At 65.2% G+C, this 50726-nt stretch carries 43 protein-coding genes, 2 tRNA genes and 1 pseudogene; 28 read left to right on the forward strand and 18 right to left on the reverse strand.

The features are described 5' to 3' along the window. Positions 1–94: 94 nt before the first annotated feature. Positions 95–943 carry a substrate-binding periplasmic protein gene (locus tag ACUYV6_RS12305; RefSeq protein ID WP_449278962.1) on the reverse strand — a complete coding sequence of 283 codons (849 nt, stop codon included), beginning with the start codon at positions 941–943 and terminating at the stop codon, positions 95–97. Positions 944–1006: 63 nt separating this feature from the next. Beyond that, positions 1007–2752, reverse strand: a complete 1746-nt coding sequence (locus tag ACUYV6_RS12310) for a dihydroxy-acid dehydratase (RefSeq protein WP_449278963.1) — start codon at positions 2750–2752, stop codon at positions 1007–1009. A gap of 296 nt (positions 2753–3048) precedes the next feature. Here ACUYV6_RS12310 and ACUYV6_RS12315 point away from each other — a divergent pair, with 296 nt between their 5' ends. Then, complete coding sequence (locus tag ACUYV6_RS12315; RefSeq protein WP_449278964.1) at positions 3049–4104, forward strand: PucR family transcriptional regulator; 1056 nt, start codon at positions 3049–3051, stop codon at positions 4102–4104. A 17-nt stretch (positions 4105–4121) separates the two neighbouring features. Here the strand turns inward: ACUYV6_RS12315 and ACUYV6_RS12320 are convergent, their stop codons facing one another. Continuing rightward, positions 4122–4721 (reverse strand): short chain dehydrogenase, encoded by a 600-nt coding sequence (locus ACUYV6_RS12320; RefSeq protein WP_449278965.1) that lies wholly within the window; start codon positions 4719–4721, stop codon positions 4122–4124. 193 nt (positions 4722–4914) lie between these two features. Here ACUYV6_RS12320 and ACUYV6_RS12325 point away from each other — a divergent pair, with 193 nt between their 5' ends. Together ACUYV6_RS12325 and ACUYV6_RS12330 are read left to right on the forward strand one after the other, a co-directional pair. Beyond that, the gene (locus ACUYV6_RS12325) at positions 4915–5796 is read left to right on the forward strand and encodes a LysR family transcriptional regulator (RefSeq protein WP_449278966.1); all 882 of its coding nucleotides are present in this window, start codon (positions 4915–4917) and stop codon (positions 5794–5796) included. 155 nt (positions 5797–5951) lie between these two features. Further along, complete coding sequence (locus tag ACUYV6_RS12330) at positions 5952–7820, forward strand: ABC transporter ATP-binding protein (RefSeq protein ID WP_449278967.1); 1869 nt, start codon at positions 5952–5954, stop codon at positions 7818–7820. Here ACUYV6_RS12330 and ACUYV6_RS12335 read toward each other — a convergent pair. Then, complete coding sequence (locus tag ACUYV6_RS12335) at positions 7807–8727, reverse strand: LysR family transcriptional regulator (protein ID WP_449278968.1); 921 nt, start codon at positions 8725–8727, stop codon at positions 7807–7809. The genes ACUYV6_RS12330 and ACUYV6_RS12335 overlap by 14 nt on opposite strands. Before the next feature lie 83 nt (positions 8728–8810). On the opposite strand from ACUYV6_RS12335, the gene ACUYV6_RS12340 reads away from it, so the two are divergent. The 3 genes from ACUYV6_RS12340 (at position 8811) to deoC (ending at position 13391) form a co-directional block, all read left to right on the forward strand. Continuing rightward, positions 8811–9851, forward strand: a complete 1041-nt coding sequence (locus ACUYV6_RS12340) for a YeiH family protein (RefSeq protein ID WP_449278969.1) — start codon at positions 8811–8813, stop codon at positions 9849–9851. A 147-nt stretch (positions 9852–9998) separates the two neighbouring features. Further along, positions 9999–12656: a DEAD/DEAH box helicase gene (locus tag ACUYV6_RS12345; protein WP_449279003.1), complete on the forward strand. Its 2658-nt coding sequence runs from the start codon at positions 9999–10001 to the stop codon at positions 12654–12656. Positions 12657–12683: 27 nt separating this feature from the next. Beyond that, positions 12684–13391 (forward strand): deoxyribose-phosphate aldolase, encoded by a 708-nt coding sequence (gene deoC, locus ACUYV6_RS12350; protein ID WP_449278970.1) that lies wholly within the window; start codon positions 12684–12686, stop codon positions 13389–13391. 7 nt (positions 13392–13398) lie between these two features. Here the strand turns inward: deoC and ACUYV6_RS12355 are convergent, their stop codons facing one another. After that, a complete protein-coding gene (locus ACUYV6_RS12355; protein WP_449278971.1) occupies positions 13399–13800 on the reverse strand; it encodes a GntR family transcriptional regulator in 402 nt (133 codons plus the stop codon). Positions 13801–13843: 43 nt separating this feature from the next. Here ACUYV6_RS12355 and ACUYV6_RS12360 point away from each other — a divergent pair, with 43 nt between their 5' ends. From ACUYV6_RS12360 to ACUYV6_RS12395, 8 genes and pseudogenes are all read left to right on the forward strand, one after another. Beyond that, positions 13844–14803 carry a Ppx/GppA phosphatase family protein gene (locus ACUYV6_RS12360; RefSeq protein WP_449278972.1) on the forward strand — a complete coding sequence of 320 codons (960 nt, stop codon included), beginning with the start codon at positions 13844–13846 and terminating at the stop codon, positions 14801–14803. 231 nt (positions 14804–15034) lie between these two features. After that, positions 15035–16135: a BMP family lipoprotein gene (locus ACUYV6_RS12365; RefSeq protein WP_449278973.1), complete on the forward strand. Its 1101-nt coding sequence runs from the start codon at positions 15035–15037 to the stop codon at positions 16133–16135. Positions 16136–16218: 83 nt separating this feature from the next. After that, positions 16219–17733: an ABC transporter ATP-binding protein gene (locus ACUYV6_RS12370; protein WP_449278974.1), complete on the forward strand. Its 1515-nt coding sequence runs from the start codon at positions 16219–16221 to the stop codon at positions 17731–17733. Continuing rightward, positions 17730–18992 (forward strand): ABC transporter permease, encoded by a 1263-nt coding sequence (locus ACUYV6_RS12375; RefSeq protein ID WP_449278975.1) that lies wholly within the window; start codon positions 17730–17732, stop codon positions 18990–18992. The genes ACUYV6_RS12370 and ACUYV6_RS12375 overlap by 4 nt, the downstream gene beginning before the upstream one ends. Further along, positions 18989–20272 (forward strand): ABC transporter permease, encoded by a 1284-nt coding sequence (locus tag ACUYV6_RS12380; protein ID WP_449278976.1) that lies wholly within the window; start codon positions 18989–18991, stop codon positions 20270–20272. The genes ACUYV6_RS12375 and ACUYV6_RS12380 overlap by 4 nt, the downstream gene beginning before the upstream one ends. A gap of 157 nt (positions 20273–20429) precedes the next feature. Then, positions 20430–20849: pseudogene (locus ACUYV6_RS12385) on the forward strand (cytidine deaminase); the annotation flags it as partial. Beyond that, the gene (locus tag ACUYV6_RS12390) at positions 20849–22165 is read left to right on the forward strand and encodes a thymidine phosphorylase (RefSeq protein WP_449278977.1); all 1317 of its coding nucleotides are present in this window, start codon (positions 20849–20851) and stop codon (positions 22163–22165) included. The pseudogene ACUYV6_RS12385 and the gene ACUYV6_RS12390, both read left to right, overlap by 1 nt. A 201-nt stretch (positions 22166–22366) precedes the next feature. Further along, the gene (locus tag ACUYV6_RS12395; protein ID WP_449278978.1) at positions 22367–22834 is read left to right on the forward strand and encodes a hypothetical protein; all 468 of its coding nucleotides are present in this window, start codon (positions 22367–22369) and stop codon (positions 22832–22834) included. A gap of 60 nt (positions 22835–22894) precedes the next feature. On the opposite strand, the gene ACUYV6_RS12400 is transcribed toward ACUYV6_RS12395, so the two are convergent. After that, positions 22895–23041: a hypothetical protein gene (locus tag ACUYV6_RS12400; protein ID WP_449278979.1), complete on the reverse strand. Its 147-nt coding sequence runs from the start codon at positions 23039–23041 to the stop codon at positions 22895–22897. Between the two features lie 250 nt (positions 23042–23291). On the opposite strand from ACUYV6_RS12400, the gene ACUYV6_RS12405 reads away from it, so the two are divergent. Both ACUYV6_RS12405 and ACUYV6_RS12410 read left to right on the forward strand, forming a co-directional pair. Beyond that, positions 23292–23366 (forward strand) — tRNA-Gln (locus ACUYV6_RS12405). 99 nt (positions 23367–23465) lie between these two features. Next, complete coding sequence (locus tag ACUYV6_RS12410) at positions 23466–23957, forward strand: GNAT family N-acetyltransferase (RefSeq protein WP_449278980.1); 492 nt, start codon at positions 23466–23468, stop codon at positions 23955–23957. Positions 23958–24087: 130 nt separating this feature from the next. On the opposite strand, the gene ACUYV6_RS12415 is transcribed toward ACUYV6_RS12410, so the two are convergent. The 3 genes from ACUYV6_RS12415 to ACUYV6_RS12425 form a co-directional block, all read right to left on the reverse strand. Further along, on the reverse strand, positions 24088–24756 hold the full coding sequence (locus ACUYV6_RS12415) for an esterase/lipase family protein (protein ID WP_449278981.1): 669 nt from the start codon (positions 24754–24756) through the stop codon (positions 24088–24090). 100 nt (positions 24757–24856) lie between these two features. Beyond that, positions 24857–26530 (reverse strand): DUF222 domain-containing protein, encoded by a 1674-nt coding sequence (locus tag ACUYV6_RS12420; protein WP_449278982.1) that lies wholly within the window; start codon positions 26528–26530, stop codon positions 24857–24859. 269 nt (positions 26531–26799) lie between these two features. Further along, on the reverse strand, positions 26800–27900 hold the full coding sequence (locus ACUYV6_RS12425; RefSeq protein WP_449278983.1) for an NAD(P)/FAD-dependent oxidoreductase: 1101 nt from the start codon (positions 27898–27900) through the stop codon (positions 26800–26802). A gap of 381 nt (positions 27901–28281) precedes the next feature. Here ACUYV6_RS12425 and ACUYV6_RS12430 point away from each other — a divergent pair, with 381 nt between their 5' ends. After that, on the forward strand, positions 28282–29319 hold the full coding sequence (locus ACUYV6_RS12430) for an NYN domain-containing protein (RefSeq protein ID WP_449278984.1): 1038 nt from the start codon (positions 28282–28284) through the stop codon (positions 29317–29319). A gap of 67 nt (positions 29320–29386) precedes the next feature. Here ACUYV6_RS12430 and ACUYV6_RS12435 read toward each other — a convergent pair whose 3' ends face one another. Further along, positions 29387–32413 carry a lamin tail domain-containing protein gene (locus tag ACUYV6_RS12435; RefSeq protein WP_449278985.1) on the reverse strand — a complete coding sequence of 1009 codons (3027 nt, stop codon included), beginning with the start codon at positions 32411–32413 and terminating at the stop codon, positions 29387–29389. Between the two features lie 286 nt (positions 32414–32699). Here ACUYV6_RS12435 and ACUYV6_RS12440 point away from each other — a divergent pair, with 286 nt between their 5' ends. After that, positions 32700–33110 (forward strand): hypothetical protein, encoded by a 411-nt coding sequence (locus ACUYV6_RS12440; RefSeq protein WP_449278986.1) that lies wholly within the window; start codon positions 32700–32702, stop codon positions 33108–33110. A gap of 124 nt (positions 33111–33234) precedes the next feature. After that, the gene (locus ACUYV6_RS12445) at positions 33235–34323 is read left to right on the forward strand and encodes an Rv2578c family radical SAM protein (RefSeq protein ID WP_449278987.1); all 1089 of its coding nucleotides are present in this window, start codon (positions 33235–33237) and stop codon (positions 34321–34323) included. Positions 34324–34329: 6 nt separating this feature from the next. On the opposite strand, the gene ACUYV6_RS12450 is transcribed toward ACUYV6_RS12445, so the two are convergent. After that, positions 34330–34644: a DUF4342 domain-containing protein gene (locus ACUYV6_RS12450; protein ID WP_449278988.1), complete on the reverse strand. Its 315-nt coding sequence runs from the start codon at positions 34642–34644 to the stop codon at positions 34330–34332. Positions 34645–34788: 144 nt separating this feature from the next. On the opposite strand from ACUYV6_RS12450, the gene ACUYV6_RS12455 reads away from it, so the two are divergent. Next, positions 34789–35490: an NRDE family protein gene (locus tag ACUYV6_RS12455; protein WP_449278989.1), complete on the forward strand. Its 702-nt coding sequence runs from the start codon at positions 34789–34791 to the stop codon at positions 35488–35490. 31 nt (positions 35491–35521) lie between these two features. On the opposite strand, the gene ACUYV6_RS12460 is transcribed toward ACUYV6_RS12455, so the two are convergent. Then, on the reverse strand, positions 35522–36100 hold the full coding sequence (locus tag ACUYV6_RS12460) for a hypothetical protein (protein WP_449278990.1): 579 nt from the start codon (positions 36098–36100) through the stop codon (positions 35522–35524). A gap of 120 nt (positions 36101–36220) precedes the next feature. Between ACUYV6_RS12460 and ACUYV6_RS12465 the strand changes: the two genes are divergently transcribed. Continuing rightward, entirely contained in the window at positions 36221–37471 is a 1251-nt protein-coding gene (locus ACUYV6_RS12465) for a sensor histidine kinase (protein ID WP_449278991.1), read from the forward strand. Further along, positions 37464–38222, forward strand: a complete 759-nt coding sequence (locus ACUYV6_RS12470) for a response regulator (RefSeq protein WP_449278992.1) — start codon at positions 37464–37466, stop codon at positions 38220–38222. The genes ACUYV6_RS12465 and ACUYV6_RS12470 overlap by 8 nt, the downstream gene beginning before the upstream one ends. A gap of 38 nt (positions 38223–38260) precedes the next feature. On the opposite strand, the gene ACUYV6_RS12475 is transcribed toward ACUYV6_RS12470, so the two are convergent. Both ACUYV6_RS12475 and ACUYV6_RS12480 read right to left on the reverse strand, forming a co-directional pair. Next, positions 38261–38437, reverse strand: a complete 177-nt coding sequence (locus tag ACUYV6_RS12475) for a hypothetical protein (RefSeq protein WP_449278993.1) — start codon at positions 38435–38437, stop codon at positions 38261–38263. Positions 38438–38629: 192 nt separating this feature from the next. Then, positions 38630–39568 (reverse strand): DUF4031 domain-containing protein, encoded by a 939-nt coding sequence (locus tag ACUYV6_RS12480; RefSeq protein WP_449278994.1) that lies wholly within the window; start codon positions 39566–39568, stop codon positions 38630–38632. 127 nt (positions 39569–39695) lie between these two features. Here ACUYV6_RS12480 and ACUYV6_RS12485 point away from each other — a divergent pair, with 127 nt between their 5' ends. Continuing rightward, positions 39696–40052 (forward strand): hypothetical protein, encoded by a 357-nt coding sequence (locus tag ACUYV6_RS12485; RefSeq protein ID WP_449278995.1) that lies wholly within the window; start codon positions 39696–39698, stop codon positions 40050–40052. A gap of 5 nt (positions 40053–40057) precedes the next feature. On the opposite strand, the gene ACUYV6_RS12490 is transcribed toward ACUYV6_RS12485, so the two are convergent. The 4 genes from ACUYV6_RS12490 to ACUYV6_RS12505 all read right to left on the reverse strand — a co-directional run bounded on the left by ACUYV6_RS12490 (position 40058) and on the right by ACUYV6_RS12505 (position 45139). Then, a complete protein-coding gene (locus ACUYV6_RS12490; RefSeq protein ID WP_449278996.1) occupies positions 40058–41314 on the reverse strand; it encodes a Fic family protein in 1257 nt (418 codons plus the stop codon). Between the two features lie 53 nt (positions 41315–41367). Continuing rightward, the gene (locus ACUYV6_RS12495) at positions 41368–41841 is read right to left on the reverse strand and encodes a SixA phosphatase family protein (RefSeq protein ID WP_449278997.1); all 474 of its coding nucleotides are present in this window, start codon (positions 41839–41841) and stop codon (positions 41368–41370) included. Beyond that, positions 41838–42782, reverse strand: coding sequence for a TIGR01777 family oxidoreductase (locus ACUYV6_RS12500; RefSeq protein ID WP_449278998.1), 945 nt, complete (start codon positions 42780–42782; stop codon positions 41838–41840). Before ACUYV6_RS12500 ends, ACUYV6_RS12495 begins: the two co-directional genes overlap by 4 nt. Positions 42783–42874: 92 nt before the next feature. Further along, entirely contained in the window at positions 42875–45139 is a 2265-nt protein-coding gene (locus ACUYV6_RS12505) for an MMPL family transporter (RefSeq protein ID WP_449278999.1), read from the reverse strand. A gap of 60 nt (positions 45140–45199) precedes the next feature. Between ACUYV6_RS12505 and ACUYV6_RS12510 the strand changes: the two genes are divergently transcribed. The 5 genes from ACUYV6_RS12510 to ACUYV6_RS12530 all read left to right on the forward strand — a co-directional run bounded on the left by ACUYV6_RS12510 (position 45200) and on the right by ACUYV6_RS12530 (position 50537). Beyond that, the gene (locus ACUYV6_RS12510; RefSeq protein WP_449279000.1) at positions 45200–46018 is read left to right on the forward strand and encodes a glycerophosphodiester phosphodiesterase family protein; all 819 of its coding nucleotides are present in this window, start codon (positions 45200–45202) and stop codon (positions 46016–46018) included. Positions 46019–46028: 10 nt separating this feature from the next. Beyond that, the gene (gene guaB1 / locus ACUYV6_RS12515; RefSeq protein ID WP_449279001.1) at positions 46029–47537 is read left to right on the forward strand and encodes a GMP reductase; all 1509 of its coding nucleotides are present in this window, start codon (positions 46029–46031) and stop codon (positions 47535–47537) included. 109 nt (positions 47538–47646) lie between these two features. Further along, a complete protein-coding gene (gene thrC, locus ACUYV6_RS12520; RefSeq protein WP_449279004.1) occupies positions 47647–49071 on the forward strand; it encodes a threonine synthase in 1425 nt (474 codons plus the stop codon). Positions 49072–49103: 32 nt separating this feature from the next. Continuing rightward, positions 49104–50333 carry an AI-2E family transporter gene (locus ACUYV6_RS12525; protein WP_449279002.1) on the forward strand — a complete coding sequence of 410 codons (1230 nt, stop codon included), beginning with the start codon at positions 49104–49106 and terminating at the stop codon, positions 50331–50333. A 128-nt stretch (positions 50334–50461) separates the two neighbouring features. Next, positions 50462–50537 (forward strand) — tRNA-Glu (locus ACUYV6_RS12530). The last annotated feature ends 189 nt before the right edge of the window (positions 50538–50726 follow it).

Consider the following 50726-nt stretch of genomic DNA (forward strand, 5'->3'; position numbering starts at 1 on the left):
AGCAGCCGATCGAAGTTGTTCGTGACCGCGTTCCAGTTGAAGTCGTAACTATTGATGATCATAAGAACTCCAGAGGTTCTGGACGATCACTCGCCTACTTCATCTCGAGATCGCCGAGGTTCTCCAACGTGATCACACCTGCGTCATCAAAGGCGCGCTGCAGGGAACCATCCTGCTGAGCACTGCGAATCGCGATGTTCAGCACCTGCAGCGAGCGAGCGTCGACATCGGCGGTCACTCCGTAATTGGTGTCGGACTTGAAAATCGGAGTCTCCGGAACGACGATCTTGAGATCAGGGTTCTGCTTCGCCGCTTCGGCGAGGGTCGGAAGATCACCGAATGCGGAGTTCGCGCGGCCGGCCTTCACGACCTCGATCGACTGCGGGATGCTCTCGACGCTGAGGGTTTCGACATTCAGCGCCTCGACGGCAGGCTCATAGGAAGTTCCCGTCGCCACGGCGATCTTGTCGGCCTCGATGATTTCCTCGGCAGTGCTCATTCCTGATGCCTCGGGGACGATGAAGACGTACTCGTTCGTGTACACGTTGTCGGTGAACTGGATGGCGAGTGAGCGCTCGGAGGTCGCGTCGAGGTACGCGGCGACGTCGAAGCGATCCGCCTGCAGACCCGAGACCATCTTCGACCACTCAGCGGCGACCGGCGTGAACTCGACACCCATCTCTTCGGCAAGCTTCTCGAGCGGCAGAACGTTGGGGCCGCCCATCTGGCCGTCTTCTTGCTCGCCGGTCATCGGGGGAGCGGAGGCGATGCCGACGCGCAGCTCGCCCTGGCTTTGGATCTTGTCGAGCCAGGCGCCGTTCGCGGAGGCTCCTGCTTCGCCGCCACCTCCGCCGCCCTGGATACGGGCTCCGAGCCAACCGCCACCGATCGCGAGCGCGATCACAGCGACGATCGCGAGAATTACCTTGCTGGACTTTGACATCTTCGTCTCTCCTATGAGTTTGCCTGATAGAGCCAGGCGGAGTGTGGGTGGGGTGTATTGAGGTCAGTACGGCCTTCGGAGCAGGGGTGGCGCTCCGGATGCTCCGCGGAGGAAATCGAAGTCGAAGCCTTCATCGCCCTGGAGCACGTGATCGACGTAGAGTCGTCGGTATCCGCGCTCGAACTGCTGTTCAGGCGGGGTCCACCCGGCTCGTCTGGAGTTCAGCTCCTCTTCCGGAACATCGAGTGTGAGCGTGCGGTTCGCGACGTCGAGGTGAATGACATCGCCGTTCTGCACGAGCGCGAGCGGACCGCCGACCCCGGACTCGGGCGCCACCTGCAACACGACCGTGCCAAACGCGGTACCGCTCATTCGGCCGTCAGAGATTCGAACCAGGTCGGTGACGCCTCGGTCGAGCAACTTCTTGGGGATCTTGATGTTGCCGAGCTCCGGAGCGCCGGGGTAGGCGCGCGGCCCGATTCCGCGCAGTACGAGCACGGAATCCTCGTCGACGTCGAGATCATCGGAATCGAGGCGGGCATCGAGATCCTCCACCGAATCGAATACGACAGCTCGACCGCGATGATTCAAGAGGCGAGGATCTGCCGCGGTTGCCTTGATGATCGCACCGTGCGGGGCGAGGTTGCCACGGAGTACTGCGAGCGCCGGTTCCGAGCTGAACGGCCGATCGCGCGTCGTAATCACTTCCGGGTCCCAGACGACCGCATCTGAGATCTCCTCAGCGAGTGTGCGACCGGAGACCGTAAGTGCGGAGGTGTCGAGCAGGTCCCCCATATTCTTGAGCAATGCGGCCTGGCCGCCCGCGTTGAAGAGATCCTCCATAAGGTGTTCGCCCGAAGGCATGATGTTCGTGAGGAGCGGAACGTCGCGGCTGTACGCCTCCATGTGCTCGAGGGTGAAATCGATGCCGAGTCGCCCGGCGAGGGCGATGAGGTGCGCGGTGGTGTTGGTGCCCCCACCTATTGCTGCGTTCGCTCGGGCGCCGTTGCGGAACGCAGTGGGGGTCAGGATGTCGGCGATGCCGACGCCCTCTCTGACGAGATCGACGATCCTGCGTCCGGTGCGCTGTGCAGCGGCCTTCTTGCGGGCGTCCATGGCCGGTATGTTCGCGGTGCCCATGAGCGAGAGGCCCATCGTCTCGAGAACGGCACCCATGGTGCAGGCGGTGCCCATCGTGTTGCAGGTGCCCGGGCTACGCGAGATTCCATACTCGGCCTCGTCGAGGTCTGAGTTCGTGAGGTGCCCGGTCCGTGCTTCGTCGTTCAGGCGATACACATCGCTTCCGGAGGCGAGCTGGCGGGCGCGCCAGCTTCCGCTGAGCATGGGACCCGCATGCAGCAACATGCATGGGAGCCCCGTGCTAGCAGCCCCCATCGCATATGCGGGAGCCGTATTGTCGCAACCGGTAAGCAGGATCAGTCCGTCGATGGGATTGGCGCGGGCGAGCTCTTCGAGTTCGAGGCTCATCAAGTTGCGATACATCATGCCGCTCGGGCGCATGATCGAGTCGCCGATCGAGATCGTAGGGAACACGAGCGGGAACCCACCGGCCTCGAGAACTCCGCGTACTGCCCATTCGGCGAGGGTCGTCAAGCTCGAGTTACAGGGCACGAGGTCGGAAGCCGAGTTCGCGATGCCGATCACCGGGCGGCCATCGAACATTTCGCCCTGATGCCCCAGCGCCTTGAGGTTCGCACGATGGTTGAAGGGCGCGGTTCCGGTGCCTGAGAACCAGGCCCTGCTGCGCAGCTCGCATGAGTCGCATGCGCTGTCTGTGCGCCGGGCCATACCGACCTCGCTTTCCCTGTATCGCGTGTTGTTTGCATCTCAAGGTAGTGACGCTCGTCGCGAAGCACATCGGCACGGATACGAAGGTTTTCGAGTCTGACGCGAATATTTCCTGATGGGTGGCGCGTATAGGCTTTCCACATCGCGGCATGCGGCGGGAGGGCGCGATGGATCACGAGGTTCAAAAAGCAATCGACGACTGTGCGCGGCGTTTAGGGCGCTCAGTCGTCCTGGACAGCCTCGAGTTGCGCGCGTTGGTGTCGAGTGCGCACTACGGCGACGCGGATCAAGCACGGATGAGAAGCTTGGTCAACGGGGGCTGGAATTCGGATAGCCGGGAGTATCACAAGTCCCGTGGCGTAGCCGAGTCGCAGCAGCCGGTGTGGATCGAAGGCCGAGAAGACCTCGGACTTGAGGGGCGGCTTTTCTCACCGGTGAAATGCAACGGCACCACATTCGGGCTGCTCTGCGTGATCGACCCCGACCGCAGCATGTCGGAGACCGAGCTGCGCGAGGTCGAACGCACAGCAGACCAGGTTGCGATGCTGCTCTACACCCAGACGTTGCTCTCCGAGCGCGACCGCAACCGCGAAGAGGCGGTTCTGAGGGATCTCTTCGCGAACGACAGCAGCTCGCGAAATGACGCAGAGGATCAGATCACAGACACCCGAATGCTGGAGCACGTCGACCGCCTCGTGGTGGTGACGGTGCACTGGAACCCCGGGGCCGCGCACGATGCGAACCAGTTCGGTGCTCAGCTCAAGCGGGAGCTCACTCACACGGAGAGTCGAAGCGCGCTGTGGATGACCGCGCCCAACAGCGTGACGTTTCTCATCGGCGACGACGGTCGCGAGTCGGAATCCGGGGCGCTGCAGGCGGCCCTCCGCCTGGCGCGGTGCGCTGTGGATCGATGGTCCGACGTCTACTGCGGAGTGAGTGACGCCAGTTCGAGTCTGTCGGGGTCAGCGGTTGCGTTTCGGCAAGCACGTCTTTCGAGCCGGGCCGCTGAAGTGCTTCCCGAACTCGGGCGGGTGGCCGTCTGGAGGGAGCTGGGAGTCTTCGCTGCGTTACTCAAATTGCCGGCTGAAGACCTGGCAGAGCATGCTTCGATCCCGGCCGTTGAAGCGCTGGGCGAAGCCGATGGCACGGGTGAACTCCTGAGGACGGCCGAGACCTTCCTCGACTGTGCGGGTGACACTCGAAAGGCCGCGGACATTCTGCACATTCATCGGTCCACCCTGTATCACCGGCTGGGGAGGATCGAGAGTGCTACCGGGCTTGAACTCGACAATGGAGGCGTCAGGCTCGCGCTTCATCTCGCGCTGAAAGCCCGACGCCTCCTGCAGTTCTAGCTACTCTGTGGCCGCACCTACTCCGTCTTGTAGACCTGCCCGGTCTCGATGTTGTCGACGGCCCGGCGGTACAGGTTGCCGACGGCGTCGTCGCTCGCGGGCGGGAAGCCGGGGAAGAACTCGTGGAACCCGGGAGCCGCTTCAAGCACGGTCGGGCTCGCGATGTTCACGCGAATTCCGCGGGGCATCTCGCGTGCCGCGGTGATGACCCAGGCCTCGAGCGCGCCGCTCGCCATGGCGGCGGCCGACCCGGTCGCGATCGCTTCACGGGCCGTGATGCCGGTCGTGAGCGTGATCGAGCCACCGTCGCGCACGAACGGGGTGCCGATGCGCACGAGATCGAGCTGGGAGAGCGTCTTTCCGAAGAATCCGGTGATGTAGTCGTCGCGGGTCAACTCCGAGAGGTGCTTGAACGGAACGTGACCTGCGGCCGAGACGATCGCGTCGACCTCGCCGACTTCTGCGAACAGCGCTTCGATCGATGCGGGGTCGTCGAGGTCCACCGAAGGGGTCGTGTTGCGAGTCACTTCGATGACTTCATGCTGTTTCGCAAGCGCCTTGACCGCGGCCGAACCGACGGCACCGCTCGCTCCGATGATGAGAACCTTCTTGCTCATATGCTGCTCCTTCGGGTTGGCGCATAACGCGGGTTGGTGCATAACGGGGATGCGGAGATCCGTTCCCTTGTCTCCGAGCGTACGAGTGCAGGTGCTCGTTGGGAAATACGTGGGACGCATGTTTCATGCGCGAGATGCATAAGAAAAGGAGGGGACTCTCGGCGATCTCCGCGAAGGTGCATACGCTGGGGACATGAGTATCGAACTGCGCCATCTCCGCGCCATAGTCGCGCTGGAGGAGGCCGAATCGTTCACCGCAGCCGCCGAGATGCTGGGCGTCACGCAGCCGACATTGTCTCGCACGATCAGTCAACTGGAGGAGTTGCTCGGCGCCGATCTCGTGATGCGCACGACCCGCAGTCTGCGCCTGACTGAACACGGAGCAGAGGTCGTCGATCAGGGTCGTGCGCTGCTCGCCGGCCTGGACCGCCTGGTCTCGAGCTTCGACGGATCGCACGCCGGTCCGCTGCGTCTCGGCTGGGCATGGGCCGGCCTCGGCAAGCACACCCTCGCGCTCATCAAGCAGTGGCAAGGAGTCTCGCGATCCACCATTGAAGCGAGTCGACCCGATGACCTGCTTCTCGCTCTCGAGCGATCGCGTATCGATACCGCGATCGTGAAGCGAGCACGCGGCGAAGCGCCGCTTCCCGAGAACCTCATCGCTGCGCCGCTGTTCACCGAGACTTTGGTCGCTGCGATCTCGACGTCGAATCGCCTCTCGGCGCAAGATGAGGTCTCGCTCGACGACCTCGCCGATGGGGCGGTGGCTCTCTGCTCGGTCTCTCCGACCGCGAGTCTGCGGCTGTGGGAGGGGCGGGAGCGCATGCCGGCCTCGCTGCTCGCAGGCAACACCGATGAGTGGCTCGTGAGCGTCGCGCTCGACGAGGCCGTCGGCGTGACATCGGCTGCGACCGCCTATGGGCATCGCAGCGAGGAAGTCGTCTACCGGAGCATCAGCGATGCGCCGCCGGTCGAAGTCTCGATCGTGTGGCGACGGGATCGGGTGCATCCCGCCTGCATCGAGTTCGCCGAGTTCGCGCAGGCGTACTTCCGGGAGCTCGCGGGTCAGGGGTAGCTGATCGGCGCAGTGCTAGTTCAACACCGCGCTAGTTCAACACCGCGCTTTACGGATGCCACGGCGGGACACCATCCGGAATAATTCACCGTAACCACTCGTTGCTTCTTCGTGCGGGCGGCTGGCTGTCGCCCTCGAATCCCGAAAGGTCTCGATTGACCGCACTCGTACGCATCCTGCGATTCACTCGCTCGTTCGTCCCCTACTACGTCGCGATCATGCTCGCTGCCATCGTGACGACGCTGTCGGGTCTTGCGATCCCGTTTCTCACGGGCCGGGTGACCGATGTGATCGTCGAGGCGATCGGCGAGGGCACCGGTGGCGGGGGCGTGCCCGAGGGGCTCGTCGCCGCGACTGTGCGGACCGTGCTGCTGCTCGCGGTCGCCGTGCTCGCGGTTTCGCTGCTCGAAACCGCGGTGAGCGCCGTCGGCGGGTACTGGGGTGATGTGCTCGCTGCGAAGATGCGATCGAGTCTCTCGACGCAGTACTTCGAGAAGCTGCTGTCGCTACCGCAGCGCTACTTCGATGACGAGATGACCGGCACCATCGTGGCCAGGCTCAATCGTTCGATCTCCGAGATCACGAACTTCGTGAAGACGTTCTCGAACCTGCTGGTCACGATGTTGATGACGGCGGTCGCGGTGCTCGTGATCAGTGCCTGGTACTACTGGCCGCTCGCCGTGCTGTTGGCGATCAGCTATCCGCTGTATCTCTGGCTGACGGCGCTGACCAGCCGTAAGTGGCAGCGCCTTGAGAGCCGGAAGAACGAGCACGTCGACATCGCATCGGGTCGGTTTGCCGAGGTCGTCGGTCAGATGCGGGTCGTGAAGTCCTTCGTGCGCGAGCACGGCGAGCTGCGCCATTTCGACCGACACTTCTCGGAGACGGTCGGCATCACCGGTCAGCAATCGAGGTACTGGCACCGTATGGACGCCCTGCGGCGCGGCGTGCTGAACCTCATCTTCTTCGCGCTGTACGCGATGATCTTCGTCCGTACGGTCACGGGAGCGTTTACTCCCGGCGAAATGGTGATGCTCATCCAGCTGGTCGCGATGGCGAGGCAGCCCATCATGAGCCTGAACTGGGCGGTTGATGCGGGGCAGCGGGCGATTGCCGGGTCCCGGTCGTACTTCGAAGTCATGGACGAGGATCCGGAGCCGATCATGCACGACGAGCACTGGCCCGTGCGTGCCATCAGCGACCCGGGCGCCCTCGCCTTTGCCTTCCACGACGTGAACTTCGGCTACGAAGCCGGGCAAGACGTATTGACTGGCATCGACTTCTCGGCGCGCCAGGGCGAGCGGATCGCGCTCGTCAGCGAGTCGGGCGGCGGCAAGACGACGATCGCGAGTCTGCTGATGGGGCTGTACCGGCCACGATCCGGCTACATCGACGTGCCCGCGGCGCGCGGGGGCGAGAGCAAGGGCGAAAGTACGCGCGAGAGCGCCGGCGAGAACGTGGATCTTGCCGCATTGCGACGCAGCATCGGTGCGGTCTTCCAGGAGCCTGTGCTCTTCTCCGGAACGATCGCGGAGAATATTGCATACGGATACCCCGAAGCGACTCGGGATGAGATCGAGGCTGTCGCCCGACGGGCGGCGGTCGACCGCTTCGTCGAGTCGTTTCCGCGCGGATACGACACCGTCATCGGCGAGCGCGGCATGAAACTGTCAGGTGGACAGAAGCAGCGTATTGCGGTGGCGAGGGCGATGCTCAAAGATGCGCCGATCTTGGTGCTCGACGAGGCGACGAGCGCTCTGGACACCAAATCGGAGCGACTCGTGCAGGAGGGGCTCGATGACCTCATGCGTGACCGCACGAGCCTGATCATCGCGCACCGGCTCTCGACTATCGCCGAGGTCGACCGGATCATCACCCTCCGCGATGGTCGAATCGATGAGATCGGATCGCCGGAGGAGCTCGCCGTGTCGGGCGGGATCTACGCGGAACTGCTCGCCCTGCAGAATTCGCCGTCGAAGTCGGTGCGGAAGCGGTTGAAGAGATACGACCTCACCGGTGGTTAGTCTCGGACGCGATCGAGACGAGTTCGCGGCGCGCGCCGCCGAGGTCTCGACCCGATCCTCGCCAGATGGCGGTCAGCGGCCGCATGAGCGGTTCCGGGGCGAACGCGATGCGCTGTATACGGCCCAGACGCACGTCGTCGCCGATCGTGAGCGTGCTGAGTACCGCCGGCGCGACGCCGGCCGCCACCGCCGAGCGCACGGCGGCCTCCGTGCCGAGCACGACGGCAGGATTCGCCGGTACGCGTCCCACAGCATGTGAGACGGCCATCTCAAACGCCGTCCGGGTGCCGCTTCCGGGCTCCCTCGAGACGAGCGGCAGTCTGGCCGCCTCTTCCAGGGTCGTAGCATCGCTGCTCGCGAGCGGACTGTGGCGCCCCACGGCGAGCACCATCTCGTCCCAGCCGACGACAGCCGTGCCGAGGTCTGGAGGAAGTTCGGGCGTTTCGATGAATCCGAGGTCCACCTCGCCGGAGCGCACCATCGCCGCGACCTTCGTGCTATTCGCGGTGTGGAGCTGCACGGCGGTGACCGCGCCGCCGTTTCGGGTCTGGGCGTGACGCAATGCGATCAACCAGCCGGGGAGCAGGTGCGAAGCAATCGTCTGGCTGGCGGCTACGCTCAGGGTCTCCTGCGACGCACCCTGCGCTGCAGCGATCGCTGCCTCGAGCGCGCCCATTTCTGTGAGTACCCGCGACGCTCCGTCGAGAATCGAGGTGCCGGCTTCCGACGGGGTGATTCCGGTGTGCGATCGATGGATGAGTTCGAGTCCGAGTGTCCGTTCGAGCGCGCGGAGCCGGTAAGACACCGCCTGCTGCGAGACGCCGAGATCCTTGGCAGCGCGCGAGATGCTTCCCGTCCGAACGGCGGCCTCGAAACAGCGCAGGTCTGCGAGCGTCGGAGAAGCCATATGCGTACGATACAACCAATTCTTGTACCTCGCCAAAGAGCGCGGGATACCGTGCGGGCGTCGTGTGCTGCATGCTGATCACCATGCAGATCGCACCCGTTACCACGCTTCCGCAGCGCCTCCTCTCTCGCGGAAGGGACGTCTGGCCCGGCCTGCTCGTCTGCGTCGCCATCGCCGCGGTAGCGACCGCGATCGGAACGGCGGTGCCGCTCATCGGTTCGGCGATCCCCGCCGTCGTCATCGGCGTCGTCATCACCGTCTTCCACAAGCCGAGCGGCCGCATCGTCCCGGGGATCGGCTACTCGAGCAAGTTCGTGCTGCAGTGCGCGGTTGTGCTGCTGGGGTCGCAGTTGTCGTTGCGCAGCATCGTCGAGGTGGGTGCGGAGTCGCTTCCCGTGATGCTCGGTTCGCTCGCGGTCTGCCTGCTCGCCGCCCAACTCCTCGGCCGCTGGCTGGGAATCGAACGCGACATCCGCATGCTTCTCGGGGTCGGCACAGGCATCTGCGGGGCTTCCGCCATCGCCGCGGTCTCACCGATCATCGGGGCGAGAAGCCACGACATTTCCTATGCGATCTCGACGGTCTTCCTCTTCAACATCCTCGCGGTCATCATCTTCCCGTTCGTCGGGCATGCGCTCGGCATGACTCCGCACGCCTTCGGCCTGTTCGCGGGCACAGCCGTGAACGACACCAGCTCGGTCGTCGCGGCGGCGAGCGTGTTCAGCAGCGCTGCACTCGGCTTCGCCGTCGTTGTGAAGCTCGTGCGCACCCTCATGATCATCCCGGTCAGCGTGACGCTCGCGGTCGTCGAGGCCCGCAGGAACGACGATGGGCAGCGGATGACGCCGGGCCGGATGGTGCGTCTCGTGCCGTGGTTCCTTGTCGGCTTCGTCGTGATGGCGACGATCGGCTCGACCGGAATTATCTCGCCCACCGGAGCGGACATCCTAGGGCGGATCAGCGTGTTCCTGGTCGCGATGGCACTCGCTGGAATCGGCCTGTCGACAGACCTGGCGGCGATCCGCACCGCCGGTCTCAAGCCGCTGGCGCTGGGCGGGCTGCTGTCGTTGCTCGTCGCCGCAACGACGCTCGGGATCATGGCGCTCGGAGACCTCATGGGGTAGCACGGCTCAGAGTGCTCGGCTCAGAGTGCTCGGCTCAGAGTGCTCGGCTCTCCTGTGCGAAGCTTGAGGTGCGCGGCACGGAGGCCTGATCCGGAGCCGCCCAAGCCCATGCAAGGAGCGCAGAACCCAGTGGAGCGCAGAATTCAGATGAACCTGAACGGAATGCTCGACGAACTCGAGGACGCCGGGCTCACCGAACCCGATGATATCTTCGCGAGTTTCGAGCGCTGGGCGGGGGAGGAGCGAGGGCTGCAGCTGTACCCGGCGCAGGAGGAGGCGATTCTCGGTCTCGCGCTCGGCAGCAATGTGATTCTCGCGACCCCCACGGGAACCGGTAAGTCGATGGTCGCCCTCGGCGCCCATTTCATCGCGCTCGCCGAAGACCGTCGCACCGTCTACACGGCTCCGATCAAAGCGCTCGTGAGCGAGAAGTTCTTCGAACTCGTCGACGCGTTCGGAGCGGAGAACGTCGGCATGGTCACCGGAGACACGTCGATCAACCCCGACGCGCCGATACTGTGCTGCACCGCAGAGATCCTCGCGAATCTCGCCCTCCGAGACCGGGGATCAAACAGCACCGGCCCAGACGGTATCGACCCGAACGCTACCGACGCGGGCGACATCACGCAGGTCGTGATGGACGAGTTCCACTTCTACGCGGAGCCCGACCGGGGGTGGGCCTGGCAAGTGCCGCTCCTGCTCATGCCGCACACCCAGTTCCTGCTGATGTCGGCGACGCTTGGCGACGTCACCGAACTCGCGGACGACCTCTCCCGCCGCACCGGACGCGACACTACGCTCGTCACCGGAGTCGAGCGCCCCGTTCCGTTGAGCTTCTCGTATGCCGTGAAATCGGTCCACGAGACGGTGGAGGGGATCCTCGAGCGCGGAGAGAGCCCCGCGTACCTCGTGCACTTCAACCAGTCGCACGCGGTTGAGCAGGCGCAGGCGCTCTCGTCGATCAAGCTGGTGGATCGCGCCGGTCGAGATCGCATTGCTGAGGCGATCGGCGACTTCCGCTTCTCCACGGGCTTCGGTCAAACGCTCTCGCGTCTCGTGCGATCGGGTATCGGCGTGCATCACGCCGGCATGCTGCCTCGTTACCGTCGCCTCGTCGAGCAACTCGCCCAGCAGGGCCTGCTGCGAGTGATCTGCGGCACGGACACGCTCGGGGTCGGCATCAACGTGCCGATCCGCACCGTCGTCATCACCGCGCTCACCAAGTTCGACGGTGAACGGATGCGTCGGTTGAGTGCGCGAGAGTTCCATCAGATCTCCGGTCGTGCAGGCCGAGCCGGCTTCGACACCGAGGGCGATGTCATCGCTCTTGCGCCCGAGCATGAGGTCGAGAATGCGAAGCAGAGCGCGAAGGCTCAGGCGAAGGCGGCTGCTGGCAAGAAGATCGGGAAAGGCCCGAAGAAGAAGGCGCCGCCACAGGGGTTCGTCTCCTGGAACGAATCCACCCTTGACAAGCTCGTCGCCGCGCAGCCCGAACCGCTCGTCAGCCGGATGCGCATCACGCACTCCATGGTGCTCTCCGTGATCGCACGCGGCGAGCAGCGCGAAGGCGAGGCGCTTGAGGTGATGCGCACCTTGATTTTCGACAGTCACGAGCCGCGCGCCAGACAGTACGAGCACGCCCGCACCGCGCTCGGGATCCTGCGCACGCTCCGCAACGGTGGCATCGTCGAAGTGTACGAGCAGGACGGGCAGCGCCTCATGCGGCTGACCGTCGAGCTGCAGGCAAACTTCGCGCTCAACCAACCCCTCTCGCCATTCGCGCTTGCCGCGATCGAGCTCCTCGATCCAGAGACCGACACCTACGCGCTCGACGTCATCTCCGTCATCGAGGCCACGCTCGAGAACCCGCGGGCGATCCTGCGTGCCCAAGAGCATCGAGCGCGCGGCGAGGCGGTCGCCGCGATGAAGGCCGAGGGCATCGAATACGAAGAGCGCATGGAACTGCTCGAAGAGGTCACCTACCCGCGACCCTTGCAAGAGCTGCTCGGCGAAGCGTTTCAGGCATATGCCAAGGAAGTGCCCTGGGCGCGCGATTTCGAGCTGCAGCCCAAATCGGTCGTACGCGACATGGTCGAGCGCGCCTTCGGATTCCGAGATGTCGTCTCGTTCTATCAACTGGGCCGTGCCGAGGGTGGCGTGCTGCGCTACCTCAGCGACGCGTACCGTGCGATCGAGCGCACCGTCCCCGAGCGGGCGAAGAACCACGAACTCGACGAGCTCATCGACTGGCTGGGCGAGCTCGTGCGGCAGATCGATTCCAGTCTCATCGACGAGTGGCAGGCGCTGGCCGATCCCGACGCCGACCCGGAAGCGGCGCGAATGGCGCTCGCCGCCGGCCGTGACACAGCACCACCAGCGCCGCGTTCGATTCTGCGCAACGAGCGAGCCTTCCTCGTGATGGTGCGCAACGCGCTGTTCCGCCGGGTACAGGCCGCTGCCCACGAGCGCTACGACGAACTGGCCGAGATCGAGTCGGGCACTCAGTTCTCGGTGGATGACTGGCGGGCCGCGCTCGATGCCTACTACGCGGAATACGACGAGATCCGGATCGATGCCGACGCCCGCGCGGTCGGACTGTTCGAACTCGACCGTGCGCCGAATCGGGAGGAGCAACAGGAGGAGCACGAGGAGAACCAGACCGGAACCTGGCGTTTTCGTCAGGTGTTGCTCGACCCCGAGGGCGATCGCGATTGGGGTATCGAGGGGAGCATCGATCTCGCAGCCTCCGAGGAGTCGGGCGAACCCGTGCTGCGTGTCGAGCGTGTGGGGCCGTTCGGTGCCTAGCGATTTCTAAGGCTTAGGCTGGAGGTCATGAACCACACGCCGGAGCACGCCGACATTACCGCCGATACCTTCCTCAGCATCGCAGATCACACGCTGCTGGCGCCGGGAACCACGGCGGAAGAACTCGACGGCTTTCTCGCAGATGCGGTGCGGCTCGGTGTCGCGCGGGTCTGCGTGAGTCCCCAATTGCTTCCCGTGGAGAAGCATGGACTCGAGATTGTCACGGTGGTTGGGTTCCCCTCGGGGTCGCATCACGCGCAGGTCAAAGCCGACGAGGCGCGCCGCGCCGTCGCGGACGGTGCGGATGAGATCGACATGGTGGTGAATCGGAGCCTCGTGCGGGCGGCAGACTGGGCCGGCGTCGAGGCCGAAGTGCGCGCCGTGCGCGAGGCCTGCCCGGGCAAGGTGCTGAAGGTGATTCTCGAGACCGGAGCCCTCTCCGACGAGCAGATTGTCGAGTCCTGCCGAGCCTCCGAGGCCGGCGGCGCAGACTTTGTCAAGACTTCGACCGGCTTCGACCCGTCCGGCGGTGCGACGCTGCACGCCGTCCGTCTGATGGCCGACACCGTCGGGGGTCGCCTGGGGGTGAAGGCCTCCGGCGGCGTGCGCACCGCCGAGACCGTGCGCGAGCTGTGGGCTGCGGGCGCCACACGGTTCGGCGTGTCCGGCACGGCTGCGATCGTTGATTCGTGGGACGCAGAGCAGGTCGACGAGGCGAATTCCGGCGGGTACTAGGCCGCGTCTACCCCGAGGTGTCGACTTCCGCGGCAACCTCCACCGCGTCCCGCAGGATCTGCATCGCGCGATCCTGCGTGATGCCGAGTGCGCGCAAGCGCCTTGCGGCCTCGGCGGCGATCTCCTGCGCCTGAGCCTCGAGCGGGTCGTCGTCGAAGGCGATGAAGGTGCCAGACCGGCCGCGCCCCTCGACGACGCCTGCCTCTTCGAGAGAGCGGTACGCGCCCGCGACCGTATTCACGGCGAGACCGAGGCGCTCGGCGAGTGCGCGGATCGTCGGGAGCTTCTGGCCTGGTTTCAACCGACCGGCTGCGACCCCCTCGATCACCCAGCGGTGCAGCTGGTGCTTCGGCGGGGTGGAGGATCCCCGTTCGAGCGTCAACGAGTCGAAAACATGCGCGTTCGTCATGCGCCCAGCATAGGGAGCCCCCGCCACCCTTTAGACTCTCCCCATGCGTTTGGGAGTGATCGACGTCGGATCCAACACCGTCCACCTGCTCGTCGTCGACGCGCATCCGGGGGCGAGCCCCGTGCCGTACCACTCGCAGCGATCCATCCTGCGGCTCATGAGATATCTCGACGGCGATGGCGCGATCGTTGAAGAGGGAATCGCTCTGATCATCGAGTCGATAGTCGAATCGGTGCAGGCCGCCCATGAGGTGGGTGTCGACGATCTCATCTCGACTGCGACTTCCGCGATCCGCGAAGCCGCGAACGGTGAGGAAGTGCTTGCGCGCATCACCCGCGAGACCGGGGTCGTGCTGCAAGTGCTCTCGGGCGAAGACGAAGCGCGAATCACCATGCTCGCGGTGCGTCGTTGGCTGGGTTGGTCGGCTGGCGAGGTACTCCTCTTTGACATCGGTGGCGGCTCATTCGAGATTGCGCAGGGAGCCGACGAATATCCGGACGTCCAGGTGTCTCTGCCGCTCGGGGCGGGGCGCTCCACGGTCAATTTCCTGCGCGAAGACCCTCCGCAGCGCGAAGCCGTCTCCGCGCTGCGCGCGCATGCCCGCGCGGAGTTCACGCGAGTGCGCGACGAGCTGTTCTGCGACCGGCCCGGTCCGAAGCGGGTCGTAGGCACTTCGAAGACGATCCGCTCGCTGGCTCGATTGATCGGTGGGCCGCCCGATCCGGAAACCGGTGATCTCGCACCGCTGCACTACACCGGCCTGCGCGAGTGGGAGCCGACGCTGCGCGAGATGCCGGGATCGGTGCGCGAGTATCTCCCCGGCATCACGCCCGAGCGCGGGTACCAGATTCTCGCGGGGGCCGTGGTGCTGCGCACCGCCATGAAAGTGTTCGGAGTGTCGACGCTGACGATCTCGCCGTGGGCACTGCGTGAGGGCATCGTGCTGCGCTACATCGATGCGCTCGATGCGCGTGGCGCAGATCCGGTGCACAGCTTCGGGTAGCTGTTGTATCTCGCGCCGACGGCGGCTCAAAGGTCAGCACACGATGAACGGTGGATCGCGCACAATTGATGCCCGACGTCCATGGGCCCTGATTGCGGATTTGCAACCATTCCGCCGACGCAGATGCGCGGCGCGGAGCGATCTGCCATATTCATGAGGGAACGCGGGTGGTGATCCCACCCAACAGAAAGTCCGCGAATCATGCGGGCACTTCATCGAGGAGGATGGAAGTTGAGAATTTCATCGACTAAGAGGCTGCTGGGAGTGGCGGCCGCGAGCGGGCTCGTACTCGGGCTCGCAGCGTGCGGTCAGGCCCCTGCCGAAGACGAGGCGGGCGGCGGCGACGTCGTCGAGGGCTTCAAAGCGTGCATGGTGTCGGACGAGGGCGGCTTCGACGACAAGTCGTTCAACCAGCTCGGCCATGAGGGACTGGAGGCGGCGGCTGAAGAGCTCGGCGTTGAAACCGCGGTCACGGAGTCGAAGAGCGCGAGCGATTACGCTGCGAACCTCGACGGCCTCGTTTCCGAGGGCTGCACCTTCATCGTCTCGGTCGGCTTCATGCTGAGCGAGCCGACGGTTGCTGCCGCCCAGGCAAACCCAGACATCCAGTTCGCGATCATCGATGATTGGGCTGACAATGATGGCGACGGCGAGACGGACGCTGACAATATCAAGCCGCTCGTGTTCGATACTGCACAGGCGGCGTTCCTCGGCGGATATGCTGCTGCATCGCAGTCCGAGACCGGAAAGGTCGGTACCTTCGGCGGTGCGAAGATTCCGCCGGTGACGATCTTCATGGACGGCTTCGCGAAGGGCGTCGACTATTACAACGAGCAGAATGATGCCGATGTGACGGTTGTGGGCTGGGACGTCGATTCGCAGGACGGTCAGTTCACCAACGAATTCGCCGCGAACGATACGGCGAAGCAGATGGCGCAGGGTCTCATCGACCAAGACGTCGATGTGCTGCTACCTGTCGGTGGTCCGATCTATCAGTCGGCAGCTGAGGCGATCCGCGATTCGGGCGGCAATGTCGCCCTGCTCGGCGTCGACGCCGACGTCTACGAGACGGACGAGACCGTGCAGGATCTCCTGCTGCTCTCGATCACCAAGGGCATGGACGTCGCGGTGCACGACGCAGCTGTCGAGGCCGCGGGCGGTAACTTCAGCTCGGAGCCGTTCGTCGGCGTGCTCGAGAACGACGGCGTGGGCATCTCCGGCTTCCACGACTTCGAGTCTGAGGTCGATCCGGCGCTGCAGGCGGAGCTCGACGAGATCCGAGAGGGCATCATCGACGGGTCGATCGACGCCGAGTCGGTCTCCTCGCCGTAAGGGATCGCGGAGAGGTCGCCTGGACGCGGAAGCGCTGGGCGACCCCTCGGTTCCACGGTCGACCACGATACGGACGGAGCAGCATGACGCTCGAACTGCGCGGCATCACGAAGCGATTCGGAAACTTCACCGCGAATGATCGCATCGATCTCGAGGTACGCCCCGGAGAGATCCATGCACTGCTGGGGGAGAACGGCGCCGGAAAATCGACGCTGATGAACGTGCTCTACGGCCTCTATCAGGCTGAAGAAGGTGACATCGTCATCGACGGCGAGGTGCAGAGCTTCCGCGGCCCAGGCGACGCGATGGCGGCGGGGATCGGAATGGTGCACCAACACTTCATGCTGGTCCCGGTATTCACGGTCGCCGAGAACGTCATGCTCGGTCACGAGAGTACGAAGTTCGCGGGTGCTCTCGACCTCGAGAGCGCGAGGAAGCACGTGAACGCTGTAGCGGAGCGCTTCGGCTTCCACGTCGACCCTGATGCGACCGTGGGGGATCTCCCGGTCGGCGTGCAACAGCGCGTCGAGATCATCAAGGCGCTCTCTCGCGACGCCCGCATCCTGGTGTTCGATGAGCCGACCGCAGTGCTGACTCCGCAGGAGACCGACGAGCTCATGGCGATCATGCGGCAGTTGCGCGACGAGGGTACGGCGATCGTCTTCATCACGCACAAGCTGCGTGAGGTGCGGGAAGTGGCGGATCGCATCACCGTCATCCGTCGTGGTCGTGTCGTGGCGGAGGCGAACCCGACTGACAGCAACGCCGAGCTGGCCTCGTTGATGGTCGGCCGTGCGGTCGAACTGACGGTGCAGAAGGAGCCGGCGGCTCCCGGCGAGGGCGGTCTGTCGATCGAAGACCTCACCGTGGTGGATGAGACCGGACACATCGTCGTCGATCACGTCGACCTTGCGGTCAGACCGGGTGAGATCGTCGCGATCGCGGGAGTGCAGGGCAATGGCCAGACCGAGCTCACCGAGAGTCTCGTGGGGCTGCAACAGGTGCGCAGTGGCAGAGTGAAGCTCGATGGTCGCGAGCTGCTCGGCCGAACGGTGAAGCAGATCATCGACGCGGGAGTGGGCTTCGTTCCTGAGGATCGAATCTCCGACGGACTCGTCGGCACGTTCACCGTTTCCGAGAACCTCATGCTCAATCGCTCCAGCGATGCGCGGTTCGTCTCCGCTGGTACAGTGCGGCTCGGAGCGCTGCGCGAGTTCGCCGAGGCGAAGATCGACGAGTATGACATTCGTACGCAGGGGCCGGACGCGCTTGCGGGTCGGCTCTCCGGCGGCAACCAGCAGAAAGTGGTCATCGCTCGCGAGCTGAGTCGCGACCTGAAGCTGCTCGTGGCCTCTCAGCCGACGCGCGGAGTCGACGTCGGCTCGATCGAATTCATTCACAAGCAGATCGTCGCAGCTCGTGACGCAGGTGTGCCGGTCGTGCTCGTGTCAACGGAACTCGATGAAGTATCGGCGCTCGCCGACCGCATCGCGGTCATGTATCAGGGCACGATCATCGGTATCGTGCCGGGAGACGCGTCGCGCGAGACGCTCGGCCTGATGATGGCCGGGGAGCGGCCGGAAGGAGTGGCCGCATGAGCGGGCAAGTACCGAACCTTGAGCCCACCACCGATACGCATACCCAGACGGTCAGGCTGCCCGAGCAGCCTCGCCAGAACCGATTGCTGCAGGAGATCTTCTCGAGCTCGATTACTACGACCGTCATGGCGATCGTGCTGTCGATGCTCATCGGCGGCGTGCTCATCGCGCTCACCGATGACAAGGTGCAGGAGGCGGCCGGCTACTTCTTCGCCCGACCGACTGACACGCTCGTCGCAGTGTGGGATGCGATCGCAGGAGGGTACGCGGCACTCTTCCGCGGGTCGATCTTCAACTACGACGCGGTGAACTTTACTCGTGCGATCAAGCCGCTTTCAGACACGTTGAACTTTGCGACGCCGCTCATTGCCGCCGGTCTCGGTGTCGGCCTCGCATTCCGGGTGGGTCTCTTCAACATCGGCGGACGCGGCCAGATGCTGATGGGTGCCGCCGCGGCTGCGTTCGTCGCGTTCTTCGTGGACGCTCCGTTCTTCATCCATCTGCCCCTCACGATCCTCGCGGGTGTCATCGGTGGTGCGGTCTGGGGCGGCATCGTCGGCTACCTGAAGGCTCGTACCGGCGCGCACGAGGTGATCCTCACGATCATGCTCAACTTCATCGCCTTCTACTTCATCGCTTGGCTGCTCTCGACGCCGGGGCTGCTGATGAAGCCGGGCGGCAATCAGCCGATCTCGCAGGCCACGCCCGAGAGCGCCCAGTTCCCGTTGCTGTTCGGTGCGCCCCTGACGACCAACTGGGGGTTCGTGGTCGCGATCCTCGCCACCGTGTTCGTCTGGTGGCTCATGGAGCGATCAGCGCTCGGCTTCCGTATGCGCGCCGTCGGAGAGAATCCGCATGCGGCACGCGCTTCCGGCATCAAAGTGGAGCGTATCGTCTTCTACGCTATGGCGTTCGCCGGCGGCCTCGCTGGGCTCGCGGGTGTGAACCAGATGGCAGGAACGATCACGAGCGGATTTGCCAGTCACATCGATGCCGGTATCGGCTTCGATGCGATCACGGTTGCGCTTCTGGGGCGCAGCCGCGCTTGGGGGGTCTTTGCCGCGGGCATCTTGTTCGGCGCGCTGAAGGCCGGCAGCTTTACGATGCAGATCGCGGAGGGCATTCCCGTCGACATCGTGCTGGTGGTGCAGGCCCTCATCGTGCTGTTCATCGCAGCGCCCCCGCTCGTGCGCTCCATCTTCTTCCTGAATCGCTTCAACCGGGTAGTTGCACTCCAGGCGAAGGAGGCGCAGGCATGACCATCCAAGCCGCACAGCCATCACCGGCAACCTTCGAGGGGGCCCGGGTGAGGCAGCGCAGTCTCAAGGCGCCGATCTCACTCGGACTGGTGACGATCCTCATGCTGCTGCTCGCCTTCCCCTACAGTCGCAGTGGCGAAAGCACCTTCCGCCTCGGCGACCGGAGCTCGGCGGTGCAGCTGCCGGATCTCGTGCTGCCGACTGGACCGGCAGTGATCGTGTGCGCAATCCTCATGCTGCTCATCGCCGCCTTGTCATTCTGGTTCTACACCCGATACCGTCGGACATCGTTGTGGCTCATCACGCTGTTCTCGTTCGCGGGCATCTTCGGCTTCCTCATCTGGTCGGCCGTCGGCGGGCTCGTGCCCGTCACTGGTCTGCTCTTCGGGGCGCTCTCCCTCTCGGTGCCGCTGATCTTCGGTGCGCTCGGCGGCGTTATCGGCGAGCGTGTGGGCGTCGTGAACGTCGCGATCGAGGCACAGTTTCTCTTCGCCGCGTTCACGAGTGCGCTCATCGCGAGTATCACCGGCAGTTACGTCGCCGGCCTGCTCGGCGCGCTCGTCGCAGGCGCTTTGGTTGCGGCTGTGCTCGCAGTGTTCTCGATCACGTATTTCGTTGAGCAGGTCATCGTCGGTGTCGTGCTGAACGTGCTCATCACCGGCCTCACGAGCTTCCTGCACGGAGCACTGATGCAGCCCAACGCCGCGGCCTTGAATGCGCCGCCGCGCTTCCCGCGTTGGGCGATCCCGGGACTCAGCGAGATCCCGATTCTGGGCCCGGTGCTCTTCAACCAAACCCTGATCGTGTACCTCGCCTACATTCTGGTGCCGCTCGTGACCTGGGGTCTCTACCGCACTCGCTGGGGCTTGCGTCTGCGCGCGGTGGGCGAGCATCCGCAGGCTGCGGATACCGTCGGCATCCGCGTAAACCCGACCCGCTTCTGGAACCTGCTGCTCGCCGGCGCGATCGCCGGTATCGGCGGTGCGTACTTCACGCTCGGTGCGGTCGGCTCGTTCGACAAAGAGATGACGGGAGGCCTCGGCTTCATCGCGCTGGCCGCGGTCATTTTTGGTGGGTGGGATCCTTGGCGGGCGACCCTGGCCGCGCTGCTGTTCGGCTTCGCGACGAACCTGCAGACGCTGCTGAAGAACCTCGGATCGCCGATTCCCGGCGAGTTCATGTCGATGCTGCCCTATGTCGTGACCGTGCTCGCCGTGGTCGGCTTCGCCGGGAAGGCGCGTCCGCCCGCGGCTAGCGGCAAACCCTACGTGAAGGGGTAGCGTGAGCACTGACCATACAGCCGATACGGCCAATACAGCCGATCCTGCTGGTGCGGCCAGCACCGCCAGCACTGCCAATTCAGCCAGGACAGGCGACACAGCCAGCACAGCTGATTCAGCCGATACAGCCGATTCAGCCAGCACAGCCGATCCCGCCACCGAAGCCGATTGGGCGGTTCTGCGTTCGGAAGCCGTCACAGCGCTCGACCGCGCCTACGTGCCGTACTCGAAGTATCCGGTCGGAGCGGCCGCGCTCGTCGATGACGGCCGAGTTATTGCGGGCTGCAACGTCGAGAACGCCTCGTACGGATTGACGCTGTGCGCCGAATGCGCGCTCGTCTCGGCGCTGCACATGTCGGGCGGCGGGCGACTCGTCGCTTTCGTATGTGTGAATGGCGAGGGGCAAACGATCATGCCTTGCGGGCGGTGTCGGCAGCTCCTATTCGAACATGCGGCTCAGGGCATGCTGCTCGAGACTGTGTCGGGCATTCGCACCATCGAGCAGGTGCTGCCCGATGCGTTCGGTCCGCGTGATCTGGATGAGGCGGCGCGTCGTGACGATTTGGAGGGAACCTGATGAGTGTCGAACCGTTTGATGCCGTGGATGTGATCCGGGCCAAGCGCGATGGCGGGGCGGTGCCCGAGCCGGCGCTGCGCTGGATGGTCGATGCGTACACCCGGGGCTACGTCACCGACGCGCAGATGGCGTCGTTCGCGATGGCGGTGTTTCAGCGAGGCATGGCGCGAGACGAGATACGTGTGCTGACGGATGCGATGATCGCGTCGGGGGAGCGCATGAGCTTCGGAGCACTGGGGAAGGCCACGGTCGACAAGCACTCGACCGGAGGAGTGGGGGACAAGATCACCCTGCCCCTCGCGCCACTCGTGGCGTCCTTCGGTGTCGCGGTTCCGCAGCTCTCGGGCCGCGGCCTCGGCCACACGGGCGGAACGCTCGACAAGCTCGAGTCGATTCCGGGGTGGCGAGCGGCTCTGTCGAATGAGGAGATCTTCGCTCAGCTGGGCGGCGACGTGGGGGCGGTGATCTGCGCGGCAGGATCGGGGCTCGCACCGGCCGACAAGAAGCTGTACGCCCTGCGCGACGTGACCGGCACGGTCGACTCGATCCCGCTCATTGCTTCGAGCATCATGTCGAAGAAGATCGCCGAGGGTACTGACGCGCTCGTACTCGACGTGAAGTTCGGCTCGGGTGCGTTCATGCAGGAGTTCGAGCAGGCGCGTGAGCTTGCGCAGACCATGGTCGCGCTTGGGGAGGATTCCGGCGTGCGCACGACTGCGCTGCTGACCGACATGAATGTTCCACTGGGTCTCGCGATCGGCAACGCGAACGAAGTGCGGGAATCCGTCGAGGTTCTGGCCGGAGGCGGTCCCGCCGATATTCGCGAGCTCACGCTGGCGCTCGCCTGCGAGATGCTCACGCTTGCTGGTGTCGGCGGATCCGATGGGGTGGATCCTGCAGAAGTTGCCCGTGCCCTCGATGACGGCCGCGCGATGGATGCGTGGAACCGCATGATCGAGGCGCAGGGTGGCGACCCGCACGCCGTGCTGCCGGAGCCCCGTGAGACGCTCACCGTTGTGGCGCCCGTCTCGGGCGTCGTGACTCGGCTTGAAGCGCTGCCGTTCGGCATCGGAGCTTGGCGACTCGGTGCGGGGCGGGCACGACCTGAGGATCCGGTGGTGCATGCCGCGGGCATCGACCTGCACAAGAAGCCGGGGGAGCGCGTGGAGCAGGGGCAACCGCTCTTCACTCTCTCCGCCGATGACGCGGCCCGCTTCGACCGCGCGCTGGAGGCCGTTGAAGACGCCTGGGAGATCGATCCGGTGGCCACCACCGGCTCGCCCGCGCCGCTCGTGCGGGAGCGCATCACGAGCTAGGCGCGAGTCTCGCGCGGTTCGTGGATCCTGCGTGGCTCGATCCGCATGCGGGCTCGACCCTGCGTGGCTGTTCGATCGTGCGTCGCTCCTGGTTCCTGCGTCTCTGTTCGATCTCGCCTCACAATGTGCATTTTCGTGCGTTTCTCCACAGATTCGCACTGACGGTCCCATGTGCGCCCGAGGTCGTTCAGACTTACTTGCATGACACATCATGCAGACGCTCGAGGCACCCGCACCGTACTCGATTCCCGACTTCCGCTGGACACCGATGCAAGGCTGCAAGAGGTACTCGGCCTGCTACTCGGTAGTGCCGATCAGCGCCAAACGTGGCTGCTCGTGCTCGGCGACGACCACCGGCTGCTCGACCCTTTGATTCCGATCGAAGGGCTCACGGAGGGGCCCGATGAGACTGAGGAGACCGATGATCTCGGGACCGTGACCGCTGCTCGGGTGCTCGCCGAGCGAGCCTCGATGATTCGTGAACTTCTGGAAGGTGCATCTCTGGTACTGGTCTGGGAACGAGTGGGGTCCGAGGGCTTCACCACCTCAGACCGGGCTTGGGCGAAAGCGATGGCGCACGAATGCCAGGCTCACGGCCCGACCCTGCGGGCCCAATTTGTCCTACACGACGACGGAATTCGTCAGATCACAGCGGACGACTGGGGGTAGATGGTCAGAGAGCGCACCGTCTGTAGCAACGGTGCGCTCTCGGCGGTGTCCCTCAGGGACCTACTCCCAGAACCAGTGCCAGCCGCGACGACGCTTCCAACGAGGGTGTACGACGAGCGCTGGATCGTCGAGACCCCGCCAGGGGTTCTCAACGCCGTGCTCGATGCGCGCATCCCCAATCGCCCCGTCGAGCACAGGATGGTCCAAGACTCTTCCTTGCTTCCGAGCCACTGTGCGGTTCGGCCTCGCAACAGTGTGGTCTAGTTGCGGGGACTTGCGGAGACCCGCGCGGCGCTTGTGTGCGATTGCGTTTCTCATGATGCACCTCCTCCATGAGGGGTACTTCCACGGTACGCCGGTTCTACGGAAATGGAAGGGTGTTGTTTTGAGTTCTGATCCGATTGCGGGTAGAGTTGTCTCTCGTTGCAGAGCTTCGGAGAGGCCCTGATCAATGCCTTGGGATATGGTGTAATTGGCAACACTACGGTTTCTGGTACCGTCATTCTAGGTTCGAGTCCTGGTATCCCAGCCATAAGAAAATCCCTGATCATCCAACGAGATGGACGGGGAATCCTCCATTCCGGTCCGGTTCGTCCTCGACACGTCTAATCATTCGCCGCAGACTGGGAGTATGACTGTCGCGCAGACTCGGCTCGCTGGCATCGAGCACGCTCGTGCGCTCGCTCAGTTGCAGATCGAGTTCAACGCGGAGTTCGACGCGTCCTGCCCAACTGAGGCGCAACTCGTACCCCGCTTCACGGCGATCCTTGAATCGACCGCCGGGTATGCCGTGCTGCTTAGTGACCACGGAGCATTGCATGGGTATGCGCTTGTGACTCTCAGGCCCACGATCTACTCCGATGGGCCGCTTGCGGTTCTCGATGAGCTGTATGTGCGACCTGATCAACGTTCCCGAGGCTTCGGAACCGCGATTCTCAGTCACGCGCTTCGCGAGATGCGGGATCGTGGTGGCGAGGAAATGCACATCAATGTCGACGAAGCAGACGCCGATGCTCGGCGCTTCTACGAACGGCATGGGTTTATGAACACCGAGCCTGGGCATGAGGAACGAATGCTGCTCTACCTGCAGGACTTCGGGGCGCAACCTCGATCCGGTGTGTAACCAGGATCCGGTGATCCGGTGATCCGGTGATCCGGTGATCCGGTGATCCGGTGATCCGGTGCCGGCGACCGTGCACTGGTGATCAGATGCTAAGGAGCGGCGAGCGCGCGTAGTTCACGTGACGGTGCGATCACCCTTGCGCCGCGCGAAGCACCTCGGCGATGGTCCGCGGATGCTTGAGAATGCGGAAGTGCCCGCCGGTCTCGATCTGCACATTCTTGGCGCCGACGAGATTGCTGCTCTCGGGTACGTGCGGGTCGAAGTGCGGGAAGACTGACACGATTCGCGCGTTCGCATCGAGGGAACGAGTGAGTAGCGCCACTGTGGAGTTGCGCGGGGAGAAAGCCCGAAGAGTTGGTCCAAGCAGAAAGCGTGCGTAGCGGGATCCGTTGAAAGGCGTCGCAATCGCGACCATCATGCGGATGCGAGAGGCGGAGATTCCGAACGACATGACGTGCTTCCCGATCAACCCACCCTTGCTGTGCGCCACGATGACAGCTCCGTCGAGGTCGTGCGTCGAAAGGTAGTTATCTGCAATCTCTGCACCCTCAGCGACGGCGAGGCGATTGTTCCGAAGAGGGTCCAGCACGTGGACCGGATGCCCCGAGCTGTGCAGATCCATAATCAATGGGAGCATGAAGCGCCACGGTTCATAGACACCAGGCAGGATGAGGATCGGCGCTCGGTCGCCATCCATGAAACTGCGCGGATCAGGCCTGCGTATGAAGGCGAGAACCTGCCATCGGGCTGCATACAGGTAGTCTGCAACCCACCATGCGGCTTTACGCGCGACATTCATGCGTGCACTCCTCGGCGGCGTCTCGAACGACAGCCTACTGCGGGAAAGGAAGCAGATGCTCCGCTGAGAACAGATGCTCCGTTGAGAACGGGTGCTCCATTTAGAACGGTTGCTCTGCTTGAAACGGGTGCTCTGTTTCGAATCGCACGCGACTCGTTCGCTTCATAGGCGCCAACCCCGATCGGCGGGGAGCTTGTTGCTCTCGTGATTCAGTTGGGGCGGGTATTTGGGCTCTGAACACTCGTCGCCGGGGGACAGGCGCAAACCATCCGGGTGGGTGATCGACGTGGATTCTGCCGGAGGGGCTCGTCCAAGTGAACACTCCACCCAGAGATTGGCGCACGCTCCAAGCAGAGTGATGCTTCAGAGTGTGGTGGCCGCGGCAGAGCGCACCGAGATTGTCTGTGGAAGTTGGGCCGCCCTTGGCCGCATCAACGGTATGGTCGAGGTCGCAGCGGTGGATCGGAACCCGGCACCCTGGGAAGCGGCACCTTTGGTCTCTGGCACGAAGCCTGCGCCGGATCTGCTCGCTCGGTCGATATCGATCAACTGCGATGACGTCGCCGGTTCTGGAGTCAGTCACTACTCGTTCGAAGACGGCGTTATGAGCGGCAAGCTCACGGATGCTCGGAGCAGCGATCGGGCCGTACCCTGCGCATTCGCCCAGGGCTTCCGTCGGCCGATCCGCTGTGCTTGCAGCATTGTTGAGGTCGGGGTGGGGGTGGTCGATGAGATCAACCGGCGCGATGAGCTGGATACGGGCGTGAATGGATTCGGCGGGACGCCCGCCAGTGAGCCTGAATGGATCAGCGGAGAGCAAAAGGTCGGAAAGGGCATCCGCGCGAAGCTGGTCACGAGTTCGCTCATCACGTGCACTGGCTGTTGACGCTGATGCTGCTGCAGATGCAGATGCAGATGCAGATGCAGATGCAGATGCAGCCGTTTCAATCATTGACGCTGACGGCGTCGACTCCGATTCAGGCGCTCCTGTCAGCTGAGAAACGATGCGCTCACCTCGGCTTGCGGACTTTGCGATGCGGGTGAGTCGGTCATGAATCGCGTAGGCCTCGATGGCGGGGAGATGCGCATAAAGATCAGCCATGCCGTCACCGGCGTCAGTAACGGTGACTCGGCGTTGAGCGCAAGCCTGCTCTTGGCGCACTTCGAGTGGAGATTCTGCACATGCCTCGGCAAGGCGCTTCGCGATCGGACGCAAACGGTTCGGTGTCTCCAGCGTCGCTGCGGTGAGAACTGCATCCTCGTACTCTGCTCGGCGCGCTGTGACGATGGGGTCGTAACCTGGACCGATGATCGTGCCTTCGTCTGCGATGATCTGAGCGTGCTGTATGGAGATCGCGCCGGACGATAAGGACGCGATCAATGCAGAGTACTGTTCCGTTGCACGGTAGGCCAGATCCATGAGTCGATCAGCCTGGTACTCGCTCGTTCCAAGTACGAGAGCTATCTCCGCACGGAGAGAGCGATAGGCCACTTCGCGATTACTGCGGGCATCTCGCCTCTTCTGAGAGCCCCTCGGATCCTGAGACTCCTGAGACTCCTGAGACGCCCGTGGATCCTGAGACTCCTGCGGCGCCTGGGCTGGCTGCGAGGCGAGAACCCGAGTGACCAGTCGGCCGATCGCGCGCAAACGTTCTGCATCGTCCGAACGTCTGCGCTGCTCGAGATGCTCGAGGCGTGACAGTTCCGCCGTATGCGGGTGCGTGTACGGGGAGGTTCTCATGACTGAATTCCACCACGCACCTCCGACATTCATTGACTCAGAAGCCGCATGATTTCAACGGTCCCGTGAACTTCTTGGAAAGCTACAACTCGTCCCAAGTCGACTTTGTCGGGCACCCTACAAGATTTGAGCCCCTACAAGACTTGAGCATCCTGCAAGAGTTAGGGATCCCTGAGACGCGCATCAGCCACGAGATATGCCTGTGGGCCGGTTCCACCGAAGTAGAGCCGGCCCACAGGCATATGGGTGGTGTCGGCGTGTTCGCCGGTCCGTGTTCGCCGGTCCGCGCTCGCCGCCCCGCCCTAGATGACGAACTTCTCCGTACGGGTCTCACCGCGTGCGAGGCGGTCTGCGCTCAGTGCCGAGAGATCCATCGAGTGCTCTTCACCGAGCACCGCTTCTGCGAGATGGAGGCCTATCGCGGGGGCCTGCTGGAACCCGTGTCCGGAAAAGCCGGTCGCGTAGTGCAGGCCGGGAGTCGAGGCCGAGCCGACCATGGCGTTGTGGTCGGGGCTCATCTCGTAGTCGCCGACCCATGACGACTGGATCTCAGCGTCTTCGATGGTGGGCAAGCGATCGAAGGCGAGTTCCGAGAAATCCTCGATCTCGGAGGCGGGGGAGCCCAGGATCATTCCTTCGCCTTCGCGGTGGAAGTAGAAGTTCGTCGCGAAGTCGATGGTCATGGGGGCATCCTGCGGAACTCCGACTGAATTGCCGCTGTAGTAGACGATGCGGGGTACGGCATGGACGGGGAGGTCAAGTCCGGCGGTCGCAGCGATCTCAGTGCTGCCGGTGCCCGCGGCGATGATCACCTGGCGGGTCTCGATGGTCTCCTTGTCGGTGCGGACACCGCTCACGCCTTGATCATCAGTGAGGATCTCGAGCACCCTCACGCCGCTCTCGATCTTGGCGCCGTTCTTGCGGGCGGCGGTGGCGTAGCCCTGCACGACGGCTTCGGGGGTGGCGTAGCCCTCGATCGGGCAGAACGAGGCGCCGACGAGGTCGTCGATGCGCATCCCGGGTACCTTCTCACCAGCCTGCTCGGGGGTGAGAATCTCGGAGGGGGCGCCGAGCCGCTGTTGCATCTCGACCGACTTGCGGACCTCTGCCATGTCCTCTTCGTTGTTCACGACGAACATGTAACCCACCTGGTGGAAACCGATCGGGGTGCCGGTGAGTTCCTCGAAGTTCTCGAACTCGGGGATCGAGCGAAGCGCGATCTGAATGTTCAACTCATCGCTGTGCTGCACGCGGATACCGCCAGCCGCCTTGCTCGTGGAACCGCTTCCCAGAGTGGAGGATTCAAGCAGGAGCACATTGGTGAGCCCCTTCTGCGTGAGGTGGTACAGCGCGGCGGTGCCCATGCACCCGCCGCCGATGACAACGGCGTCTACGGTTCGCATCAAGTTCGTCCTTCGTGTGAGTCGGTGGGGAAGCTTTCGTGTTTCGACTGTGGGTTATCGATTATCGACCATCATAAGGCCAAATGTGTCCGGATCAATGCAGGACCGCGCAAAACGCCGTGGCGTCGTGGTCGAGAGCCATTCGGCAGTATGCGCGCGCCATGCGGCATCATGCGGCATCATGCGGCATCATGCGGCATCATGCGAGAAGCATATGTCTGGGCGGGAGTTGAAGCCAGAGCGCCGAAGAGACCAGAGTAGGGATCGAGGCCGCTGTGCGAGGCCGCTGTGCGAGGCCGCTGTGCGATACCGCCGATCATCGCTTCATGCCTGCGAAGAACTCCCGCTGACACCTCAGGCAATCCCTGTCACACTGGAACCGTGCCGGATACTCAGAATGGCCGCGTGGCGGTCTACCTCGACTTCGATAACATCGTTCTCTCTTGGTACGACCGGGTGCACGGGCGCAACTCATTCAGTCGTGATCGTCAGCGGATCACTGAGGATCCCACCGACGCAGAGACTGCAGCGCGCTTGCAGGCGGCAGTCATCGACGTCGGAGCGATCATCGACTACGCGTCATCCTTCGGCACACTCGTACTCACCCGGGCCTATGCGGATTGGTCGTCAGCGATCAATGCCGACTACCGTACGCAGCTCGTTTCCCGCGCCGTGGACCTCGTGCAGCTGTTCCCGGCGGCGGCGTATGCGAAGAACGGTGCCGACATCCGCCTTGCCGTCGACGCGGTCGAGGACATGTTCCGGCTCGACGACCTCACCCACGTCGTGATCGTTGCCGGCGATTCTGACTACGTGCCGCTCGCGCAGCGATGCAAGCGGCTCGGCCGCTACGTCGTCGGCATCGGGGTCGCCGGATCCACCGCGAAATCCCTCACTGCAGCATGCGATGAGTTCGCCGCCTACGACTCACTGCCGGGCATTAGTGCGCCGCAGCGCGAGCAGAAGCGGAGCTCCCAGACCGCCGTGCAGGCCGGGGCGCCGGCGAACGGACCAGCTGAAGCTTCCGCCGAGGGCGGAGCCGAGGGGCCGGCCGACGTGTCGTCCGAGGAGCAGCGTCAGAGCTCAGGACAGTCTCGCCGAGCGCGGCGTTCGCGCGGTGGGCAGGGAACGCATGCCGGAACCGTGACTGCTCCGGAGGAGGAGACCGTGGAGGACCTCGAGACCGAGGTCACCGGTCTGCTGATTCGGGCGCTCTGGCTGAGTCAGGACAAAGACGACTCGGGGTGGCTCTACAGCTCTGCGGTGAAGCAACAGATGCGCCGCATGGATCCGTCATTCAATGAGAAGTCGCTCGGCTTCCGATCGTTCTCCGATTTCTTGAAGTCGCGTTCAGAGGTCGCCGAGCTCGAAGAATCCGGCCACGAGCGCCTCGTTCGTCTGCGCGACCAGGCGGAGTGAACGAGGACCGTCGCGCGGGATAGGCGACGGCCCTCGATATTCCTCGGGTTGGGTCTGCGGTTTCTGATCAGCCGCGTGCGCGAGCGATGCGCCGCCGCCCGAGTGCCGTTCCTCCTGCGACCAGCAGGATCGCTGCGATTGCGGCTAGCAGGATCGCGGTGCCGCCGTCACCGGTGGTCGCGAGCCGGTCGGCCCGGTCAGAACGGCTGTCGCCGGCCTGTGCTGCACCATTGCTATCTGCAGCGTTGCCATCCGTGCCATTGTTACTTGCGCCGTTGCCACCTGCGCCGTTCTCGCCCTCGTTATCATTGCCGGCGTCATCGGAGCCGCCGCCGGTTTGATCGTCGTCATCATCCGAGCCGCCACCATTCGACCCCTCGCAGTGCAGGGCGCCGATCCGGAACGCGTGCCCGTTCGTCGTAGCATCGTCGGCCCACACAGTGGGCTTCGCGCCGTCCGTGCACATCGACTGCGGGGCGAACGCAAGCCCCTCGTTGGCGTACGAGGTGTCCATGCCCGATGGCGGGCGGATCGCGGCCGTCTCGACGAAGGAGCCGCGATCCAGTGAGAAGGTCTGCGAGAGGCCATCGCACACCTCATCGCAGATCGCCCAGAGCTCACCCGTAGCGGGCTCGTACTCAAGCTCCATGACACCCGGGAACGCGGTGTCGAACTCGGTCACTCGGGTGAACGCACCTCCGTCTTCGAGTACGTATCCGGCAACGGTGCTCGTCGCCTCGACGCCGACGAAGAAGACTCCGCCCGAGTGCGACCCGTAGGCGTCCGGATCATAGGCCTCCCCGGTCGTGCTGTCGACGAGCCCGCCCTCGACGAGAGCGGCGTCCGAAACCCAGGAGAGGCCCTCGATGCCGGAGTTCGCGCCGATGCCTGGATACTCGGTCGTCAGGTTCCATTCGTGGGAGGCTACGAGCTCGTCACCCGAAGGGTCGATCTCGTAGCGCAGCACGGAGGGCCGACTGCCGCTGCCGTCGTTGTCGCGCTCCGAACCGACGAAAACGACGTCGGCCTCGCCTGCGAGCGCGACGGCCTCCGCATCCACCGTGCCGGTGCCGTCGGGGTAACGCAGTTTCCGGCCGCCCTCCCTGGCGACGTTTGCTGCTCTTGCGTTCTCGGCGTTGATGCTCCCTGCGCTGATGTCGTCCGTGCTCACGTTCTCCGTGCTGACGTCTTCGGAGATCGTGTTATCGACGAGTGCGAGCCGGTGCAGCGTTCCCGCGCCGTTGTTGACGGCCCACAGGATGCCGAGGTCGGCAGTAGATGAGGGATCGAACGCGAGCCCGCTCATGTCGTCGCTGAAGGCGCCGGCAGCGTCCGCGTCAGAGACTTCCTCAGCACCCGGCCAGGCTTCGGAGATGAGATCGCCAGCGCAGGCGTTCGCGGCGCCCGGGGTCGCCTCGCGGGTCTGACCGAAGGCGCCCGTCGCATCAGGGCACCGGCCCCAGGTGACCGCCGCGTGGCCGGTCCACTCGGTCTCGTCTATGACGGTGGTGCCGTCGACATCGATGAGGCGTACGAGGTCGTTACCACCCAGGCCGAAGGTCGGCTCGGTGAATACGCGCAGGTACTCGCCGGCGGCGATCACTGTTTCGGAGGGCAGCACGATCGCGTCATTGTCGGCACCGCCGTCGCGGAGGTTCATGCCCGAGACATCTTCGGGCTCGAAGCCGGCGTTGACGAGCTCGATCCAGTCTCCGTCAGGATCTCCGCTCGATTCGACCTCGTTGATGCGCACTGCGGCGCTGCAGTCGTTCGGCGCACCCTTGGTCGACGCGGTGGTGTCGCGGAAGTCGCCCGTACCGTCGGGGCAACGACCGATCGTCGTGGGGGAGTGCGCGTCCCAAGCGTGCTGATCGACCGCGGTGAAGCCGCCGGGCAGGAAGAGGCGGGCCTGGTCAGCGGCGCCGAGGCCGTAGCCGAGATCTGCGCTCTCGACGACGAGGAACTCGCCCGGTGCAATTTCGGTGCCCGTCGGGAACTCCCAGCTGTGGTCGGCGGCATCGCTATCGTCGCGTACGACGAAACCCGCAAGGTCGACGATCTCGTCGCCCGTGTTGAAAAACTCGATCCAGTCGTCTGGCGTACCTCCGCTCGTCTCGATCTCGTTGATGACGACGGCGGGTACGTCGGGTGCTGCGCAGTCGTTCGCCGCACCCTTCGTCGCCGAGGCGGTCGTCTCGAAGTCGCCGACGCCGTTCGGGCAGCGTCCGAGCGACGGCAGGCTGTGACCCTCCCAGGAGGCTTCATCGACGAGGGTGGAGCCGTCCGCGAGGAACAGGCGAGCGCGATCGGTTCCGCCGAGCCCGAAATCGAAGCCTTCGGCCTCGTCGCCAGGAGTGTCGGACTCTGCGACAGCCTCGTCGAGCGCGAGATACTCGCCGGGATCGAGCTTGGTGCCCGCGGGGAGGCGGTACTGATGCGCGTCGTCGTCGTCCGAGAGCACCCAGTTCTCGAGGTCGACGACGGTGTCTCCGGTGTTGACCAGTTCGACCCAGTCGCCCGGATCACCGCCGTTCGAGCCCACCTCGTTGATGACGATCTCGTTCAGACCGGCCGGCGCGAACGCATTGGGCGCGCCGGGTGTCGCCTCGCTCGTGACCGCGACGTCTCCGACGCCGTCAGGGTTCAACCCGTACGAGGTGGGCTGGTGCCCGCTCCAGGTGAAGCGGTCGACCTCTGAGCCGTCGGGGAGGAGGAGCCGAGCCATGTCCTCCTTGCCGAGACCGAAGCCCTCGGGGCCCGGCACGTCGACCGTGACGGCGAGAAACTCGTCAGGTTCGATGACGGTGCCCTGAGGAAGCGCGAGCCGGGGCTCGCGATCCTGGTCATCGGCGACGACCCAGCCCGAGACGTCTACGGCGGCGTCGCCGATGTTCATCAGTTCGACCGCGTCATCGATCGCGTCGTTGCTCTGGATCACCTCGTTGATCACGATCGAGGTCTCGGGTGCGGCGGCCGCAGGTGTCGCTGCTGCGAGCGGGAGGACGAGGGCGGCGCACGCCGAGAGTGTGACGGCGTGCGCCGCGTATGCTCGCCGAGATCGGATGCGCCGGCGGTGGAGAGGGAGGGGCAGCATGTGCGGTGCGATTCCTTCGGTCAGGGGTGGGTTGTCGAGGCTGGCCGGCCGGTGGCGCGCGGCAAGCGCCGGACGGGCCGTTGACCAGACTGGCAATGCGAAGCATCGCCGGGGTGAACCGCGGGAGGCTCCGGGGTGAAGAGTCAGAGATCTCCGGCTAGAGGCGTTGTTCTGGCACGTGCGGTGCGGAGGCTTTCGTCGTGACCGCGATTCTTCCGGATTTCCGGAACCATCTCTCCGGATAGCACCGTGGGCGCGGACCAAAGTGAAACCTAGCGTGGTCCGTATGAAATCTCTGAACTGGCTACTCATCGTCGGGCTCGGTGCGTTCGCGCTGATCCGCCCCGTATCCCGTATCGTGCTCGACCAGCTCGGTATCGATCTCGGTGCCGCATTCCCGGTGATCGCGACGCTCGTGATCTCGGCCGTGTGGGTGCTCGTCGTCGGACTGTCGAAGGTTGCGCAACCGCTCCTGACGTTGCTTTTCGCAGGGGTCGTGTATGCGGTGCTCGCGATTGCGCTGAGTGGGATCCTTTCGCCGATCCTCGATGGGCAGTTGGAAGGACCGCTCGCGAATCCGATTGCGATCGTTCCGATGCTGGCACTCAATGCTTTATGGGGTGCAGCAGCTGGGGGGCTGGCTCTGCTCCTGCAGCAGACGCGCCGGCCTCGTGCGCGGCGGAGCGTGCAGGGCTAACGCCGATCCTCAAGCCGTCCTCGGCTCGCCTGCTCCCGTCACGATGCGCGAGCGCAGTGCGCCGGAGGATCTTCGCACCTTATTCCACTTGCTCCTCATTCGAATATATGTTCGAATGATTCGCATGAGGTGGAGCGGGCAGACGGTGACGGCGGCGAAGCAGCGGCAGAGCGCGCTGCCGGGTCTCGAGCTCGCGGAAGTCGCAGCCATGCCCGGCCATCTGCGTACGGTGCGATCGCCGGAGTTCGCGGGGATGGTCTTCCATGAAGTGCTTGCGAAGAGCGCGCTGAACAAGGTGCCGGGCATGTCGTCGATGCCGTTCGATTACACGGTGAACCCGTACCGCGGGTGCTCGCACGCCTGCGTGTACTGCTTCGCCCGGGGGTCGCATCGGTATCTCGATCTCGACACCGGGCAGGATTTCGACTCGCAGGTCGTCGTGAAGGTGAACGTCGCCGAGGTGCTGCAGCGCGAGCTCGCGCGCCCGAGCTGGACGGGGGATCACGTCGCGCTCGGCACCAACACCGACCCGTACCAGCGCGCCGAGGGACGGTATCGACTCATGCCCGGGATCATCGAGGCGCTCGCCGCATCGGGAACGCCGTTCTCGATCCTGACGAAGGGGACGCTGCTGCGGCGAGATCTGCCGCTGCTGGTCGAGGCGAGATCGCGCGTGCCCGTTTCGCTGGCCATGTCGATCGCGATCGGTGACCACGAGTTGCAGCAGTCGATCGAGCCCGGCACGCCGACGACGCGCGCCCGCCTGGACACCATCGCTGCCGCGACCGCCGCGGGGTTCTCGTGCCAGGTGTTCGTGATGCCGGTGCTGCCATATCTGAGCGACTCGGTTCCGCAGCTGACGGGGTTGTTGCGCGACATCGCCGATGCGGGGGCGACCTCGGTGATCTACGGGCCGCTGCATCTGCGCACGCACGTGAAGCCGTGGTTCTTCGAGTGGCTGGAGCGCGAGCACCCCGAGTTGGTGCCCGAGTACCGGCGCCTGTATCCGGGTACGAGCGTGCGCGCGACAAAGGAGTATCGGATGCAGTTGGCTGGTCGAATCCGGCCCATCATGCGTCGGTTCGGCCTGGAGCGACGGGGGAGCGCGACGCGAACGTCGGTCGAGCGGGGCGTGCCTGCGGCGTCGTTGGCCGGCGCGGCCGCTCGGCAGATTCCGTCGGCTGCGTTGTCGACTGCTCCGACGCTCTTCTGAGGACTTCTATGAAGCGTGAGTGTCTCCGTCGGTGTCATCAACATCGTCCGGGTTCTTCGGCCGCTCGACTCCGATGGTCACGCTCGTAGCCAGCGCGGCCACGGCGCCGACCGCTACCAGGATCGGTGCCAGCAGCGCCCCGGCGGCCGTAACGGCGACACCGGCAGTCAGCGGGATCTCGAAGATCGTCTCCCCGCTCTCCCGCTTGATGTAGATCCGTCGGGCGTTCCCCTCCTCGATGAGCTCTCGTACTTTGGCCATGAGCTCGTCGCCCTTGACCTTGAACTCTTCGTACCAGTTGTCGTTGGTGTTGTTTGTCATCGGGCGGCCGCCTTTCGAAGGATGATCGTGTTGAAACCGTATAGCGCCGACCCTAGGAATTCTCGAAAGCCTAGTGTTCAGTTGTTCTTGGTTCGAGTTCGAGCGCGATATCGGGTCTTGAGCGTGTGTCGCTAGTCTGAATCCATGTGCACGGTCATCGTCGAAGTTCCTGCGAGCGAGGGGACGAAGGTCAGGATCCTCGCGATTCGGGATGAAGACCCGCACCGCCTCTGGGATCCGCCAGGGGAATGGTGGCCGAACGAGCTGCCCGATGTCATCGGAGTGAGGGATCGCCTCGCAGGCGGGGCTTGGCTCGCCGCCCGGCCAAGAGCAGGCGGGCTGTCGGTGATCCTGAACCGACCCGAGAACGTCGACCCGGCGCCGGGCACCACAGAACTCGAATCGCGCGGCACGATCCCGCTCGCATCTGTTGCGGGGGAGTCGCTTCCCGAACGTCCGAACACCCAGAGCTTCAACCTCATCGAGGTGCAGGGGCCGTCGGTTCGATTGACCCAGTGGGACGGCGACGAACTGCGCCGCACGGAGGTTTCACCCGGCGTGCACATGATCGCCCACCGCGAGCTCGACGACACGAATACGACCCGGATTGCCACCTGGCTGCCCGAGTTCAGTGCACTCGCGGGGCTTCCCGATGACGCCTGGCGAGAGAGTTGGCGGGCCGTACTCGAGCAGAGCGCCGAGCTTCCGTGGGAGGACGACCGGGCGATCATCCGGGACAACTCGGTGCACGGGTTCCCGACGGAATCGGAGCTGGTGTGCCTCGGGGAGGTCTGGGACGGCGGGGCGCGGGTCGAGTGGTGGTTGCCGGAGCGGCAGAACGGCTGAGCGCAGCCGGGCCCACCTGATCCCTGTCGCGCTACCGACGTGCCTCGGCCGGGGTCCGGCCGAAGTGCCCGACCGTCACCCACACCGGCCAGCCGATCAACCAGATGACGGTGACGAGCCAGATCCTGCCGATCCAGCCGAGCAGCTCACCGGTGCGAGCGAGATCGCCGACGAGCAGCACGATCCCGCCCAGCACGGCCGAAGTCAGTGCCGCGCACAGCAGCATCCGCGCCCACTGACCCCACTCGTACTTCACCTGGGCGAGCCCCGACTTCGGTGGCTTCACCGGGGTGGGTCCGCCGGCGAAGCGGTGCGCGAAACGCGCATCCACCCGGCTGATGATCTGATGCCCGAACGCCACGGTGAAGCCGAGGTACACGCCGCCGAGTCCGTGCGTGAAATCGGCGGTCGCGTCGTTCACGAGCAGATCCCACGCGATGAGCGAGAGCAGCAGCACGTCCAACAGCGGAACGCACAGCAGCAGTACCGTCGATACTCGCCGCCAGCGCAGCAGATAGCGGGCCGCGAGCCCGCCGAGCAGCAGCACCCAGAACCCGATCTCGCAGATAAGGATTCCCGTCACGACGGAGTTGAAGTGTAGATCGTTCATGCCCCCAGCTTGGGCGCGACGCGACATCAGAGGCATCCTGCGAGAGGCCGCACTTCCCGGCGCCGCCTCCTCCGATCGAAGGAGGCGGAGTTCCGCGGGTTTCTGACACCATGAGGCATCATGGCAGGCATGCTGCGGAACTGGTGGGATCGGCTGAACGCCCGGCCGCGCCTCCGTGATGCCACGGCGGCCCTGACCTACCTCGTCATCGGCCTCGCCCTGTACCGGGTGGGTGCAATCCGCCTCTCCTCCTCTCTCGCGCCGGTCCAGGGCGAAGACCTGATCTTCCTGGCCGCGCTGATCGGAATCTGCGCGATCGCCACGATGCGCTCCAGCCGACCGCTCCTGGCCCTCAGCCTCGGAACTGTCGTCACCGCCATCGACGCCCTCGGCGGCGGCAGTCTCGGTGTGATCCTCGTCTTCTTCGACCTTGTCTACTGCGCCGTCAAGTACGGGAGCGACCGCGGCATCCGTATCGCCGCCTGGATCGCGGTCGCGCTCGCGGTCGCGACGGGTGCTGTGCTGGTGATCCTGCGCCCGGAGAACCCTGTCGTGCTGATCTTCGCGGTGCAGTGGGCGCTCATCATTTCGATCGCTGGGGCCTGGGGCTGGAACGTGCGCAGCGAACGTCTGCGCACCCGGGCCCTCATGGCCGAACAGCACGCGCGCGCCACACAGCAGATGCGGCAAAGGATCGCCCACGACCTGCATGATCTCGTCTCGAACCAGATCGCCGTCGCCGGGCTGCATGTCGAGGCCGCGCGGATCCGCGTCGAGAGGGAGGGAATCGCCGCACCCGAGATCGGCAGCAGCTTCGACCAGGCCAAGCGTGGCACGGATCAGGCGCACCGGCAGTTGCGGCGGCTCATCGCGGTGCTCACCACGGTCGACGACCTGGGTGAAGCCGAGCCGGATGTCGCGGGCGAGCTGGCGCGGCTCGCGTCGCTGCCTCCGGCCGGGCGTGCGCTGGTCTGGCGGGGCATGGGCGAGCCCGATCTGCGCGGCTTCCTCGAAGATCGGTCCGCGGCGCAGGCCGGCATCCTACTGCGGGTGCTGCAAGAGCTCGTCGCCAACGCCGTCAAGCACGGGCGCGGCGACATTGAGATATCGATGCTCGTGCGCGGCTCGGGAGCACTCGTGACCGTGTGCAACACGTTCGTCGCGAGCGGTGCTCCCGAGCGGGGGAGCGGCATCGGAATCACCGGGGCCGCACTGCTGCTCGATGGGACGGGCGCGAAGCTCGAGAGCGGACCCGATCCGGAGGGGGAAGACCGCGGAACGGACGGAGGCGAGGCCGGAAGCGGGATGACCGGAGACGCGGTTACTGGCCTCGGCGAACGGCAGTGGAAGGCGGTGCTGACCATTGAGTGAGGCGGAATTCGCGGTTAGGCGCGACCCCGGCACTGGCCCAGTGCGTGTGATCATCGCCGACGACCACGAGGCCGTGCGCAGTGGAGTGGCAGCGATCCTCTCCACCGATCCGTCGATCGAGATCGCGGGTGAGGCCGAGAACGGCTTCGACGCACTCGCCGCCTGCGTGAGGGATCGGCCCGAGGTTGCCCTCATCGACCTTCGCATGCCAGGAACCGACGGCATCTGGGCGACCGAGCGCATCACCTCCGAGACTGCGACGCGAGTGCTCGTGCTCACTACCTTCGATTCCGACGACCTCATCGCGCAGGCGCTCGCCGCCGGTGCGCACGGCTACCTGCTGAAGAGCACGCGGGGCGCCGAGCTGATCCAGGCGGTGCACCACATCGCCGAGCACCGGCACGTGCTCGACCCCGCCGTGGCGGGCAGTGTGATCGCGCGATTCGCGCAGCACACGGAGACTCAGCGGGTGAGCGCCGACGGTACTGCCGCGGCAGGGACGACGAGTGAGGTGACGGCGGCGAATCCGGCGTCGGGAGGAACCGCCGCAGCTCAGACCGTGCTCGACCGCTCGAGCCTGACCGACCGCGAGGCCGAGGTGCTCGACCTGCTCGCCGAGGGACTCACGAACCAGGCCATCGCTAACCGCCTGCACATCGGTATCACGACGGTGAAGACCCACGTCGGATCGCTCTATGCCAAGACCGGCGCAACCTCGCGGGTGCAGTTGGGGCGCTTGCGAGCCGGGTGATCATGCCTCTGGGCGACGAGATCTCGCAGGATTCGGCCCTAGTCCGAACCGTCGAGGGTGATTAGTTCGTCATCCTCGTCTTCCGAGCCTTTCGTCTCTTCGGCTTCTTCGCGTGTCTCGAGCACATCCGCGCCCTCGTTGGCGTCGAGCTCGGCGCCGGGAACCGGGTCGCGCTTCTCGTCGGCAGGGTCGTGATTCTTATCTTCACTACTCATGGCTTGCTCCTTCGTGTCCCACGTGCGGGGCGAAGATTCTCCACGCCCGATGATGGGGAGTCCGATGTTGCCGGAATTCGCCCATCGCCTCGAGGGTATCCAGTGCTGATCGGTGGCAACAGGGGATTGCGAGTGAGTTCTCCGATCACGAACAGGCGGGCCACGAAGGCGCGCGGCATGTCCGTCCCGCGTCTATATCTCCCGCAGTTCCGAGATCTCGCGCTCGAGATTCGCCCGTGCGCGCTCCTCCCAGAGCTGCCTCGCCGTCTCGGTTCGGTAGATCGTCGGCTGCCCGAGGTATCCGCTGAGGATCCGTGAGCGTCCCACGGCGAAATCGGAGGGTGGCACGTGCGCGTACTCCACTCGCACAGCGCTCGCATACTGTGCATATCGATGCTGAGGCGATGCGAAGATCGCAAGGTCGGCATCGAGCATGTGCGCGAGCGGTGGGGAAGCATCCTCGACAGCGCGGCCAGGATTCGTTGCGACGATGATCTCCCCGACCAGCTGCACGAGGCCGGCGTCAACCTCGAAAGGTGCGAGCGCGGATGTCGCGAGGCTCGCAGAATCGAGCTCATCGGATCCGGTACTGCCGGTATACACCGCGTCGTGGAACCACGCCGCCAGCAGCGTTGCGGGTTCGAGGCGCTCACCGCGAGTCGCGAGGTGGTCGAGCGCGAGCAGAACGTCTTCGAGGTGCAGTTCGTCGTGGTAGGCGCGGTGAGGTTCGTTCCACCGCGAGATCAGGTCGTCGCCGAGGATCCTCCATTCATCACCCGCTCGCGCGGAGCCTCCGATGCCGATCAGTTCGCCGAGCCCGGCCCACTCCATGGTCAGGAACTGCCGGCGCCGCAGCGGAGTCGCGACCTCCCGCTCCACCTGCCGCACACGCAGTCCGGCGTCGCGCAGCCGGTGCACCATGTCTCGCTGACCGACCTGTTCGGCGCCCAGCGAGACCGCCTGCTCGTAGAGCGACGCGGGCAGGTCGTAGTGGTCGAGGTCGAAGCTGCGGCGGGGGATCCTCATGCGCTTGGCGAAGTCGTGGAGCTCCTCGTAGTCGGTGTCGGACACGAGGTGGCTCCAGAGGGTGCCGTGAGCCGGCCACCGGGGCTGGTCGATGAGGATCGCCATCGCATCAGGGTAGCGCGGGGCGCGTGAGGGATGCCGAATGCACCCCGGCTACTCGTCTTCTGTGTCAACCCCCTGGCGACGGGGTTCGCGTCGAGGGAGGGTGAAACCGAGTCAGGGAGGTGATGACGTGTCTGACATGGACAATCGTTCGAGCGGCCGTCGCGATCCGACCAAGATGGTGAATCAGCCCGCCCTGCGGCAGTCGCGCGGCACGATCTGGATCGTGATGGGCGGACTCTTCCTCATCGTGGTGCTGATCCCGTTCGCCGGGCTCGCCTTCGCGGGGAGCGGCAGGTCCGCGCCGCTGGCGATGACGATCGGCGTCGGCCTCATCGTGCTCTACGTCGCGCTCCTCGTGGCGCGCGTCACGATCTCGCGACGGAAGCTGCGGCTGCAGGTCATGGCGGCCTGCATGCTCACCATGGCTGCGGTCGGGCTGATCGGGATCTGGGCCTGCGCGGTTATCGAAGGGTCGATCGGGTAGTCGGACTAGGGGCGTGTTGAGTCGCGCCGCACCGAGTCGGCGAAGCCGTCGAGAACGGCGAGTATGCCGGTGTGCTGCCAGATGCGTCCTCGGCGTCTGCCCGTGCGCTCGGCGAGCACTCCTCGTGCTGTCAGGACGTCGAGAGCGCGATTGGCGCTCATGGCGCTCGCCCCCAGTGTCTGCTGCACATACGTGGAGTTGACGACAGGCTGGCCGATCAGGTGGGGCAGGAGCTTCCAGGCGATGGCGTGGCGGCGCACGCCTGTCAGCTTCCTTCGCGACGCTTCGAGTTCTGCGTTCAGGTGATCGATAAGACCTCGGCCGGTGTGTGCTGCGTACCGCGCGGCTTGAGCGAAGGACCGGCAGATCGGTTCCGCGTCACCCGCGCGGAACTCTGTGAGCGCGGCGAAGTAGCGGGAGGTATCTCTGAGCAGACCTGCAGACAGGGGAACCGTCACGTGCGTCGTGATGCCCGACGCGCGCAGCAGCGCCTGCACCAGCGCGCGGCCGCTGCGCCCGTTGCCGTCGACGAAAGGATGGATCGTCTCGAACTGGGCATGGGCCACGGCGAGAAGTACCAGCACGGAAAGGTCCGTGCGGTGAACGAACTCGAACAGGTCGTCGAGCGCGGCGGCGATATGGATGGGCTGGGGCGGAACGAAATCCGCCGTGCGAGGCCCGGCGGAGCCGCGTCCGATCCAGACGAGTTCTTCTCGCAGGCTTCCGGCGTGATGTTCCATTCCGCGCTGATGACGGAGCAGTTCACGGTGCATGATGAGCAAAGAATCGAGCGTGAGATCGTCCGCGAGAGATAGCGCGGCCTCCATGGCGCGAACATTGCCGATCACCTCGCGTGAGTTCGGCGAGTCGCCGGCGTCTATCTCGGCGAGGGCGAGTTGTCTCGCCCCGACCGTCAGCTGCTCGATCTGCGAACTCGAGGCGCTCTCGGTCCGGAGCAGAATCGCCGTCATCGGTCCGATCGCGGTCGCATCCGGCCCGAGAAGGGTTGCTGCGTGCTGATCGAACTCGATGAGAGCGCGGGTGGCGTCCTCGATGTCCGCTCCGAGGTCAGCGGTGATCGCCGGTCGCCAATCGGCGATGCCGGCCGGAACGGCGGAAGCATACGGGCCGCTCTGGCGTCTGAACTCGGAGCGAGAATGGAGGGCAGGATCGGACGGAACCCAGACATGCCGTTCGTCGGTGATCGGGGGAACTGGCAGGCGCGGCTGCTCCTGTCCTTCGGCATGAGGAAATGTCACCATACCTGCATCTTAGTAACATTTTTGGTGGAAAGTGTTACTAAGAACTATCCCACTTATCGCCTCCGCGGAGCGTCGAAGCTCCAGGAGGATGCGACTTCCAAGACCTCTGCCCAGGAATCGACGTTCCATGCGAACCGTGCGATCGCGCAGGTCGGCATGCGGTCGATGCCACCATCTGAGAGGCGCCGGGCGAGATCCGAGATGCCGGGATCGTGCGCCACCACGATCACCGAGGATGCACCTGTGCGTGCGGCCGCGTCGAACAGTGTCTCGGGCGGAGCGAGGTACAGCCCGCGATCGGTCTCGGGATCCTGCCCCAGCACGGCCCCGAACACCTCGGCCGTACTGCGCGCTCGCACCGCCGTGCTCGAGAGCAGGCGCTCGGCGCGGGCGCCGGAGTCGGCGAGACGCTCTGCCATCACCGGGGAATCGCGCAGGCCGCGGTCGTTCAGCGGGCGGTCGTGGTCGGAGAGCGAGGCATCGCCCCAGTCCGACTTCGCATGCCGGATCAGGATCAGCTCGATCATGAGAGCGCCGCCGTGATGGCGTCGGCCGCGGTCGGGTGCCGGAACTCGAAGCCGGAATTCTCGAGTGCCGCGGGCAGCACGCGTGCGTCGGCGAGCAGCAGCGAGTCCGCGGCATCGCGGCCGAGCCCGATCCGCAGCGCCCACGCGGGCGCGGGAATGAGGAATGGCCGGCGCATCTGCCGGGCGAGCGTCCTGCCGATACCGTTCGCGGTCGCGGGGGTCGGCCCTGTGAGGTTCACCGGGCCGGTGATCCCGCGGTCGATGATGTGCCGGATCGCCCGTACCTCGTCATCGAGAGAGATCCACGGCCAGATCTGCCGTCCGGTCCCGAGCGGACCGCTCACGCCGAACCTGGTCAGGAGGATGAGCGGCTTCAGTACGCTCTCCGGGTGCAGCAGGGGAGCGGTGCGGATCAGCGCGACGCGAGCCTCCGGGCCGGCCGTCTTCGCGGCGTCCTCCCACTCGCGGCTCAGCTCGGCGAGGAACGTGCTGCCGGCACTGCTGTCTTCGGTGAGCGTCTCGGCCGGGCGGTCCCCGTAGAAACCGACGGCGGATCCTGAGACCAGCAGCGGGGCCTCTGTGCCAAGTTCTCGGATCGCCGTTGCGAGGGTGCGCGTCGGCTCGATCCGGGACGCGCGCAGGGCCTTGCGGTACGACTCGGTCCAGGGGAGCTTGCCGATGCTCGCGCCGTTGAGGTTGACGACCGCCTTCGCCCCGGTGAGCGCGTGCAGCAGCTCGGGTGATGCCGTCTGCCCGAGTGCCGAGTTGCGCCGCTGCACGCGGTCGGTCAGCCACTCGACCTCGTCGAGGTTCTCCGCTGGCCGCCGCACGAGCCGCACCACCCGGAAGCCGTCGCGTTGCAGCGACTCGGTGAGCGCGCTGCCGATGAGTCCGGATGATCCGGAGATCACGATGTGTTCCTGCTGCGCTGCATTCGTCATGCCTGCAGCCTACGCGGGGCCGCCCCGGGACTGCAGTGGCTGCCGCCTGCTATCTCTCTAGCCTGAGCAGAGATGCGCGGCGGCGCCCCGCCTCACCGCCGCCCGTGCACGCCGCTGCGGGCAAGCTTCGACGGCCACCAGACGGTACGGCCGATATCGTGCATAAGAGCGGGTACGAGTAGCGCACGCACGAGGAAGGTATCGAGCAGCACGCCGAACGCGACGATGAAGGCGATCTGCACGAGGAACAGGATCGGGATCACCGACAGCGCCGCAAACGTCGCTGCGAGTACGAGGCCCGCCGAGGTGATGACGCCGCCAGTGACTGACAGGCCCCGGATGATGCCCTCGTGCGTTCCGTGCACAAGCGATTCCTCACGCACGCGCGTGACGAGGAAGATGTTGTAGTCGATGCCGAGCGCCACCAAGAAGACGAACCCGAAGAGCGGCACCGCCGGATCCGCGCCGGGGAACTCGAACACGTGGTTGAACACGAGCGCCGCCACGCCGAGAGCGGTTCCGAACGACAGCACCGTCGTGAGCACGAGCAGCACGGGCGCGAGCACCGACCTCAGCAGCAGCATGAGGATGAGCAGGATCACGACCAGAACCACAGGGATGATCAGCGTGCGGTCGTGCACCGACGCATCGTTGGTGTCGATCGCGGTCGCCGTTACGCCGCCGACGTGAGCGTCGATGTCGGCGCTCGCCAGGTCGGCCCGCAGATCCCGCACCGTCTGCTGCGCCGCCTCGGAATCCGCCGCATCCGACAGCGTCGCCTGCAGCAGCACCCTTCCGTCTACGACCGTGGGCTCGAGGGGCGGGCCCTCAGCCGGAACCTCGATACCGGCGGGAGGGCCTTCGCCCGAGTCGGCAGCAGTATCACCTGCGCCGCCACCGACCGCGATCTCGCCGTCCGCGTCGATCGGAAGCGAGCCAGCGGGGGAGTCCGATGACGCCACAGTGACCCCGTCGACGCCGTCGGTGCCGAGCGCGACCTGTGCGGCGTCGGAGAGGGAGTCCTCCTCAACCAGGACGTACGTCGGGCTGCCCGATCCTCCCGGGAAGTGCTCGCCCAGCGCCCGCTGTCCGTCCCGCGCTTCGGACGCCCCGAGCACGAGCTCCGACTGCGCGACGCCCTGCGCCTGCAACTGTGTGGCCCCCGCGGCTCCGACGAGCAGCAGCACGGTCGTGACGATCCAGAGGGATCGCGGACGCCTGCGCACCCACGACCCCACGCGGGCCCACAGCCCGGTCTTCGGCATCTCGCCGGCGACGAGCTCCGGGTCGTAGGCGGGGCGCTTCGGCCAGAACGCCGCCCTGCCGAAGAGGAAGAGGATCGCAGGAAGCAAAGTCAGTGCGGACAGCATGGCGAAGCCGATCCCGATCGAGGCCACGGGCCCGAGCGTGCTGTTCGACTTCAGGTCGCTCAGCAGCAAGCACAGGAGCCCGGCGATGACGGTTCCGCCCGACGCGAGAATCGGCTCGAACGATCCGCGCAGCGCCGCCCACGAAGCGTCCCAGCGGTCGGGTCGAATGCGCAGCTGCTCGCGATACCTGGCCACATACAGCAGGGAGTAGTCGGTTGCGGCACCGATCACGAGGATGAACAGGATCCCCTGCGTCTGCCCGCTGAGCAGCAGCAACCCCGCTTTCGCCAACCACCACACGGTGAGGAGTGCGACCGTCAGCGCGAACACGCTCGTCGCGAGCACCGCGACGGGCAGCAGCAGCGATCGGTAGACGAACACCAGAATGATGAAGACTGCGATGAGCGCGACGAGCAACAGGAGCCCGTCAATTCCCGCGAAGGCCGCGACGAGGTCCGCGGTGAAGCCCGCAGGGCCGGTGACGTAGGAGGAGATCCCCTCCGGCGACGCGTCGCTCAGTCGATCGGAGATTGCCGCCACGGTGTCGCCGAGGTCGGCGTCGGAGAGGATCGGCACGAACGCCTGGGCCGCGCGGCCATCTTCTGAGGGGATGAGCGGCGACAGATCATCGCCGACCCCCTCGATGCTCGGAAGATCCTCGAGTGCGATCGTAAGGTCCTGCAGCTGAGCCTCTCCGAGCTCGCCGTCGTCCGCTGCGAACACCACGACTGCGGGGATCGCGTCCGAATCGGTGAAGTCACCGAGCGCGGCCTGCACCTGCGTGGCGTCCGCCGACTCGGGGAGGTAGCTCGTCTGATCGTTCGAAGAGACCTCGCTCACCTTCCCGAAGTAGGGGCCACCCACCCCGGCTCCCGCGAGCCAGAGCACGATGAGTACTGCAGGCAGGATCACCCGCAGCCAGCGCGGACCTGACCGCGCTGACCGCTCTGGTTGAACTGACGGACCTGACTGACCTGACGACCGCATATCCCGACCCCTCACCGTGCACCGGCTGTCTCGGAACGGTGCGCACTCTAAGGTTGACACATGGCACATCCCTATCTCGAGGGACTCGCGGGCCCCCGTATCTTCGCGCACCGCGGGTACGTCACTCCGGCGCTCGCCGCAGCAGGGATCGCGGAGAACACCCGGGCTGCCTTCACCGGCGCCGTCGACGCGGGTGTCGACTACGTCGAATCCGACTGCCACCTCACGTCCGACGGACGCGTCGTCCTCTTTCACGACACGAGCCTCAGCCGCATTACAGGAGAGCAGCGCCTCGTCGCTGACACGAGCTGCGCCGAACTTGCCGAGCGCATGCGAGGCCGTGGTGGACTCCTCACCCTCGATGAAGCGCTCGAGGGGTATCCAGACACGCGCTTCAACATCGATGTGAAGGCGGCCGCCGCCGCAGAGCGGGCCGGACGCATCGTCGCACCGCATGCTCATCGCGTGCTGCTCACGAGCTTCGACGACGCCAACCGTCGTCGTGCACTCGCAGCGGCGTGGGAAGCCTTAGGGCCATCAACGGCCCAGCCCGTGGAGGGCCGGGCTGCAGCACCAGCGGTACTGCCCGCCACCTCACCGGGAAAGCGCAGGTTGATCGCTGTGCTGGGCGCAGTCGCGTCGGGATCGCGCACGCTGATGGACCGCGCGTTCGCCGGACTCGATGCGCTGCAAGTGCCTGAACGCCAGGGGCGGATCAAGATCCTCACGCACCGACTCGTCGAACAGGCGCATCGCCGTGGCGTGGAGGTACACGTCTGGACCGTCAATGACCCGCAGCGCATGATCGAACTCGTTGACCTGGGGGCCGACGGCATCGTCACCGACCGCCCAGATCTCGCGCTCGCCGCCCTGCGGTAGCGTTGGGCGCATGGAGTTCATCGGTGCGCATCCCACGGTAGACCTCACCTATTCAGACGTGTTCCTCGTGCCGCGACGATCGTCGGTCGGGAGTCGCCTCGCGGTCGATCTGGCACCCGGAGACGGGACGCCGTCGACACTGCCTCTTGTGGCTTCGAACATGAACTCGGTCACTGGTCCACGATTGGCAGCCGTGCTCGCTCGCCGCGGTGGGATCGGGGTGCTTCCGCAAGACCTGTCACTCGACGCGCTCGTCGAGTCGGTGCAGTGGGTGAAGCGCCAGCCCGTCGCATACGACACGCCAGTCGTGCTGCCGCCGACAGCCACGGCCGCAGACGCACTGCGGCACATCCCTGTTGCAGAAGGCATGGGCGTGGTCGTCGCAGAAGGAGCCGAGGTCGTTGCCGCCGTATCCGGGCGTGCTGAGGCGCCGGCCGCGAGTGCGGTGCTCGGAACATTGGCGGCGTCCCGTCTTGCGGGGGTTCCGCAAGACGCCCGGCTGGGCGACCTGATCCGTGGTGATCGCGCGGTGCTGCTCCAGGCCGATGCGCTGGGCTCGGGTCGCGACGCGTTCGATGCCGTCGAACGTGCGCTTGCAGACGCTGGTGCAAGCGCACGGGGTACCGGCACCGTGTGCATCGTCGACGGCGGCAAACTCGTCGGTACGCTCTCCGCCCGTTCTGCACTGCGCGGCTCGATCTACCGTCCGGCACTCGACGCGGACGGCCGACTTGCGGTCGCCGTGGCGGTGGGTATCAACGGCGACGTCGCGAGTAAGGCCAAGACGCTCGCAGCGGCCGGAGCAGACGTGCTCGTCGTCGACACCGCGCACGGACACCAAGACGGCATGATCCGGGCACTCTCCGTCGTTGCCGAACTGGGCTTGCCCACCGTGGCGGGCAATATCGTGACCGCCGACGGTGTGAGCGACTTGGTCACAGCGGGTGCATCGATCCTCAAGGTGGGTGTCGGCCCCGGTGCGATGTGTACGACGCGCATGATGACGGCCGTGGGTCGCCCGCAGTTCTCGGCCGTGCTCGAAACCGCGCAGGCGGCCCGTGAACTCGGGGCCCATGTGTGGGCAGACGGGGGAGTTCGCTACCCGCGTGACGTTGCGCTCGCACTCGCGGCCGGCGCTTCGTCCGTGATGATCGGGTCGTGGTTCGCCGGCACCGCTGAATCGCCCGGTGAGCTCTTGGCCGATACTGACGGCCGCCAGTACAAGGAATCCTGGGGCATGGCTTCGACGAAGGCTGTTCAGGCGCGCTTCGGAGATCTGGATCCGTACGAGCTGGCGCGCAAGGAGCTCTTCGCGGAGGGCATCTCGTCATCGAAGATCTATCTCGATCCTTTGCGGCCCGGGGTCGAGGACTTGCTCGACATGATCACGTCGGGTGTGCGTTCATCATTCACCTATGCCGGGGCGGCAACACTCTCCGACTTCCACCTGCGCGCGCACGTCGGCTTGCAGTCGGCCGCCGGGTACGAGGAGGGCAAGGCGCTACCGGTCTCGTGGTGAGCTGCGGTCATGGAGCTGCGCGGTCGATTGGATCCGCGGTCATGAAGATACCCGGTCGCGGACCCCGCACGAATAGACTGAGTCACGTTGACCGATGGATGGAGACCAGGTGAAGTACATCTCGACGCGCGGCGGCATGGAGCCGGCGACCTACAGCGAGGTTCTCTTGGAGGGCCTTGCGACCGACGGCGGTCTGACGGTGCCGAAGCAGGTGCCACAGGTCTCCGCGTCGCGTCTCGAGCAATTGCGTGAACTCTCGTACCCGGAACTCGCCACTGAGCTTCTCGGCCTCTATGCGACAGACATTCCGCGCGACGAGCTCGCTCGTATGTGCCGTGAGGCTTACAGCGCCGAGAACTTCGTGGCTGAGGAGGTCGTGCCGCTCGTGTCCATCGGCGAGAACATCTCGCTCGTGGGGCTCTCGGAGGGGCCGACGCTCGCCTTCAAGGACATGGCGATGCAGTTCCTCGGGCAATCGCTCGAGTACGTGCTGTCACGCACCAATCGCACCCTGAACATCGTCGGCGCGACGTCGGGAGACACCGGGTCGGCTGCCGAGTATGCGCTGCGCGGGAAGGAAGGCATCGCGGTCTTCATGCTCTCGCCTCAAGGGCGCATGAGCGAGTTCCAGCGGGCGCAGATGTACTCGCTCACTGACGCGAACGTGCATAACATCGCCATCGATGGTGTCTTCGACGACTGCCAGAACCTGATGAAGGCGCTCTCCGGTGATCTTGAGTTCAAGCGCGCGCACCACTTGGGAGCCGTGAACTCGGTGAACCTCGGTCGCGTCAGCGCGCAGATGGTGTACCACTTCTGGGCTTGGTTGCGCGCCACCGATGAGGTGTCGCCTGAGGAGCGCGCCGGCTTTGAGGTCTCGGTGACGGTGCCGTCCGGGAACTTCGGCAATATCTTCTCGGGCTTTCTCGCGAAGTCGATGGGGTTGCCGATTCGGCGTCTGGTGCTTGCCGCGAACGAGAACAACGTGCTCGACGACTTCTTCCGCACCGGTGTCTACGCGCCTCGCGGTGCAGCGGACACCTACGCGACTTCGAGTCCGTCGATGGACATCTCGAAGGCCTCCAACCTCGAGCGCTTCGTCTACGAATTGCTCGGTCGCGACCCTGAACGCTTGCGAGCCGCGTGGCAGGAGCTCGACGAAACCGGACGTATCGATCTCTCTGCTGAGCAGCATCGTTTCGCATCGGAGTTCGGCATTGTCAGCGGTACGAGTACCCATGAGGATCGCCTCGCCACGATCAAGTCGGTCTTCGACGGCAGCGGCGTGATCATCGACCCGCACACCGCCGACGGGGTCAAGGTCGCTCGCGAGTATCTCGAGGAGGGTGTGCCGATGCTCGTGCTCGAAACCGCAAAGCCCGCGAAGTTCCCGGAAACCGTGGAGGCTGCGATCGGTCGTCGGGCACCGTTGCCAGCGCATCTCGCGGATCTGCTCGATCTTCCGCAGCACGTCACCGATATGGCCGACGACGAGGACGCCCTGCGCGCATTCATCGCCGAGCGGGCGGTCTAGGCAGTCAATTACGACAAGTTGGGAGGGGCACCATGTTCGGACGAAAGTCGAAGCAGCGGGTCGAGGAGGATTCGCTCGCGAACCTCGTCGCCCGGGCCCGGGAAGAGGGGTCGGTCGCCGAAGAGCTCGTGAAGGAGGCCGCGGGACTCGCACCGCAGCAGCAGACGGCGGTCGGACGCATCTGGAGCGACAATCTGGGTCTTCTCGCGACCCGAGCGCTCCAGATCATCATCGTCGTGCTGCTGGCTACTGGCCTGATCTGGGGCATGCGGTCGTTGACGACAGTGGTGATCCCGATCCTGCTGGCCCTCATTTTTGCGAGCACGTTCTTCCCGGTGATGGCCTGGCTGCGTCGGCACCGGGTGCCCGACGCGCTCGCGACGGTAATCGTGCTGCTCGGGATCCTGCTCCTGCTGGGTGGCGTGAGCTGGCTCATCGTCTGGGCTGTCAGGGATCAGTGGGACGACCTTTCGGAACAAGCTCAGGACGGCTTCGTTCAGGTCGTGACGTGGGTGGAGTCCTTGCCGTTCGTCGATGACCAAGCTCAACTCATTGAGTGGCGCGACAGTGTGGTCGGATATGCGACCGACTTCCTCACCAGCGCCCAGTTCGGCTCGGGTGCTCTGGCAGGCGTCGGTGCGGTCACGAGCTTCGTGACGGGTCTCGTGCTCATGATCGTCGTTCTCTTCTTCTTCTTGAAGGACGGTCCGAGGATCTGGCACTTCGTACTCCGCCCGTTCCAGGGCTCCCACCTGGCCCGTGCACAACGAGCCGGTGCAAAGACTGTGGAGACGCTGGGCTCGTACGTGCGAGGCACGGCATCGGTCGCCGCAGTCGATGCGGTCGGTATCGGTATCGGTCTGGTGATTCTGCAGATCCCGCTCGCGCTGCCGCTGTCGGTGCTGGTCTTCCTGCTGTCATTCATTCCGCTCGTCGGAGCAACGGTCGCCGGCGCTCTTGCTGCACTCGTCGCTCTGGTGACTCACGGCCCGCTGCACGCACTCATCGTGATCGGTATCGTCGTGCTCGTGAACCAGCTCGAGGGCAACCTCCTCCAGCCGGTTCTCATGGGTCGAGCCTTGAAGTTGCACGCCCTGGTCATCCTGCTCTCGCTGACCATCGGTACCGTGCTCGCCGGCATCCTCGGTGCCGTGCTCGCCGTGCCGCTTGCAGCCGTCGCCTGGGGCATCATCAAGGTGTGGGACGGGCCGGAGCTCGCAGCGAAATGGGCTCGTCCGCACCCGGAGGAGCTCGTAGGCTGAACTGGCCAGACGAACTCCTCCGGCGACACGCCGTTATCGGCATGCCGATTTGAACCCGGGCGGAATCCTGTGCCACTATAGATGAGTTGCCGGGGCAGCGGGAGAAATTCTCGAGGCCGAAAGCACACGGCCCCATCGTATAGCGGCCTAGTACTCCGCCCTCTCACGGCGGCAACGCGGGTTCGAATCCCGCTGGGGTCACCAGGCAGAAAACCCTCGCTCAGGCGGGGGTTTTCGCGTATCCGACGCTGAGCTCCGCAACAGGGGTGGGTTACCGGCCAAAAGGAGTGGATGGGTTCGGGCGTGTTCATCCTCGTCCGGCCCACCCGCTGCGTTGCCAGAGTCCTTCGCTGGCGTCGAGGCCGGTGTCGTAGAGTGCTGGCCCGTCGGGTT

Source organism: Leucobacter sp. GX24907 (assembly GCF_053567335.1).

Excerpts from the sequence above, each read along its gene's own strand:
- ACUYV6_RS12525 (WP_449279002.1), top strand. The coding sequence starts at position 49,104 with ATGTTCGGACGAAAGTCGAAGCAGCGGGTCGAGGAGGATTCGCTCGCG.
- ACUYV6_RS12410 (WP_449278980.1), top strand. The coding sequence starts at position 23,466 with ATGACTGTCGCGCAGACTCGGCTCGCTGGCATCGAGCACGCTCGTGCG.
- ACUYV6_RS12370 (WP_449278974.1), top strand. The coding sequence starts at position 16,219 with ATGACGCTCGAACTGCGCGGCATCACGAAGCGATTCGGAAACTTCACC.
- ACUYV6_RS12380 (WP_449278976.1), top strand. The coding sequence starts at position 18,989 with ATGACCATCCAAGCCGCACAGCCATCACCGGCAACCTTCGAGGGGGCC.
- ACUYV6_RS12465 (WP_449278991.1), top strand. The coding sequence starts at position 36,221 with ATGGCAGGCATGCTGCGGAACTGGTGGGATCGGCTGAACGCCCGGCCG.
- ACUYV6_RS12310 (WP_449278963.1), bottom strand. The coding sequence starts at position 2,752 with ATGGCCCGGCGCACAGACAGCGCATGCGACTCATGCGAGCTGCGCAGC.
- ACUYV6_RS12415 (WP_449278981.1), bottom strand. The coding sequence starts at position 24,756 with ATGAATGTCGCGCGTAAAGCCGCATGGTGGGTTGCAGACTACCTGTAT.
- ACUYV6_RS12355 (WP_449278971.1), bottom strand. The coding sequence starts at position 13,800 with ATGACGAACGCGCATGTTTTCGACTCGTTGACGCTCGAACGGGGATCC.
- ACUYV6_RS12480 (WP_449278994.1), bottom strand. The coding sequence starts at position 39,568 with ATGGCGATCCTCATCGACCAGCCCCGGTGGCCGGCTCACGGCACCCTC.
- ACUYV6_RS12335 (WP_449278968.1), bottom strand. The coding sequence starts at position 8,727 with ATGGCTTCTCCGACGCTCGCAGACCTGCGCTGTTTCGAGGCCGCCGTT.
- ACUYV6_RS12490 (WP_449278996.1), bottom strand. The coding sequence starts at position 41,314 with ATGGTGACATTTCCTCATGCCGAAGGACAGGAGCAGCCGCGCCTGCCA.
- ACUYV6_RS12315 (WP_449278964.1), top strand. The coding sequence starts at position 3,049 with ATGAGAAGCTTGGTCAACGGGGGCTGGAATTCGGATAGCCGGGAGTAT.
- ACUYV6_RS12345 (WP_449279003.1), top strand. The coding sequence starts at position 9,999 with ATGAACCTGAACGGAATGCTCGACGAACTCGAGGACGCCGGGCTCACC.
- ACUYV6_RS12510 (WP_449279000.1), top strand. The coding sequence starts at position 45,200 with ATGGCACATCCCTATCTCGAGGGACTCGCGGGCCCCCGTATCTTCGCG.
- ACUYV6_RS12505 (WP_449278999.1), bottom strand. The coding sequence starts at position 45,139 with ATGCGGTCGTCAGGTCAGTCAGGTCCGTCAGTTCAACCAGAGCGGTCA.
- ACUYV6_RS12425 (WP_449278983.1), bottom strand. The coding sequence starts at position 27,900 with ATGCGAACCGTAGACGCCGTTGTCATCGGCGGCGGGTGCATGGGCACC.
- ACUYV6_RS12455 (WP_449278989.1), top strand. The coding sequence starts at position 34,789 with ATGTGCACGGTCATCGTCGAAGTTCCTGCGAGCGAGGGGACGAAGGTC.
- guaB1 (WP_449279001.1), top strand. The coding sequence starts at position 46,029 with ATGGAGTTCATCGGTGCGCATCCCACGGTAGACCTCACCTATTCAGAC.
- ACUYV6_RS12360 (WP_449278972.1), top strand. The coding sequence starts at position 13,844 with ATGCGTTTGGGAGTGATCGACGTCGGATCCAACACCGTCCACCTGCTC.
- ACUYV6_RS12500 (WP_449278998.1), bottom strand. The coding sequence starts at position 42,782 with ATGACGAATGCAGCGCAGCAGGAACACATCGTGATCTCCGGATCATCC.
- ACUYV6_RS12440 (WP_449278986.1), top strand. The coding sequence starts at position 32,700 with ATGAAATCTCTGAACTGGCTACTCATCGTCGGGCTCGGTGCGTTCGCG.
- ACUYV6_RS12495 (WP_449278997.1), bottom strand. The coding sequence starts at position 41,841 with ATGATCGAGCTGATCCTGATCCGGCATGCGAAGTCGGACTGGGGCGAT.
- ACUYV6_RS12450 (WP_449278988.1), bottom strand. The coding sequence starts at position 34,644 with ATGACAAACAACACCAACGACAACTGGTACGAAGAGTTCAAGGTCAAG.
- ACUYV6_RS12475 (WP_449278993.1), bottom strand. The coding sequence starts at position 38,437 with ATGAGTAGTGAAGATAAGAATCACGACCCTGCCGACGAGAAGCGCGAC.
- ACUYV6_RS12395 (WP_449278978.1), top strand. The coding sequence starts at position 22,367 with ATGACACATCATGCAGACGCTCGAGGCACCCGCACCGTACTCGATTCC.
- ACUYV6_RS12305 (WP_449278962.1), bottom strand. The coding sequence starts at position 943 with ATGTCAAAGTCCAGCAAGGTAATTCTCGCGATCGTCGCTGTGATCGCG.
- ACUYV6_RS12325 (WP_449278966.1), top strand. The coding sequence starts at position 4,915 with ATGAGTATCGAACTGCGCCATCTCCGCGCCATAGTCGCGCTGGAGGAG.
- ACUYV6_RS12435 (WP_449278985.1), bottom strand. The coding sequence starts at position 32,413 with ATGCTGCCCCTCCCTCTCCACCGCCGGCGCATCCGATCTCGGCGAGCA.
- ACUYV6_RS12320 (WP_449278965.1), bottom strand. The coding sequence starts at position 4,721 with ATGAGCAAGAAGGTTCTCATCATCGGAGCGAGCGGTGCCGTCGGTTCG.
- deoC (WP_449278970.1), top strand. The coding sequence starts at position 12,684 with ATGAACCACACGCCGGAGCACGCCGACATTACCGCCGATACCTTCCTC.
- ACUYV6_RS12445 (WP_449278987.1), top strand. The coding sequence starts at position 33,235 with ATGAGGTGGAGCGGGCAGACGGTGACGGCGGCGAAGCAGCGGCAGAGC.
- ACUYV6_RS12420 (WP_449278982.1), bottom strand. The coding sequence starts at position 26,530 with ATGAATGTCGGAGGTGCGTGGTGGAATTCAGTCATGAGAACCTCCCCG.
- ACUYV6_RS12460 (WP_449278990.1), bottom strand. The coding sequence starts at position 36,100 with ATGAACGATCTACACTTCAACTCCGTCGTGACGGGAATCCTTATCTGC.
- ACUYV6_RS12340 (WP_449278969.1), top strand. The coding sequence starts at position 8,811 with ATGCAGATCGCACCCGTTACCACGCTTCCGCAGCGCCTCCTCTCTCGC.
- ACUYV6_RS12390 (WP_449278977.1), top strand. The coding sequence starts at position 20,849 with ATGAGTGTCGAACCGTTTGATGCCGTGGATGTGATCCGGGCCAAGCGC.
- ACUYV6_RS12375 (WP_449278975.1), top strand. The coding sequence starts at position 17,730 with ATGAGCGGGCAAGTACCGAACCTTGAGCCCACCACCGATACGCATACC.